This is a genomic window from Citrobacter sp. wls714, from assembly GCF_005281025.1.
Lineage (GTDB): Bacteria > Pseudomonadota > Gammaproteobacteria > Enterobacterales > Enterobacteriaceae > Citrobacter > Citrobacter werkmanii.
In genome coordinates this window covers 115,344-173,014 of record NZ_SZWZ01000031.1, presented here as the reverse complement: position 1 = coordinate 173,014, position 57,671 = coordinate 115,344, and the positions used below count along the sequence as shown (strand labels likewise).

The 57,671-nt window shown below is 51.6% G+C and carries 45 protein-coding genes (2 of these 45 cut by a window edge); 25 read left to right on the top strand and 20 right to left on the bottom strand.

The genetic code is table 11. The annotated features are described in order from the left end of the window. The 4 genes from surE to rpoS all read left to right on the top strand — a co-directional run. Nucleotides 1–667 carry the 3' portion of a 5'/3'-nucleotidase SurE gene (gene surE / locus FDX11_RS07720; protein WP_061382353.1) on the top strand. The gene continues 95 nt to the left of window position 1, outside the view, so 667 of the gene's 762 nt are visible here — the last part of the coding sequence; its start codon lies beyond the left edge, outside the window; it ends in the stop codon at nt 665–667. After that, nucleotides 661–1,287 (top strand): protein-L-isoaspartate O-methyltransferase, encoded by a 627-nt coding sequence (locus tag FDX11_RS07715; protein ID WP_042310675.1) that lies wholly within the window; start codon nt 661–663, stop codon nt 1,285–1,287. The genes surE and FDX11_RS07715 overlap by 7 nt, the downstream gene beginning before the upstream one ends. Before the next feature lie 164 nt (nt 1,288–1,451). After that, on the top strand, nt 1,452–2,534 hold the full coding sequence (gene nlpD, locus FDX11_RS07710) for a murein hydrolase activator NlpD (protein WP_227255159.1): 1,083 nt from the start codon (nt 1,452–1,454) through the stop codon (nt 2,532–2,534). Nucleotides 2,535–2,596: 62 nt separating this feature from the next. Next, a complete protein-coding gene (gene rpoS, locus FDX11_RS07705) occupies nt 2,597–3,586 on the top strand; it encodes an RNA polymerase sigma factor RpoS (RefSeq protein WP_137397715.1) in 990 nt (329 codons plus the stop codon). A 74-nt stretch (nt 3,587–3,660) separates the two neighbouring features. Here the strand turns inward: rpoS and FDX11_RS07700 are convergent, their stop codons facing one another. Next, on the bottom strand, nt 3,661–4,065 hold the full coding sequence (locus tag FDX11_RS07700) for a MarR family winged helix-turn-helix transcriptional regulator (protein ID WP_061382351.1): 405 nt from the start codon (nt 4,063–4,065) through the stop codon (nt 3,661–3,663). A gap of 158 nt (nt 4,066–4,223) precedes the next feature. On the opposite strand from FDX11_RS07700, the gene FDX11_RS07695 reads away from it, so the two are divergent. The 4 genes from FDX11_RS07695 to FDX11_RS07680 are packed head-to-tail and all read left to right on the top strand — an operon-like array spanning nt 4,224 to nt 7,124. Beyond that, complete coding sequence (locus FDX11_RS07695; protein ID WP_061382350.1) at nt 4,224–4,817, top strand: non-oxidative hydroxyarylic acid decarboxylases subunit B; 594 nt, start codon at nt 4,224–4,226, stop codon at nt 4,815–4,817. Beyond that, a complete protein-coding gene (locus FDX11_RS07690) occupies nt 4,817–6,244 on the top strand; it encodes a non-oxidative hydroxyarylic acid decarboxylases subunit C (protein WP_137397768.1) in 1,428 nt (475 codons plus the stop codon). Before FDX11_RS07695 ends, FDX11_RS07690 begins: the two co-directional genes overlap by 1 nt. A 10-nt stretch (nt 6,245–6,254) precedes the next feature. After that, nucleotides 6,255–6,491: a non-oxidative hydroxyarylic acid decarboxylases subunit D gene (locus FDX11_RS07685; RefSeq protein WP_038633131.1), complete on the top strand. Its 237-nt coding sequence runs from the start codon at nt 6,255–6,257 to the stop codon at nt 6,489–6,491. 6 nt (nt 6,492–6,497) lie between these two features. Next, a complete protein-coding gene (locus FDX11_RS07680) occupies nt 6,498–7,124 on the top strand; it encodes a hypothetical protein (protein ID WP_042310668.1) in 627 nt (208 codons plus the stop codon). A gap of 126 nt (nt 7,125–7,250) precedes the next feature. Here the strand turns inward: FDX11_RS07680 and FDX11_RS07675 are convergent, their stop codons facing one another. The 4 genes from FDX11_RS07675 to FDX11_RS07660 form a co-directional block, all read right to left on the bottom strand. Continuing rightward, nucleotides 7,251–8,105 (bottom strand): tetratricopeptide repeat protein, encoded by an 855-nt coding sequence (locus FDX11_RS07675; protein WP_042310665.1) that lies wholly within the window; start codon nt 8,103–8,105, stop codon nt 7,251–7,253. 113 nt (nt 8,106–8,218) lie between these two features. Further along, on the bottom strand, nt 8,219–10,780 hold the full coding sequence (gene mutS / locus FDX11_RS07670; protein WP_137397714.1) for a DNA mismatch repair protein MutS: 2,562 nt from the start codon (nt 10,778–10,780) through the stop codon (nt 8,219–8,221). 241 nt (nt 10,781–11,021) lie between these two features. Continuing rightward, nucleotides 11,022–11,534 carry a hypothetical protein gene (locus tag FDX11_RS07665; RefSeq protein ID WP_042310661.1) on the bottom strand — a complete coding sequence of 171 codons (513 nt, stop codon included), beginning with the start codon at nt 11,532–11,534 and terminating at the stop codon, nt 11,022–11,024. Then, complete coding sequence (locus FDX11_RS07660) at nt 11,534–12,319, bottom strand: winged helix-turn-helix domain-containing protein (RefSeq protein WP_137397713.1); 786 nt, start codon at nt 12,317–12,319, stop codon at nt 11,534–11,536. The genes FDX11_RS07665 and FDX11_RS07660 overlap by 1 nt, the downstream gene beginning before the upstream one ends. 443 nt (nt 12,320–12,762) lie before the next feature. Here FDX11_RS07660 and FDX11_RS07655 point away from each other — a divergent pair, with 443 nt between their 5' ends. Beyond that, nucleotides 12,763–13,368 carry a helix-turn-helix domain-containing protein gene (locus tag FDX11_RS07655; protein WP_042310657.1) on the top strand — a complete coding sequence of 202 codons (606 nt, stop codon included), beginning with the start codon at nt 12,763–12,765 and terminating at the stop codon, nt 13,366–13,368. Between the two features lie 41 nt (nt 13,369–13,409). Here FDX11_RS07655 and FDX11_RS07650 read toward each other — a convergent pair whose 3' ends face one another. The 3 genes from FDX11_RS07650 to FDX11_RS07640 all read right to left on the bottom strand — a co-directional run bounded on the left by FDX11_RS07650 (nt 13,410) and on the right by FDX11_RS07640 (nt 18,396). Then, nucleotides 13,410–14,783, bottom strand: coding sequence for an HlyD family type I secretion periplasmic adaptor subunit (locus tag FDX11_RS07650; RefSeq protein WP_137397712.1), 1,374 nt, complete (start codon nt 14,781–14,783; stop codon nt 13,410–13,412). After that, the gene (locus tag FDX11_RS07645) at nt 14,770–16,962 is read right to left on the bottom strand and encodes a type I secretion system permease/ATPase (RefSeq protein WP_249360716.1); all 2,193 of its coding nucleotides are present in this window, start codon (nt 16,960–16,962) and stop codon (nt 14,770–14,772) included. The genes FDX11_RS07650 and FDX11_RS07645 overlap by 14 nt, the downstream gene beginning before the upstream one ends. A 90-nt stretch (nt 16,963–17,052) precedes the next feature. After that, complete coding sequence (locus FDX11_RS07640; RefSeq protein ID WP_137397710.1) at nt 17,053–18,396, bottom strand: TolC family outer membrane protein; 1,344 nt, start codon at nt 18,394–18,396, stop codon at nt 17,053–17,055. A gap of 332 nt (nt 18,397–18,728) precedes the next feature. On the opposite strand from FDX11_RS07640, the gene FDX11_RS07635 reads away from it, so the two are divergent. The 3 genes from FDX11_RS07635 (at nt 18,729) to FDX11_RS07630 (ending at nt 28,182) form a co-directional block, all read left to right on the top strand. Continuing rightward, complete coding sequence (locus tag FDX11_RS07635; RefSeq protein ID WP_249360715.1) at nt 18,729–26,999, top strand: retention module-containing protein; 8,271 nt, start codon at nt 18,729–18,731, stop codon at nt 26,997–26,999. 34 nt (nt 27,000–27,033) lie between these two features. Beyond that, nucleotides 27,034–27,849, top strand: coding sequence for an Ig-like domain-containing protein (locus tag FDX11_RS25395; RefSeq protein ID WP_249360714.1), 816 nt, complete (start codon nt 27,034–27,036; stop codon nt 27,847–27,849). Between the two features lie 66 nt (nt 27,850–27,915). Continuing rightward, nucleotides 27,916–28,182: a hypothetical protein gene (locus FDX11_RS07630; protein ID WP_042311152.1), complete on the top strand. Its 267-nt coding sequence runs from the start codon at nt 27,916–27,918 to the stop codon at nt 28,180–28,182. A gap of 73 nt (nt 28,183–28,255) precedes the next feature. Here the strand turns inward: FDX11_RS07630 and FDX11_RS07625 are convergent, their stop codons facing one another. The 5 genes from FDX11_RS07625 to FDX11_RS07605 are packed head-to-tail and all read right to left on the bottom strand — an operon-like array spanning nt 28,256 to nt 34,880. Then, nucleotides 28,256–30,190: an EAL domain-containing protein gene (locus tag FDX11_RS07625; protein WP_137365336.1), complete on the bottom strand. Its 1,935-nt coding sequence runs from the start codon at nt 30,188–30,190 to the stop codon at nt 28,256–28,258. A gap of 9 nt (nt 30,191–30,199) precedes the next feature. Next, the gene (gene lapG, locus FDX11_RS07620; RefSeq protein ID WP_371414796.1) at nt 30,200–30,889 is read right to left on the bottom strand and encodes a cysteine protease LapG; all 690 of its coding nucleotides are present in this window, start codon (nt 30,887–30,889) and stop codon (nt 30,200–30,202) included. A gap of 5 nt (nt 30,890–30,894) precedes the next feature. Further along, nucleotides 30,895–31,788, bottom strand: coding sequence for a transporter substrate-binding domain-containing protein (locus FDX11_RS07615; protein WP_137397708.1), 894 nt, complete (start codon nt 31,786–31,788; stop codon nt 30,895–30,897). Further along, complete coding sequence (locus FDX11_RS07610; protein WP_042310646.1) at nt 31,772–32,695, bottom strand: amino acid ABC transporter substrate-binding protein; 924 nt, start codon at nt 32,693–32,695, stop codon at nt 31,772–31,774. Before FDX11_RS07610 ends, FDX11_RS07615 begins: the two co-directional genes overlap by 17 nt. Beyond that, nucleotides 32,688–34,880 (bottom strand): bifunctional diguanylate cyclase/phosphodiesterase, encoded by a 2,193-nt coding sequence (locus FDX11_RS07605; RefSeq protein WP_042310643.1) that lies wholly within the window; start codon nt 34,878–34,880, stop codon nt 32,688–32,690. The genes FDX11_RS07610 and FDX11_RS07605 overlap by 8 nt, the downstream gene beginning before the upstream one ends. A gap of 609 nt (nt 34,881–35,489) precedes the next feature. On the opposite strand from FDX11_RS07605, the gene FDX11_RS07600 reads away from it, so the two are divergent. The 12 genes from FDX11_RS07600 to FDX11_RS07545 all read left to right on the top strand — a co-directional run bounded on the left by FDX11_RS07600 (nt 35,490) and on the right by FDX11_RS07545 (nt 50,004). After that, nucleotides 35,490–37,682 carry an EAL domain-containing protein gene (locus FDX11_RS07600; protein ID WP_137397707.1) on the top strand — a complete coding sequence of 731 codons (2,193 nt, stop codon included), beginning with the start codon at nt 35,490–35,492 and terminating at the stop codon, nt 37,680–37,682. A gap of 60 nt (nt 37,683–37,742) precedes the next feature. After that, complete coding sequence (locus FDX11_RS07595; protein ID WP_137349485.1) at nt 37,743–39,833, top strand: Cache 3/Cache 2 fusion domain-containing protein; 2,091 nt, start codon at nt 37,743–37,745, stop codon at nt 39,831–39,833. Then, nucleotides 39,830–40,897: a chemotaxis protein CheB gene (locus FDX11_RS07590; protein WP_137397706.1), complete on the top strand. Its 1,068-nt coding sequence runs from the start codon at nt 39,830–39,832 to the stop codon at nt 40,895–40,897. The genes FDX11_RS07595 and FDX11_RS07590 overlap by 4 nt, the downstream gene beginning before the upstream one ends. Further along, nucleotides 40,894–42,306, top strand: coding sequence for a protein-glutamate O-methyltransferase CheR (locus FDX11_RS07585; protein WP_042310635.1), 1,413 nt, complete (start codon nt 40,894–40,896; stop codon nt 42,304–42,306). The genes FDX11_RS07590 and FDX11_RS07585 overlap by 4 nt, the downstream gene beginning before the upstream one ends. A gap of 11 nt (nt 42,307–42,317) precedes the next feature. Next, complete coding sequence (locus FDX11_RS07580) at nt 42,318–44,450, top strand: response regulator (RefSeq protein WP_137349487.1); 2,133 nt, start codon at nt 42,318–42,320, stop codon at nt 44,448–44,450. Between the two features lie 22 nt (nt 44,451–44,472). Continuing rightward, nucleotides 44,473–44,835 (top strand): response regulator, encoded by a 363-nt coding sequence (locus tag FDX11_RS07575; protein ID WP_137397705.1) that lies wholly within the window; start codon nt 44,473–44,475, stop codon nt 44,833–44,835. 13 nt (nt 44,836–44,848) lie between these two features. Then, nucleotides 44,849–46,525, top strand: coding sequence for a diguanylate cyclase (locus FDX11_RS07570; protein WP_137397704.1), 1,677 nt, complete (start codon nt 44,849–44,851; stop codon nt 46,523–46,525). Between the two features lie 12 nt (nt 46,526–46,537). Next, nucleotides 46,538–47,062, top strand: coding sequence for a chemotaxis protein CheW (locus FDX11_RS07565; RefSeq protein ID WP_137397703.1), 525 nt, complete (start codon nt 46,538–46,540; stop codon nt 47,060–47,062). Then, nucleotides 47,046–47,405: a hypothetical protein gene (locus FDX11_RS07560; RefSeq protein ID WP_042310626.1), complete on the top strand. Its 360-nt coding sequence runs from the start codon at nt 47,046–47,048 to the stop codon at nt 47,403–47,405. Before FDX11_RS07565 ends, FDX11_RS07560 begins: the two co-directional genes overlap by 17 nt. Before the next feature lie 290 nt (nt 47,406–47,695). Next, on the top strand, nt 47,696–48,415 hold the full coding sequence (locus tag FDX11_RS07555) for a nucleoside recognition domain-containing protein (protein WP_137397702.1): 720 nt from the start codon (nt 47,696–47,698) through the stop codon (nt 48,413–48,415). Then, entirely contained in the window at nt 48,412–48,876 is a 465-nt protein-coding gene (locus FDX11_RS07550) for a YjiG family protein (RefSeq protein ID WP_042310622.1), read from the top strand. The genes FDX11_RS07555 and FDX11_RS07550 overlap by 4 nt, the downstream gene beginning before the upstream one ends. A gap of 12 nt (nt 48,877–48,888) precedes the next feature. Next, nucleotides 48,889–50,004, top strand: coding sequence for a M20 family metallopeptidase (locus FDX11_RS07545; protein ID WP_137397701.1), 1,116 nt, complete (start codon nt 48,889–48,891; stop codon nt 50,002–50,004). Between the two features lie 94 nt (nt 50,005–50,098). Here the strand turns inward: FDX11_RS07545 and sitD are convergent, their stop codons facing one another. Genes sitD through FDX11_RS07525 form a run of 4 tightly spaced genes read right to left on the bottom strand, consistent with a single transcriptional unit; the run spans nt 50,099 to nt 53,536 of the window. Continuing rightward, on the bottom strand, nt 50,099–50,950 hold the full coding sequence (sitD, locus tag FDX11_RS07540) for an iron/manganese ABC transporter permease subunit SitD (protein ID WP_042310618.1): 852 nt from the start codon (nt 50,948–50,950) through the stop codon (nt 50,099–50,101). Next, nucleotides 50,947–51,804, bottom strand: a complete 858-nt coding sequence (sitC, locus tag FDX11_RS07535) for an iron/manganese ABC transporter permease subunit SitC (RefSeq protein WP_137365346.1) — start codon at nt 51,802–51,804, stop codon at nt 50,947–50,949. Before sitC ends, sitD begins: the two co-directional genes overlap by 4 nt. Nucleotides 51,805–51,806: 2 nt before the next feature. Continuing rightward, the gene (gene sitB / locus FDX11_RS07530; RefSeq protein ID WP_137397700.1) at nt 51,807–52,622 is read right to left on the bottom strand and encodes an iron/manganese ABC transporter ATP-binding protein SitB; all 816 of its coding nucleotides are present in this window, start codon (nt 52,620–52,622) and stop codon (nt 51,807–51,809) included. Further along, on the bottom strand, nt 52,619–53,536 hold the full coding sequence (locus FDX11_RS07525; RefSeq protein ID WP_042310613.1) for a metal ABC transporter substrate-binding protein: 918 nt from the start codon (nt 53,534–53,536) through the stop codon (nt 52,619–52,621). The genes sitB and FDX11_RS07525 overlap by 4 nt, the downstream gene beginning before the upstream one ends. Nucleotides 53,537–53,723: 187 nt before the next feature. Here FDX11_RS07525 and FDX11_RS07520 point away from each other — a divergent pair, with 187 nt between their 5' ends. After that, entirely contained in the window at nt 53,724–54,068 is a 345-nt protein-coding gene (locus FDX11_RS07520; RefSeq protein ID WP_042311148.1) for a nitrous oxide-stimulated promoter family protein, read from the top strand. Nucleotides 54,069–54,163: 95 nt separating this feature from the next. Here the strand turns inward: FDX11_RS07520 and flhA are convergent, their stop codons facing one another. The 3 genes from flhA to hypD all read right to left on the bottom strand — a co-directional run. Continuing rightward, nucleotides 54,164–56,242 carry a formate hydrogenlyase transcriptional activator FlhA gene (flhA, locus tag FDX11_RS07515; protein ID WP_061382334.1) on the bottom strand — a complete coding sequence of 693 codons (2,079 nt, stop codon included), beginning with the start codon at nt 56,240–56,242 and terminating at the stop codon, nt 54,164–54,166. Between the two features lie 219 nt (nt 56,243–56,461). Then, nucleotides 56,462–57,472, bottom strand: coding sequence for a hydrogenase maturation carbamoyl dehydratase HypE (gene hypE, locus FDX11_RS07510; protein ID WP_042310596.1), 1,011 nt, complete (start codon nt 57,470–57,472; stop codon nt 56,462–56,464). Continuing rightward, on the bottom strand, nt 57,469–57,671 hold the 3' end of the coding sequence (gene hypD / locus FDX11_RS07505) for a hydrogenase formation protein HypD (protein ID WP_137397699.1). The gene runs 919 nt beyond the window's last position; 203 of the gene's 1,122 nt are visible here — the last part of the coding sequence; the start codon falls outside the window, past its right edge — the gene reads right to left on this strand; its stop codon occupies nt 57,469–57,471. The genes hypE and hypD overlap by 4 nt, the downstream gene beginning before the upstream one ends.

Here is a 57,671-nt window from a genome sequence, read left to right as displayed (position 1 = left end):
TGCCCCGGATCGTAACCGCAGTGGCGCGTCTAACTCGCTGACGCTGGAATCTTCACTTCGCACGTTTACCTATGATAACGGCGATATCGCCGTACAAATGGGTACGCCCACCGACTGCGTCTATCTGGGCGTGAACGCATTAATGCGTCCGCGTCCGGACATTGTCGTTTCTGGTATTAACGCAGGTCCTAATCTCGGGGATGATGTCATCTATTCCGGTACCGTTGCGGCGGCAATGGAAGGTCGTCACCTTGGGTTCCCTGCGCTGGCTGTCTCGCTTGATGGCCATAAGCACTACGATACTGCCGCGGCAGTAACCTGTCGTATATTACGGGCGCTGAGTCGTGAACCGCTGCGCACAGGGCGTATTTTGAATATCAACGTTCCGGATATACCGCTGGATCAGATTAAAGGTATTCGCGTCACCCGCTGCGGCAGTCGCCATCCGGCGGATCAGGTTATCCCACAGCAGGATCCACGCGGGAATACGTTGTACTGGATTGGGCCGCCGGGGGAAAAATGCGACGCCGGGCCAGATACAGATTTTGCCGCCGTCGATGAAGGCTATGTTTCCATCACGCCGCTGCATGTCGATTTAACCGCCTACGGTGCGCATGAGGTGGTTTCGAGTTGGTTGGACAGCGTGGGAGTCGACACGCAATGGTAAGCAGACGCGTACATACTCTTCTTGAACAATTACGTGCCCAGGGCATCAGAGATGAGCAAGTCCTCGATGCTCTCGCTGCCGTGCCGCGTGAGAAATTCATTGATGAGGCGTTTGAACATAAGGCCTGGGACAATATTGCCTTGCCGATTGGTCAGGGGCAGACGATTTCGCAGCCTTATATGGTTGCACGTATGACTGAGCTGCTTGAGTTAACGCCGCAATCGCGGGTGCTGGAAATTGGCACGGGCTCAGGCTACCAGACGGCGATTCTGGCGCATCTGGTGCATCATGTATGCTCCGTTGAGCGCATTAAAGGCCTGCAATGGCAGGCGCGTCGTCGCCTGAAACAGCTTGATTTACACAATGTTTCTACCCGTCACGGTGATGGATGGCTGGGCTGGCAAGCGCGGGCACCGTTTGACGCTATCATTGTAACGGCAGCGCCGCCTGAGATCCCAACTGCACTGATGATGCAGTTGGATGAAGGCGGCATTCTCGTCTTACCCGTGGGCGATGAGCACCAGTTCCTGAAGCGGGTGCGTCGTCGGGGAGGCGAATTTATTATTGATACCGTGGAGGCAGTACGTTTTGTTCCCTTAGTTAAAGGGGAGCTTGCGTAGACACTGGCTCTGAATACCTGGAGTTTTCCTGGATATTCTGGAATTAGTCAGCGTATCGTGTCGATGCTTTTACACGGTGATTACGTTACGGGTTTTAACCAAATTTTCCTGGGGGATAAATGAGCGCGGGAAGCCACAAATTTACCATTCGCCGTATTGCGGCATTGTCACTGGTTTCATTATGGCTGGCAGGTTGTTCAAACACCTCGAATCCACCAGCGCCGGTCAGCTCGGTTGACGGCGGTGCATCCACGAACACCAGTTCCGGCATGCTGATTACGCCTCCGCCAAAAATGGGCTCGACGTCGACAGTACAACAGACGCCACAGATCCAACCGGTGCAGAGTCCGACTACGCAACCAACGCAAATTCAACCTGTTGCAGAACAGCCTGTACAGATGGAAAACGGTCGTATCGTGTACAACCGTAAGTATGGGAATATTCCGAAAGGTAGCTACACGGGCGGCAGCACCTATACTGTCAAGAAAGGCGACACGCTTTTCTATATCGCCTGGATTACCGGGAACGATTTCCGTGACCTCGCACAGCGCAATAACGTTCCGGCCCCGTATAGCCTGAATGTCGGCCAAACTCTGCAAGTGGGCAACGCCTCGGGTACACCGATTACCGGTGGGAATGCCATCACCCAGGCGGATGCAGCACAGCAAGGAGTTGTGACCAACCCTGCACAAAATTCCACCGTTGCTGTTGCTTCGAAACCAACAATTACGTATTCTGAGGATTCAGGTGAACAAAGTGCTAACAAAATGTTGCCGAACAACAAGCCTGCTGGGACAGTTGTCACAGCGCCAGTAACGGCTCCAGCAGTTAGCACAACCGAAACAACTGCAAGCTCAACGTCGACCAGCGCGCCAATCTCTACCTGGCGCTGGCCAACTGACGGCAAAGTGATCGAAAACTTTGCGGCTACCGAAGGTGGCAATAAAGGGATCGACATTGCAGGCAGCAAAGGACAGGCTATTGTCGCGACCGCAGATGGACGCGTCGTCTATGCCGGTAACGCGCTGCGTGGTTACGGTAACCTTATTATCATCAAACATAACGATGATTACCTGAGCGCCTACGCCCATAACGATACAATGCTGGTCCGGGAACAACAAGAAATCAAGGCGGGGCAGAAAATAGCTACCATGGGTAGTACCGGAACCAGTTCAACACGCTTGCATTTTGAAATTCGTTACAAGGGGAAATCCGTAAACCCGCTGCGTTACTTGCCGCAGCGATAATTCGGCGGAACCAGGCTTTCACTTGCTAGTTCCGTTAGGGATCACGGGTAGGAGCCACCTTTATGAGTCAGAATACGCTGAAAGTTCATGATTTAAATGAAGATGCGGAATTTGATGAGAACGGAGTAGAGGCTTTTGATGAGAAAGCCTTGAGTGAAGAGGAACCCAGTGATAACGACCTGGCTGAAGAAGAGCTGTTATCGCAGGGGGCCACACAGCGTGTGTTGGACGCGACTCAGCTTTACCTTGGTGAGATTGGTTATTCACCACTGTTAACAGCCGAAGAAGAAGTTTATTTTGCGCGTCGCGCACTGCGTGGAGATGTCGCCTCTCGCCGCCGCATGATTGAAAGTAACCTGCGTCTGGTGGTGAAAATTGCCCGCCGTTATGGCAATCGTGGTCTGGCATTGCTGGATCTGATTGAAGAGGGCAATCTGGGACTTATCCGTGCAGTCGAGAAGTTTGACCCGGAACGCGGGTTCCGCTTTTCAACATACGCAACGTGGTGGATACGTCAGACGATCGAACGGGCGATTATGAACCAAACCCGTACGATCCGACTGCCGATTCACATTGTAAAAGAGCTGAACGTCTATCTGCGTACCGCGCGTGAGTTGTCGCATAAACTGGACCACGAACCGAGCGCAGAAGAGATTGCTGAACAACTGAAACCGGTTGATGACGTCAGCCGTATGCTCCGACTCAACGAGCGCATTACCTCGGTAGACACCCCGCTGGGTGGCGATTCCGAAAAAGCGTTGCTGGACATCCTGGCCGATGAAAAAGAAAACGGTCCGGAAGACACCACGCAAGACGATGATATGAAACAGAGTATCGTCAAATGGTTGTTCGAACTGAACGCCAAACAGCGTGAAGTGCTGGCACGTCGTTTCGGTCTGCTGGGGTATGAAGCTGCAACACTGGAAGATGTGGGTCGCGAAATTGGTCTCACACGTGAACGTGTTCGTCAGATTCAGGTTGAAGGTCTGCGTCGTCTGCGTGAAATTCTGCAGACTCAGGGGCTGAATATCGAAGCGTTATTCCGCGAGTAAGCACAAGTTCCATCAAGAAAGGCCGGTCTCATCGAGACTGGCCTTTTTCTTTGTGTAGAATATTGCCAGGCGGGTCATTCCATCATTTTGCGCACCAGACGAGTGAACTGTTCGCGTTCTTCCTCGCTAAGTCTGCCCAGAAACTCATCATCCACGCGATCTCCCAGCGGGGTTGCGCTAACCAATAATGCTTCTCCTTGCGCAGTCAAATAAACAAACCGTCGACGCTTATCCGCCGGGTCGTGATCCCGCCTGACCAGCCCACGCTTTTCCATCCGGCTCAGCATTTCCGCAAGTGTGGCTTTGGTGCAGACCGCTGCCTCCATCAGGGCGACCTGTTCAATGCCGGGCTGTTCGGCAATGGCGCGCATCACCGCGTACTGCGGTTTGGTTAGCTCTGGTAACTCATGTTGCCAGCGAGCCGTATGCTGCTGAAAAAGCTGACGTAAAAGATGAAATGCTTTATTTCGTAACGGCATGAGAGCTCCGGGATTGCTGTCAGTCTCTATCATAACGGGTTACCCCTCCTTTTTTAATCATTGCTGTTTTAGCGATCCGTGCGCGGTGGCCTTGCCCACAATGAATTGTGGGAGTATTTTAATCAAAATGTTCGTACACGAACAAATTGAGGGGTTGAATGAGACTGATCGTAGGAATGACGGGGGCTACCGGCGCGCCGCTCGGTGTGTCGCTACTGCAGGCGCTGCGGGAAATGTCGGAAGTGGAAACCCATCTGGTGTTGTCGAAATGGGCCAAAACGACCATTGAGCTGGAAACGCCGTACAGCGTCCGCGATGTATCCGCACTGGCAGACTATTGCCACAACCCCGCGGACCAGGCCGCGACCATCTCCTCCGGATCGTTTCGTACTGACGGCATGATCATTATCCCCTGCAGCATGAAAACGCTGGCCGGTATTCGCGCAGGTTACGCGGAAGGGCTGGTGGGGCGCGCCGCTGATGTAGTGCTGAAAGAAGGGCGCAAACTGGTGCTGGTTCCGCGTGAAATGCCGCTCAGCACTATTCATCTGGAAAACATGCTCGCGCTTTCTCGCATGGGCGTGACGATGGTCCCGCCAATGCCCGCGTTTTACAACCATCCGCAAACCGTTGATGACATCACGCAGCACATTGTCGCGCGCGTGCTCGATCAGTTTGGGCTTGAACATCCTAACGCCCGTCGTTGGCAGGGATTACGACAGGCGCAGAATTTTGCACAGGAGAACGAATGATGGCATTTGATGATTTGCGCAGCTTTTTGCAGGCGCTGGACGACCAGGGACAATTGCTGAAAATCAGTGAGGAAGTTAACGCCGAGCCGGATCTGGCGGCGGCGGCCAACGCGACCGGACGTATTGGTGATGGCGCGCCTGCGCTGTGGTTTGACAATATTCGCGGTTTTACCGATGCCCGCGTGGCGATGAACACCATCGGTTCATGGCAGAATCACGCCATCTCTTTGGGACTGCCGCCAAATACCCCGGTGAAAAAACAGATTGATGAGTTTATCCGTCGCTGGGATAAATTTCCGGTTGCCCCGGAACGCCGTGCGAACCCGGCATGGGCTGAAAATACCGTCGACGGCGAAGACATTAATCTTTTCGACATTCTGCCGCTGTTTCGCCTGAACGATGGCGACGGCGGTTTCTACCTGGATAAAGCCTGCGTGGTGTCGCGCGATCCGCTGGATCGGGACAACTTCGGCAAGCAGAACGTCGGCATCTACCGTATGGAAGTGAAGGGCAAACGCAAGCTTGGCCTGCAACCGGTGCCGATGCATGATATCGCGTTGCACCTGCATAAAGCGGAAGAGCGCGGTGAAGATCTGTCGATTGCCATCACGTTGGGTAATGATCCCATCATCACTTTGATGGGGGCCACGCCGCTGAAATACGATCAGTCTGAATACGAGATGGCGGGGGCGCTGCGTGAAAGTCCGTATCCGATCGCTACCGCGCCGCTGACCGGTTTTGACGTGCCGTGGGGATCTGAAGTGATCCTCGAAGGGGTCATTGAAAGCCGTAAACGCGAAATCGAAGGTCCGTTCGGCGAGTTCACCGGCCACTATTCCGGTGGACGCAATATGACCGTGGTGCGTATCGATAAAGTCTCTTATCGCAGCAAACCGATTTTTGAATCACTCTATCTCGGTATGCCGTGGACCGAAATCGACTACCTGATGGGCCCGGCGACCTGCGTACCGCTTTATCAACAATTGAAAGCCGAATTCCCGGAAGTGCAGGCGGTGAACGCCATGTACACCCACGGACTGCTGGCGATTATTTCCACCAAAAAACGCTACGGCGGCTTTGCCCGCGCGGTGGGGCTGCGTGCTATGACCACGCCGCACGGCCTGGGTTACGTGAAGATGGTGATTATGGTTGATGAAGACGTTGACCCGTTCAACCTGCCGCAGGTGATGTGGGCGCTCTCTTCGAAGGTCAATCCGGCGGGCGATCTGGTGCAACTGCCGAATATGTCGGTGCTGGAACTTGATCCGGGTTCCAGTCCGGCGGGGATTACTGACAAGCTCATCATCGATGCCACGACACCGGTTGCACCGGATAATCGAGGTCATTACAGCCAACCGGTATGCGATTTACCGGAAACAAAAGCCTGGGCTGAAAAGCTGACTGCCATGCTGGCCAACCGTAAATAAGGAGTAGCAGATGATTTGTCCACGTTGTGCCGATGAACATATTGAAGTGATGGCGAACTCGCCGGTCAAAGGTGTCTGGACCGTATATCAGTGTCAGCACTGTCTGTACACCTGGCGCAATACCGAGCCGTTGCGCCGTACCAGCCGCGAGCATTACCCGCAAGCGTTTCGCATGACGCAGAAAGATATCGACGACGCGCCAATGGTGCCGAGTATCCCGCCGCTGCTGGCGGAAGATAAGCGCTAATCAAAAATGCCGGGTACGGCTTCGCCTTACCCGGCCTATAATTGCTTAAATTCTTTTTTGCAACATGACAGCAAGGACATCATCAAAAATATGTCATTCTACCGGCGGGTCGTTTTATTATTTTTGCTGGGAATAAGTTCTGGCGCGCAAAGCGCATCACATGAACAAATTATGCAAATCTATAATAGCGAGTCCGTCGGCTCCGTTATTAAATGTCAGGCCCACATGGACGTTAAGAGTGGCGATGGCACAATTCCGATCCAGATTATGTCTGTAATGACGGTAACTGGTCGGAAATTTAATCATCTCTATTATAATAGCGAGATAACCTATTTACTCGTTAATGCAGCAAAACCCTATATGTATGTGTCTGTTTCGGTAGAAGGAAACATTCAAGAAGAGCAGCGAAAAATACGTACTGAGCTCGATCTTTCAACCCTGCGGGTCGATTTTCCTGGAAATCCTGAAATGGCAAATACTGTGCGTGAACTTTTCCGGGAACAACGCGTTACGTACGCTGATTATACAGATATTACCGTCAATGAACCGCCAAGCTATGCGGTAAGGCAATATAGCAAAGATTCTATTTCTGGCGTCATTCTCCAGAGTTGTACGCCGATGGCGCAACGCTGAGGAGGTGAACCTGACAGTATTCAGATATCTTTCCCAGCGGAAGTTTCCGGTGAGATTGTTCAGAATTATTACTTACTGACGAAATAGTATATGTTTCCCCAATAGCATCATGCTATCAGGGGGATATCAATTGTTTTTTTTAGCAAGAATATCGTCGATTTCCTTTTCAGTTATGGCATTTGCATCTTTTGCTTTATTTAACCAGAACATCGCTTTTTCTTTATCAATACCCTTTTCATCGAATCCCCAGGCATAGAACCTACCTAATGAAATCTGGGCTTCCGGAAGATTTTGCTGAGCTGCTTTTTCAAGCCAAATTTTTGCCTGAGGGAGATCTTTTTTGAAGCGATCATCTGATAAGAAAAGCGTACCATAATTATATTGACCTATACGGTAACCTTTCTCAGCGGCAAACTTAAGATGATATGCCGCCAGTTTAAAATTCTTATTATCGGCAGCAATAATTCCCAGGTTAGCATGGGCGATGGGATCGTTTTGTTCTGCTGCTTTTGTTAGCCAGAACGTTGCTTTATCAATATTGCGAAACGCTTCGGGGCCAAACTGATAGATGTTAGCGCAGTTAACCTGAGCCTGAAGTTGGCCTTGATTTGCGGCCTTTTCATACCAACTTATGGCTTTGCCATAATCCGGTGGTGTTTCATTGTCGCCATTATGGTATAACGTGCCCAAATAAAATTGTGCATCACTGTTGTTCTGTTCGGCGGCCAGATTAAACCAATAAAATGCTTTGTCGCGATTAATAATTCCGTTGATACCCTCTTTGTATGCAATACCTAGCATAAGCTGCGATTTGGTATCACCACTTTGTGCTTTTTCGATAATATTTTTTAGGTTTTCCTGTTTGGTTTGGGAATAGCGCTCTTCCGCTTGAATAAGATCATCAAGCGAAGGAGACGATTTTGCATAGCAGGTAATTGAAAGTTGAAAAATTAATGTTATAAATAAAAATATCCTTTTCATAAATTCCTTGAATAATTACGGTGGTGGACTGAATTTATTATACTCTCCTGTATTAAATAAAAAATAGAATGCGATATCCCAGCAGGCAAAAATTGCCTACTGGGATATAATTTTTACACCAGACTCTTCAACCGATAGATCCACTCCAGCGCCTGGCGAGGCGTGAGTGAATCCGGATCGAGGTTTTCCAGCGCTTCAACGGCGGGTGACGTTTCTTCCGCAACCGACAGCAGCGACATCTGCGTTCCATCGACCTGGGTTGCGGCCACATTCGGCGCGATGCTTTCAAGTTCACGCAGTTTTTGCCGCGCGCGTTTGATCACCTCTTTCGGCACACCAGCCAGGGCTGCTACCGCCAGGCCATAGCTTTTGCTCGCCGCACCATCCTGTACGCTGTGCATAAAGGCGATGGTATCGCCATGCTCTAACGCGTCCAGATGTACATTCGCGACGCCTTCCATCTTCTCCGGTAACTGAGTCAGTTCGAAGTAGTGGGTCGCGAACAATGTTAATGCTTTGATTTTATTAGCCAGGTTTTCTGCACACGCCCATGCCAGCGACAGGCCGTCGTAGGTTGAAGTGCCGCGTCCAATCTCATCCATCAGCACCAGGCTGTTCTCGGTAGCATTATGCAGAATATTGGCGGTTTCGGTCATCTCAACCATGAAGGTGGAACGACCGGATGCCAGATCATCCGCCGCACCTACGCGAGTAAAGATACGGTCGATAGGCCCTATCTCGACTTTTTGTGCCGGAACATAGCTGCCGATATAAGCCAGTAGCGCAATCAACGCGGTCTGGCGCATATAGGTACTTTTACCCCCCATGTTCGGTCCGGTAATGATCAGCATCCGGCGCTGTGGGGATAGGTTGAGCGGGTTGGCGATAAACGGCTCTGTCAGTACCTGCTCCACCACCGGATGACGCCCCTCGGTAATACGAATACCAGGTTTATCGGTAAAGGTCGGACAGGTGTAATTCAACGTATAAGCACGTTCTGCCAGGTTGACCAGGACGTCCAGCTCCGCCAGTGCGCTGGCGCTCTGTTGTAAATCAGCCAGATGCGGCAGCAGCATATCGAACAGCTCGTCGTATAGCTGTTTTTCCAGTGCCAGCGCCTTACCTTTGGAAGTCAGAACTTTATCTTCATACTCTTTCAGCTCTGGAATAATGTAGCGTTCTGCGTTTTTCAACGTCTGGCGACGCACGTAATTAATTGGCGCCAGATGGCTCTGTCCACGACTGATCTGAATGTAGTATCCGTGAACGGCGTTGAATCCGACTTTCAGCGTATCGAGCCCCGTGCGTTCGCGCTCGCGGATCTCCAGTCTGTCGAGGTAGTCGGTTGCGCCATCGGCCAGCGCTCGCCACTCGTCCAGCTCTTCGTTATAGCCAGACGCGATGACGCCGCCGTCGCGTACCAGCACCGGTGGAGCTTCCACGACGGCGCGTTCCAGCAGTTCACGCAGCTCCGCAAACTCCCCCATTTTCTCACGCAGCATCTGCACCGGGGCGCTGTCTACGTTTTCCAGTTGCGCGCGTAGTTCTGGGAGTTGCTGGAAAGCGTGGCGCATGCGGGCCAGATCGCGCGGGCGCGCGGTACGCAGAGCGAGACGCGCCAGAATGCGTTCCAGATCGCCCACCTGACGCAGCACGGGTTGCAATTCGCTGGTGGTGTCCTGTAGCGCGCCGATGGTCTGTTGGCGCTCGGTGAGGATTTTGGTGTCGCGGACCGGCATATGCAGCCAGCGCTTGAGCATACGGCTGCCCATAGGTGTTACGGTGCAGTCAAGTACCGAAGCTAATGTGTTTTCAACGCCGCCCGCCAGGTTCTGGGTGATCTCCAGATTGCGGCGCGTGGCGGCATCCATAATGATGCTGTCCTGTTGACGCTCCATAGTGATGGAGCGAATATGCGGCAACGAGGTGCGCTGGGTATCTTTTACATATTGCAGCAGACAGCCGGCAGCGCATAACCCGCGTGGGGCGTTCTCAACACCAAAGCCAATCAGGTCTCGTGTGCCAAACTGCAGGTTTAATTGCTGACGGGCAGTATCAATTTCAAATTCCCACAGCGGACGACGGCGCAGGCCGCGACGTCCTTCAATCAGTGAGGTTTCTGCGAAATCTTCGGCATACAGCAGTTCAGCCGGGTTAGTACGCTGCAGTTCGGCGGCCATGGTCTCGCGGTCGGCAGGCTCGCTAACGCGAAAACGCCCGGAGCTGATGTCCAGCGTGGCATAACCGTAGCCTTTACTGTCTTGCCAGACGGCAGCCAGCAGGTTGTCCTGGCGCTCCTGTAACAGCGCCTCATCACTGATGGTGCCAGGCGTGACAATACGTACCACTTTACGCTCAACTGGACCTTTGCTGGTGGCTGGATCGCCAATCTGTTCGCAAATAGCGACGGATTCCCCCTGATTGACCAGCTTGGCGAGGTAGTTTTCTACCGCATGGTGGGGAATACCCGCCATTGGGATGGGCTCGCCTGCGGATGCGCCGCGCTTAGTCAGGGAGATATCAAGCAGCTGAGACGCGCGTTTCGCATCGTCATAAAACAGTTCGTAAAAGTCGCCCATGCGGTAAAACAGCAGTATTTCCGGGTGCTGAGCCTTCAGCTTGAGATACTGCTGCATCATGGGGGTGTGGGCGTCGAGATTATCGATTGTACTCATGGAGTTGTGTCCAGTTCCCTGATTTTCAATGGGTTGCGATATTCTTGTTTTCGTTGTTATCACATAAGAGACACATGATAACGGAGATATGCTTTTCAGGGAAAGCGGGGAAGGATGACTTCTCGATCCAGGTTCCGCTCCGGGGCAAATCAGACGATGACAATGTATTCTGGGGAGGGGGGAGCGATAAATTCATCCACGGACATTCCCCCGTAGGTTTGGCCGCCAGAACGCTTACTTATTATTCATTTTGCGGCAACGCATAATTCTGGCAGTACAGGTAAGGGATCCCCTCTTTGGTAATCAGATACGTCTTGCTATTTAGCGCAAAATAATCGACGTTGGATACGCTGGTATTGGTCAGGAAAAAGTCGGGGAGCAGTTCCTGAATAAGGCTGGCGGGGGCTGTTTCGCGATTGGATATTTGTATTTTCTGTGAAATCCAGACCGGACTTGAGCCGTAGCTGGATTGTGTAAACAGGACCATGCGTTGCACGGTTTGCTCATTATTTCTGGCATCTTTGATGATGCCATCAACATTCACAATGCCTTTACTCCCGCCGATTTTAATATCAATAATCCCACGAAATGAGCTTGTATTACGTACTATTTCGATGGCTGAACGACAGGTCAGATTATGAAGTTCACCTGTGTTTTTATTGAACCGATAGACGGCAGTAACCATGAGCGCAGCAAAACAGATCAGCAGGATAACACCTGTCTGGATGCGGGATGTTCGCGGATATAAATTCATTAGCTATCATACCGGGGGTAATAAACCGACTGACAGGCGTTTTCTTGCCTGGTTTTCATCGGTGAGCGACATAAAAGCACTGACAATTTCTTTGACTCAGGGTAGGTCGTAATATAGATGAATTTATTGCTCTGACACAGCTCTGGATTTTTGTCGACAAACGCCGTATGCCGGGAGAAATTACTGGCATCGTTATTGAAATAATACTGACAGTCAGTTGGCGTTTTGCTGTCCTTGATATAGTCGGAAAAATAATCATCGCTGGCCTGCCATGGGTATAATATCAGCGCGCAAATTATAAGCGTCAGCGTCGCCATGATTATTTCTGCGGTGGTGAACAAAGATTGACGCGGTGTCCCAGGCAGCAGTTCCTCTGTAACGGTATCCGGGGCTACGGACTCTTCACCTGAAGAAGAGATACTCTCTGGCGTCTCAATCGCCTGAATGTCAAACGACTCCTGAATAATCAGCCCCTTACGAGGGATTGTTGTGATCAGTGGTTGTTCCAGATCCAGCTGCTGCAAACTTTTACGTAGGGAGAGAATGCTTTGATAAAAGGCATTGAAACTAACCTGACGATGATTTTTACCCCAGCCGAACTCCAGTAGTTCATTTTGTGAAACCACCTGACCGCGATGCTGAATAAGTAATAAAAGACATAATGAGGCTGAGTGTTTGAGTTTTATCTGCTGATTGGGTTGAGCTACTCGCGCCAGAGATTGTGTGTCTGGCGTAAATATGATTCTATTTTCAATCAGATAACTGACATTGCCAGTCTCAGACATAGTGTCTCTACTCTTAATGGTGCGCCAGGCGGTTGGTAAGTCATGATACCACTTAGCCCATAATAGCTACCAGCATGGACCCGATCCTACAACGAAGATCGCGAAGTGTTTCAAATTAGTATCATAATATACTAACAATGATAACTTTTTAATTAAAATAAAGTGAATATAAATCAATTGGTTGTGTCTTTTTGGCTATGCTGCAAAGAAGAGAAAGATGAAAGAGTGACCGCAAAGATGATTGCCATTAATTCTTTATGGACAGCGCAATATACTGCCTGACGCCACCACGCGAAAACATCATGTGTCTGAACGCGTCACGGCACCAGGGAATGCCGGTGGTAGATGTAGAGAAAGGATAAATGTCAGCCTGCTTGAAGGCTGACATTTATTTTGATGTTAAGTGAATTTTGATAAAGCCATAATTTGCGGTAGAGAGTCCCATGTTCCAGAAAGAAATTGAAAATGCTGTAGTACTTGTGGGTGATGAAATGAAGAAGTCAGAGAATGCCTGGCTGTCGTTACGCAAAAAACGCCAGCGTATTGATCTGAAGGTTGATGGAAATATCTTGTTTCTGGAGAAAGGGACCGTCTCTGTTTATCGTGTGGAAAATGACTTAGTCACCGTGAGTATTTCTGCTCCGGCCATACTCGGTTTGCCGCAAATGCGTACTGAAGTTGCCGGGCACTATTTACGTTGCGATACCGATTGCGAAATGTGGGCGATGAGCGTGCAGAATGCAGATCATATGTTTACCGCTAAAAACTTATGGAAGCAGGCGTTTGATATCTTAACGCATCACCTGCAACGCTATTTTCAGCGTGAAGCGTTGCAGTCCCATCGCACCATTCGTGAGCAGATTATTGAACACGTAAAATATATTTGGTCGATGGAACCTGAGGTGCGTGAGAAAACGTCCGTATATACCTTTATTTTGACCCGTAATCATATCTCCCGCAGCGCCATCCACAAGGTTTTACAGGAACTGGTTAATGACGGGAAAATCACATTAAACCGGGGAAAACTTTCCTTCTGTACTCCGTTATAAATTTATGCGCTCCCTGACATGATGAAAGGGAGCGCAGGCGATTAACGTTCTCTGAGTGCCTCCGCGCGAGCGCGAATAATCGGTTTTAACAGATAGCTGAGAATCGTTTTCTTGCCAGTGAGAATATCGACGCTCGCTACCATGCCGGGGATTACCAGCATCGGATGTTCTTTCGTTCCCAGGTAGTTTTTGTCCGTTTGCAGGCGAACAATATAAAAGCTTCGCCCCTGTTTATCGGTGACGGTGTCCGGACTTATCTGCACCACTTCGCCTTGCAGACCGCCATAGATGGTGTAATCGTAGGCCGTAAATTTCACCATCGCGTGCTGGCCCGGATGAAGAAAGGCAATATCGCGCGGCTGTATTTTGGCTTCGATTAACAGCTTGTCATCCAGCGGAACGATTTCTACCAGATCGCTGCCAGGCTGTATGACGCCGCCGATAGTATTCACCATCACCTGCTGAACGATACCCCTCACCGGTGAGGTGACCATCGTCCGGTTCACCCGGTCTTCCAGCGCTTTAACGCTGGCCTGTGCCTTGCTCAGGTTCGTGCGCGCCTCGTTGAGTTGCGCCAGCGCATCGCTCTGGAAACGGCCACGGCTTTCACCGATTTTATTCTCAATTTCGTTAATTTCTGATGCGGCCTTGGGCAGCGACAGGCTAATAGAATTGAGCTGCCCGGCTGTTTCCACTTCGGTACGACGCAGACGCAGTAGTTCAACTTTTGAAATGGCGCCCGAGGCGAGCAGCGGCTCGGACATTTTGATTTCCTGGCGTATTAGCCCAAGGCTGTGCTTGAACTGATCTTGCTTAGATTCAAAATCGCGCAGCTCCTGTTTTTTCTGCACCAGTTGTTCTTCCAGCCCGGATATTTCGTTATGAAACTGCTCCCGGCGGCTGTTGTACAGTTCGGTTTCTCCCCGTGCGACATCCGGCGCTTTGCTGGCAATCTCTGGCGAAATAACAAAGTCCTGGTTTTCAACCTCCGCCGTCAGACGTTCAACCTTTGCACGCAAGCCGAGTTTATCCGCTTCTGTTTCGCCGACGTTAGAGGCAAAGCGCGTGTCATCCAGGTGCAGTAATGGTGTTCCGGCGTTAACGATTTGCCCTTCATGAACATACAGCTCGGTGACGATCCCACCTTCCAGGTTCTGGATTTTTTGCAGTTTGGATGAAGGGATCGCTTTACCTTCCCCGCGGGTGACTTCATCGATTTTCGCAAAGCCAGCCCACACGAAAGACAACACCACCAGCGCGAGGATCGTCCACAGCGTCAGTCGAATCACTCTCGGGGAGTCATCAATAATGGCCTGGCTGACTTCATTGATACTGTCAGTTTGATTTTCATCACGGCCATGAAAGTAGTGCTGCATAGCACGGCGGGCACGAGCCAGGAAATCAGCGAGATGCATTAATTTGCCCCTTTTTCAACGCATCCATCACCACCGCTTTCGGGCCATCCGCGATGATGCGTCCTTTATCGACAATAATCAGGCGGTCAACCAGCGACAGCATGGAAGCGCGGTGCGTAACCAGTAATAACGTTTTGCCCGCGATGCAGGGGACCAACGCGTGTTTGATCTTCTCCTCGCTGGTGTTGTCCATCGAGCTGGTGGGTTCATCCAGTAACAGAAGAGGCGGATCCAGCAAAAGCGCGCGTGCAAGTGCTACCGCCTGCCGCTGTCCGCCGGAAAGTCGGGAGCCGCGCTCGCCAACCTGCAGGTTATAGCCGTCAGGATGCAAGCGCGCAAAATCGTTGACGCCCGCCAGTTCTGCTGCCCGCAGCATGGTTTCGTCATCGATATAACGCGCCCCGCACAGCAAATTGTCGCGTAGCGTGCCATTGAACAACTGGATATCCTGCGGCACGTAGCCGATGCTGTGGCGCAGATCGTTCACATCCAACTGACGAGAATCGATACCGTCGATCAGAATATTACCGGCGCTGGGTTGGTACAGATTGACCAGCAGTTTGCTGAGCGAACTTTTACCGGAACCACTGCGTCCGATGATGCCGATTCGTTCCCCAGGCTGAATGGTCAGATTAATTTTTTGCAGCGACAAGTTCTGTTGTTCCGGGTAGCTGAAATCGACATCGCGAAATTCTATGCTGCCCTGTAGCTGCTCACGTTTGAGCGGATTTTCATCCGCGCGACGCTCCTGCGCCAGCGACATCATTTTCTCGGTATTTTTGATGGTGAGCTTCGCCTGTTGATAGCGGGCGATAAGGCCGGTTAACTGACCCAGCGGCATTAATGCCCGGCCGTTGAGCATGTAGCAGGCGATAAGTCCCCCCATACTCAGTTTGCCGCCGATAATCATGTACACCCCGACGATAATCATCACCACCCCGGAGATTTGCTGGAACCAGCCGGTCAGGTTGCTCGCCAGGCTGGACAACGTTTTCACCCGTAACTCCAGGCGACTCAGGCTGCCCAGCGTTTGTTCCCACTGATACTGGCGCTCGCTCTGGGCATTATTCACTTTGATGGCATCCAGACTGCTCAGGGTTTCAATCAGCAATGCCTGGCGTTCGCTGGCGAGACTCATGGTTTTAGTGACTGCCGCGTTGACCGGTTTTTGTAACGCCCAACTGCACAACAAAGCAATCGGCAGCGTCAGGATCGGGATCCAGGCCAGCGCACCGCCAATAATCCCGATGACGATCAGCAGCAGCAGGGTGAAGGGCAGATCGATAATCGTCGTCAGCGTAAGTGATGAGAGGAAATCGCGCAGTGACTGAAACTCGTGAATATTCTGCGCAAAGCTGCCCACTCGCGCCGGACGTTCTTTCATCTCCATGCCGATAATGCGCTCAAACAGCGTTGAAGAGATGATGAGATCGCTTTTTTTCCCCGCAATATCAAGGCAGATACCGCGCAGCATTTTCAATATCAGATCAAAAACAAAAGCCAGGCAGATACCGACTGCCAACACCCACAGCGTGACCGTTGCCTGGTTAGGCACAACCCGGTCATAGACGTTCATGGTGAAGAGCGGTGTGCCGAGCGCAATCAGGTTGATCAGCAGGCTAGCCAGCACCGCATCCATATACAGGAAACGTGACAGCTTCAGCGTGTCTTTAAACCAGGATTTGGTACGTGGCAGAAAAGCTTCCGCCTGCAAATCGAATTCGTGACGGGGGTGGGCGAAAATGACCTTCCCGGCATAATTCTGCTCAAGCGTGACGCTGTCGATCCGAATTTCCCCACCTTCGCTTTCGCTGGGCATAAACCGGGCGCTGCCGTCATCGTTCCATGCCAGTAATACTCCGGTTCCGCCAGAACGCAGTAACAGGACCGCAGGCAGAGACATGACCGGAATTTTATCGAGTGCGCGCGTGACAACCCGCGCCTTTAAACCGGCCCTTGCCGCCGCGCGTGGAAATATATTCAGCGTGAGCCGATCGTTTTCTAATGGCAGCCCACTGCTTAATGTTGAACGACTCGCCGGTTTACCGTGTAACGCACACAGAATGAGTAAGCTATCTAATAGCGGATCGTCATTATAACTGCGGGGATCGTGATGTTGAGAATTAGGGCAGGCATAATTCCCGGATACTTCATTTAATAATTCAGCTTGTGCACTCATTTTCGCAACCATTACTGACCGTGCACGTTGAAATAATAGCAAGCTAATTATCAGCGTGCAGGTCAGAGATTTATTTTGGATTAATAATTATTAATGCAGATCCGGTAAGCTATTTTCTTCTTGTGAATCCACCGGTTGTTCTGATGGCGGCGGTGTGATTTTTAGAATATTCATTAATTCACCCGTGCGTTCGCTAATACGGTAGCCGCTGGTCATCGCCAGATAACGCAGTTCAACAAGGCGACGTTTAGAAGAAAAAACTTCATTTTCACTGTCGAGCAAATCCAGCAGCGTACGTTCGCCAAGACTGAATTGATCCTGATAAGCGGTGCGCACTTTGACGCTACGGTCGGCATATTCTTCCGCTGAAGGAAGCTGAGCGCGTGCGTTTTGTAACGCCGTCCAGGCCAGGCTCAGCTCCTGATTCAGCTGGCGTAGCGTGTTATTGCGTACGTCCTGCGCCTGTTTATGCAGATACGCGCGGGAGTTCATATTGGCTTTGTCGCTGCCGCCCTGGTACAGGTTGTAATGCAGTTTTACCATCGCTTCCCACTCTTCAGTATGGGCGCGGGTGGTGTCGGTGTTATTACTAATCCCGCGGGAAAGCTCAACGTCCACGCGCGGATAGAAGGTAGATTTCGAAGCCTCATACTGCTGATGCGCGGCTTCGATATCCGCATTGGCGGATTTCAGTAATGGGCTGTTTTTTTCCATCCGACTTTTGGCGTCTTCCAGCGAGGTGGGTAACTGAGAGTCAATACTCTCGGGCAGGCTTAAACCTTGCGGATCCATGCCTGTCACGCTGACAAAAGTGGTTTTCGCGTCTTCGAGATTCGTCTGTTCGGTCAGCAAATTATTACGCGCCTGCGCCAGACGCGCTTCGGCTTGCATAAAGTCCCCGGAGCGCCCAACACCCTGATCGGTAAGCAGTTTTATCTGGTCGTAAATGCGTTCGTGGTTCGCCAGATCGTCCTCAGCAAGGCGAACAAACTCTTCGCGTTGTAGCACGTCGAAATAGGCCTGAATGACCGCATAAGCGGTGCTTTCGCTGGTGTTCATCACGCTCCAGGCGCGCGAGTCAACGGTCGCTTTTTGCCGTGCAACTTCGCTGGAGGTGGCAAAGCCATTAAACACATTTTGCTCAAGGCTCAACGTCGCTTCGTTAGGTGACTGGGTCAGACCGTTATTACGTCCTGCCGCACGGGTGGTAGCATCATCAACATTTTTTCGCCCGGCTTCTGCGTTTAAATTGAGTGAGGGTAAATAGCCACCTTGAGCGGCCCGCAGTTCTTGCTCTGAAGAATAACGGCTATTTATTGCGGCATTAACTTCAGGATGATTAGCTAAAGCGTTTTTAACGGTATTTTGTAAGTCTTCTGCATTTACTGAGGATATTGAAAAGCATGAAAGCAGAAAAACTAAAAACTTCTTCATGACATGAATGCCTTATATGACACGGTTATGACATCCTGCTGTCGTCGCTATCATCCATTTTTACAAACACGTTATATTAATTAACAAAGGTAAATTGTCTTAATTGAAGCTTGTGGTCAGCTATTCTCAGACATGTTTTGTCACATCGTGTTTTATTTTTGGTTATTTTTTATTATATTCATTTGCCAGTCAAGTCTCATGTAATTGCATTCTTTAAAATGTGTTTTTTTCTACATTGAGATATTAATGTTTACATTAAATGAATGTGATATTTGTTCGTTAATATATTAACGATTTTATAAAAATAATGATGGTAATTAAGTGAGGTTACGGTGAGCAAATTACTCGGTGTGATCAAAGCAATCATTGGGCAGGTATACGTTGTCGATGCTAGTGGCACACAACGACTTGTTCATGAGGGCGACAGAGTATATAGCGGTGAGGAAATTGTGACCGGCGCCAGCGGCGCGGTGAGTCTCTCTTTACCAGACGGGAAGACGCTGGATATTGGCCGTAACAGCCATTGGGGCGAACACGGGCTACAGGTCAACCATAATCCAGAGCATGATGCCCAGGATATTGCCGCCGTACAAAAAGCCATTGCCGACGGCGCTGACCCGACGCAGGTGCTGGAAGCTACCGCGGCGGGTAATGACGCGCCGGTACAGCTTGAGGGCGGTGGCGGTGGTCACACCCTGGTTCAGCTTGAATTAACCGGACAGGTGGTTGATCCTACGGCGGGTTTTAATACCAAAGGTCTCGGCAGCCCGAACTGGGATATCAACTTGCCAGTTGGGGGAGCAGGCTCGGCGAGCGTTTTCCCGCCTGAAGTACAAATTACCGAGTTTGCCGGTAATGACGGTTTTATTAACAAAAGTGAATTCCACCAGACCCATTTAAGCGGCACCAGCAATCAAAATCACGTCACGCTTACCTTCACCGATAGCCAAAAAAACACATTCACCGTTGAGGTTCCGGTGAATAACGGTCACTGGAATATTAATACCGATCTGGGCGGATTAGTGCCAGGAAATGTCACCGTAGTGGCAATAGCGACCGATGTCACAGGACGAACGGCAGAAAGTGTCGATCATGCGCTGATTGATATTACCGGACCAGACATCAACATTAGCGTTGAAAGCGTCACGCCGGATAACCTCATTAACTACGCCGAGTCCCGCCAGCCGCAGACGATGATCCACGGGAGTGTCGGCGGAGATGCCAAACCAGGTGATCTCGTTACCTTATTGGTTGATGGTAAAGAATATACTGGCGTCGTTACTGACCCGGGCAATGACGCTCTGATTTATACCATTCCGGTAAAGACTCAGGGATTGCTGAACGACCCAAATATTCACGCCACGCTGACCTCTTTCGACGATGCCGGTAATCGCACAACGGTTTCTACCGATCATCATGTCGATAACGACCTATCCGCGCAAAACGCCGTGACTATTGAAGCAGTAGCGACTGATGATGTCGTCAATGCCAATGAGTTTCGTATGCCGACCGTCATTTCTGGCGTCGCCAGCGGCGATGCGCAAGCGGGCGACCCGGTCACGCTGACCCTTCAGGGCAAAGAATTTCATGGCACGGTTTTCGACGACCATGGACAGGTACGCTATGAGATCGTGGTGCCTTCAGCCACCCTGAAAGAGGGCGCGAATGAGGTGCAGGTGACGCTGGTCAGCCACGACGCACCAGGCAATGAAGCCATCTCCGTGACGCACCGTACCGTGGTACTGGACACCCAGGCGCACAACGCCCTGACGATTGATGACGTCACCGACGATAACACCCTGAACCGCGCTGAACTGTTTGCGCGCAACCAGCTTATCTCCGGAACCGTCAGTGGCGAAGACGCGAAGGTGGGTGACCCGGTACAACTGGAGCTTAACGGTCACCAGTACAGCGGTCAGGTGATCGCTCTTGGCAACAATACGCTGGGCTACCGTATTGCGGTTAACGCTTCCGACTTTGCCAATAACAGCATTCCGGTTGATGGGAACGTGGAAGTGAAGGTCACGGTTACCTCTCACGATGCGGCGGGAAACCTGGCGATCGCCACCGACACCCACAGCGTGCACATTGATAATCTTGCGACCAATCAGGTCAACATTGACGCGGTGGCGACGGATGATGTGGTCAACGCGATTGAACACCGCATGACCACGCTGATTAGCGGTGTGGCAGGCGGTGATGCCAGAGCGGGCGATGCGGTCACCGTCAGCGTACAGGGGCAAAACTATGCCGGAACGGTGGTCAATGATAACGGTCAGTTGCGCTATGAAGTGGCATTACCGAAAGGAACGCTGCTGGAAGGTAAAAACGATGTGGTGGTCACGCTGGTCAGCCACGATGCGGCGGGTAACGAAGTCACCGCGCTCGCGCACCGTACCGTCACGCTCGATACTCAGGCGCATAACTCGCTGACAATCAATGATGTAGATAGTGATAACACCCTGAATCGTAGCGAGCTTTACGCACGTAACCAGGTGATCTCCGGCACCATTGGCAGCAATGAAGATGCTAAACCTGGCGATCCGGTACAACTGGAGATCAACGGTCACCAGTACCGGGGGGAGGTAATCGATTTAGGCAATAACACGCTGGGCTACCGTATCACGGTAAACACCGCAGACTTTGCCAACAACAGCGTGCCGGTCGACGGTAACGTGGACGTGAAGGTCACGGTTACCTCTCATGATGCGGCGGGTAACCTGGCGATCGCCACCGACACCCACAGCGTGCACATTGATAACGTTGCCACCAATCAGGTCAGCATCGATGCTGTGGCGACGGACGATGTGGTCAACGCCATTGAAAACCGTATGGTAACGCTAATTAGCGGGGAAGCCGGTGGTGATGCTAAAGCGGGCGATGCGGTCACCGTCAGCGTCCATGGGCAAAACTATGCCGGAACAATCGTTGATGATGACGGGCAGTTGCGCTACGAAGTCGCGTTGCCGAAGACGGCCTTGCAGGAAGGTAAAAACGACGTAGTGGTGACGTTGGTCAGTCATGACTCGGTGGGAAATGAAGTTACCGTGCTGGCACACCGCACCATCACGTTAGACACGCAGGCGCATAATACTATCCGCATACATGACCTCACTGCAGATAATGCGCTGAATTACGAGGAACTGCTTGCGGCTAAACAGACGATTACCGGTTTTGTTGGCGGTGAGGATGCGAAGGTCAACGATCCGGTCTTACTGGAGATAAATGGTCATCAGTACAGCGGTAAGGTGGTTGATTTTGGCCGCGGTAAGCTGGGTTATCGCATCGATGTGGACTCTTCTGCATTTGCCGATAACAGCGGCCATGTTCTGACGAATGTGAATATTACCACAATGGTGACTTCTCATGATGCGGCGGGAAACCTGGCCATCGCCACCGATACGCATAAAGTTCATATCGATAACTATGCGGAAAACACCCTCAAGATTGACACAGTAGCGACGGACAATGTGGTGAACGCCAATGAAAACCGGATGCCCACCATTATTAGTATCGTAGCCGGTGGCGATGCCCGGGAGGGGGATGCGGTAAAAATAAGCGTTCATGGGCAAGACTTTAACGGCACGGTGATCAACGACAATGGTCAGTTACGCTATGCAGTGGTTCTGCCGCATGGAACCTTGCATGAAGGTAAGAATGCGGTAGTTGCGACCCTGCTCAGCCATGACGCGCTGGGCAACGCGGTGACCAGTGAATCGCACCGTATTATCACCCTCGATACGCATGCGCATAACGCTATCTCGTTGGATAACATTGCCACGGACAATGTCATCAATTACCAGGAACTGTCCGCGGCGACACAGCGCATTACGGGCATCGTCGGGGGGGAAGATGCGAAGGTCGGCGACCCGATCCAACTGGTGGTTAATGGTCATCAGTACGAGAGTCAGGTCATTGACCTTGGTCAGGGGAAGCTGGGTTACCGCATTGATGTGGACTCATCAGCGTTTGCGAACAATAGCGTTCATGTGCTGACAGATATCGACGTACAGGTCACGGTTACCTCGCATGATGCGGCGGGTAACCTTGCCATCGCGACTGACAGCCATAAAGTGCATATCGATAATTTTGCTAAAAACGTGGTGACAACCGCAGTGGTGGCATCCGATGACGTGATAAACGCCATTGAAAACCGCATGCCGACGCTGATTAGCGGTATCGCGAAAGGTCTGGATGCCAAAGCGGGTGACGTGGTGACTGTTCACGTGCAGGGGCAAAATCAGGACTTTCGCGGCACGGTGGTTAACGATCACGGCGTTCTGCGCTACGAAGTGTTTGTTCCAACGGGCGTGCTGCAGGAAGGCAGCAACGACGTAATGGTCAGGCTGGTAAGCCACGACGCTGCGGGCAATCAGGCGGTTGCTGTGGAGCATAGAACCGTCACGCTGGATACCCAGGCGCACAGCACCGTGGCTATTGATAAGGTTACTGACGACAACAACCTTAACCACCAGGAGCTGGATACGCCGATGCAGCTCATCAGCGGCAAGGTGGGAGGAGACGCGCAGCCTGGCGATGCGGTGATCGTTGAGATCAATCACCAGACGTTTAACGGCAAGGTCATCGACCTTGGGGGCGGACATCTGGGCTATCAAGTCCCCGTTGATTCAACGGCGTTCAGTGATAATAAGGGGCTCCAGGATAAAAATGTGTCCGTGAGCGTCACGGTTATCTCCCACGATGCGGTTAAAAATGAGGTCATTACCACCGCAACCCATGACGTCCATATTGATAACCATGCCGGGGCCAGTATCACCGTTGATACGGTGGCGGGCGATGACAAGCTCAACGGCGCAGAAGCCGCGAAACACCTCACTGAGGTGATGGGGACGGTTGGGGGCGGCGATGTGCATGTCGGGGATAAAGTTCAGGTTATCGTACATGGACATACCTACGAAACAACCGTTCAGCGACTCCCGGAGCATAACAATGCGCTGGGATATAAGCTGGACGTTCTGAGCCGCGATCTGGTCAAAGACCCGCATATCGTGGCCCGCGTAGTCGGCGAAGATAATGTGCATAATTTCCAGCAAGCGGAGATAACGCACGACCTGCTGGTTGATTTACATGCCAAAGCCATGCTGACAATTGATCCCGTCACTGGCGACAATATGATTAATGGTGATGAATCAAAACAACCATTCACGTATGTAACCGGGAAAGTGGCTGGGGATGTTCATGTAAATGACGTCGTTTATCTCACCGTGAATGGTCACGTCCTGACGGGGAAAGTGGGTGATACTGGAGGTGGGGTTCTCGGCTATAGCATTAAAGTCAGTACCGCCGATCTTATCTCCGATCCGCATCTGACCGCGACGGTCAGCACCACCGATGGCGCGGGCAACCCGGCGACCGCCAATGCAGAAACCACAGTGATTATCGATACCCGTGTCGATGCGCAGATAACCATTGATGCCGTGACGCCGGATAATACTCTGAACCTCGCTGAGCAGATGCATGGCTATACGATGGTGAGCGGGACGGTGAGCGAGGAAGTTCACCCCGGCGATCCGTTCTCCATGACCATCAACGGCCATACCTATTCCGGTGTGGTAGAGGATCGCGGTAATCAACAAATGGGATTCCACGTTCCCGTTGCGACGGCCGATCTGGTTGCCGATCCGCATATCAGCGTCACCATGGATATCACGGACGATGCTCTGAACCATGCGCAAATTACAGCGCATCATACGGTTACGCTGGACGCGCAAGCGCTGGCCTCAATCACCATCGATCCGGTAACGGGCGACGATGTATTGAATAAGATCGAATTGGGGCAAACCACGACGATCGTCAGCGGTACGGTGGGCGGTGATGCCAGGGTTAATGATGTGGTGCACCTGAATATCGGCGGCCATATGGTTGATGCGACGGTGACGAACCTGCCAAATCTGGGAACCTTGGGTTATTCCATTGGCGTGGATACGCAATGGCTGCAAAACGATCCGCATATCACCGCAACCATCACCACCACTGATGCGGCAGGAAATAACGCCACGGCAGATGCGCACAGCACCGTGATTATCGACGACCAGATTGACGCGATTGTTCATATTGATCCGATCTTCACTGGCAGCGGTGATGCGGTGATTAACCACGACGAAGCCCTTAAGCCGCAAACGACGGTTAGGGGTACGGTGGGAGGCGATGTCAAAATCGGTGATACGGTTGAACTCACCATCAACCATCAGATCTACTATGCGCAGGTGGAAGATCACAACGGCCAGCGGGCTTTCAGCACGAAGGTGTCGACTCTGGATCTACTAATGGATCCGCATATTCATGCCGAAGTGACGGCCAAAGATGACGCCGGCAATATTGCACACGGGCACGATGACATGCCGGTGCTGGTTGATACCGTTGCCGATGCCGGGATCACGATTGATAAGGCTTCCACTGGTTTACCGCCAGGTCAGACGGTCGCGAATAATCTGCTTCCTGGCTCCAGACCTGACTTTATCTCTGTATCCGGACATGTAGACCCCGATGCTATTTCGGGGGACACGATAACCATTACTGTCGGTCACGGAGTTGTCTATACCACCCATGTTGTGACTCTGGCTGATGGCACACTCGGTTACCAGGCAAACATTGGTACTGGTGATCTTGACGATAATGGCAATATTTTGGTTGCCATCACTACTCATGATAATCATGGCAATACAGCCACGGCGACGGAGCATAAATTTATCGATCTGCCCTGGTTACACCATACGGCAGTAATCGGCAATACCCCTTACGGATTCACTACGCCACCTGCGATCACTGTCCCCACCACGGGGACGGGAACCACGCAACCTCACCAACCGACCGTGCATCTTACCGTTGATAAGGTGGCGGGCGATGACGTTCTCAACCACGATGAAGCGCAAAAGGCGACGACGGCAATCCGTGGCCTGGTCAGCGGCGACGTTCAGGCCGGGGACGAAGTGATTGTCACCATCAATCATGTGCAGTACACCGGGCATGTTATGAGCATTCCGACGATGCCGGGACAGCTGGCATACGAAGTGGATGTGCCAACGAATGAACTGCAGGCGCACCCGATGTTTGATGTCTCTATCACGGCTGGGGCAGCGACAGATACGATGCAGAAAACCGTCACCGTCGATACGGATAACCTGCTGCAGATAACGATGGATAAGATCGCCGGTGATGATGTTATCAATGCGGCGGAAGCGCAAAGCGGTAAAACCACCATCAGCGGCACGGTCAGCGGCGAAGGGATCCACGATGGCAGCGTGGTGAGTCTGCAGGTCAATGGCAATACGCTAACTGCAGTCGTGCATGATGATAAACATGGTCACCTGGTCTGGTCGAAGAAGGTCAGTATCAACGATCTGCACAATAACCCGGATATTATCGCGACGGTCATGGCGACGGATGATAACGGCAACCTGGGTAGCGCCTCTGTCAGCAGCCATGTCGTGGTCGATCTGAGCGCTAATGCTGGCGTGACGATAGATAACATTGCCGGTGACAATGTGCTGAACGCGCGGGAATCGTTGCAACCTAAGATGACAGTAACGGGGTCGGTATCCGGAGATGTGCATCCCGGCGATAAGGTGACGCTGACGGTTAACGGAAACCCTTATGCGGCGACTGTCGATAATAACCATCACTACTGCGTCGATATTTACACCAAAGACCTGCTGGCCGATCGCACGATTGTCGCGACAGTCTCAGGATATGACGATCACGGCAACGTGCAGCCTGCCAGCTTCACGCAGGGCTATGCGATTGATAAGTCGGCAAGCGGCAGCGTGACCATCAACACCGTCGGCGGCGACGATATTATCAATGCTGATGAAGTGAAAGCCGGAAGCGTAGAGGTGAGTGGTACGGTGGATGGCGACGTGCATCTCGGTGATAAAGTCGCCATTCTCGTCGATGGCGTCACAGTACATACGCGTGTCATTGAGCTGCCGCATATGAACGGGCAACTGGGCTACAAAGCGATGGTGAGTACGGTCGGGCTGCAAAATGACCCGAATATTCACGTCAGCGTAGAAGGGCAGGATTCGGCGTTGAACCCAATGCATGCCGTAAACGACAAAACGGTCACTATCGATACGCAGGTTGATGCCAGCATCGTGCTGGATAAGGTGTCAGTCGATGATGTGCTGAATAACGAGGAAACTCAGCATGCGAAAACCACCATCAGCGGTTATGTGACCGGGGATGTGGATGTTGGCGATCGGGTGACCATCACGGTTAACGGTAAAGATCTGGTGGCTGATGTGAAAAACAGCGGCGGACAGAAGGTATTTAGCGTAGATGCCAGTACGGTTGACCTGATTCACGATCAAAAGATAACCGCTCACGTCACCGCCCATGATGATGCAGGTAACCGTGATGAGATCCAGACCGATAAGACCATCACTATCGACAGGACCGCTGCAGGAACGATGGATATTGATAGCGTCACCCAGGATAACGTCCTGAATCATCAGGAACTCCAGGGAACGATGGTGAGGGTAACCGGGCATCTTGGCGGCGATGTGGATGTATGGGATTCGATCAAATTAAAGATTGGTGGTCATGAATATACAGGTTCGGTAGATACGTTGGGGGAATGGTGAGCGGGTTTATCATGTCGATGTAGACAGCGATGTGATGAAAGCGAACACCGCATTCTCGGTTGAGGTCAACGGTCATGATGCGCCAGGTAACCCGTACTCAAAGACAACGTCCCACACCTATGCAGTGGATCAACAGGCAGACGCCACGCTTATCGTGGATAAACTCACCGGAGATAACCACATCTCACGTGCGGAAGCACAGGGGGCTATCACCCATATCACCGGCAGCGTGAGCGGTGATGTGCATGATGGGGAGCATATTAAAGCGCTGGTTAATGGGCATCAGTACGATGCGATTCTTCATCAGGGCAATAATGGGCTGACCTATGACATTGAGGCCGAGACCTCAGCGTTCCGGGCAGGTCATAACCGAGTGAGCGTATTGGTCGAGGCGCATGATGACCACGGCAATATTACACCGTATACGCAAACGCTGAATGTGACGATGGACGATCCGGCACCACACAAAGGGCATACGGCGGATAAAGGAAATCATGCCGCGATGAAACATGCGCTGCACAACCTGTTCGACGATAGCGCGTTATCACTCTCTTACGCCCCTGAAGCGACCGGACACGGGCAGGCAACTGCCGTGTTGAGCGCTGACGATAAGGCGAAGGCCATGCTCGATAAAGTCGATCTCAGCGATCTGGCGCGTGAGCTGCACGAAGGCGTGGATATTGCGAAGTACATTCAAAGCGGCGGCGATCATCATCAGATCGCCAGTCCGGCGAAGGTCGCGCATGGCATTGATACTGCGCTGTCTACTCATGCAAGCGGCGATCTGCATTCTGCGACCTACTCGTTGGATCACCTGATAGCCAAACCCGATCACAACCCGACTCACTAATCGTTGCTTGCTGCCCTGTGCGAACAGGGCAGCGGCATCAGGGTATACGAAATGAAAGACACTGATATGAATTCTGGACCACACGCGCAGGCAGCAGGCGCTGGTAAAAATGCTGAAAATGACACCCAACAGACGTTAGAGATGCTGCAAAAAAGCGACCTGGAGATGGTCCGCGTGCTCGACGATCTGATTTACCTGCTGATCCGTAAAGGCGTGATTGCCATTACCGATCTTCCGCCGATGGCGCAGGTTAAATTAATGAATCGCGCGAACGCGCGTCAGGAACTCGGTGGACTGGAACAACTGCTTGGTAGTGATGACCGTATTTTTTAGCTGATGCAGGCAGCCGGTTTGTAGGCCGGATAAGCGAAGCGCTGTCCGGCGATATACAGGCTGCCTGCTGTTATCACAACGGCGTGGGTTCACCTAATAATTGACCCATTGCGCCATCAATCCCTAACTCCTGCAGTACCTTAAGCTCGCCTTGTGTTTCAACACGTTCGGCAATCAGCGGCAAATCAATACTGCGCGTGGCGCTGCACAACACTTCAATAAACAAACGTTTATCGTTTTCTTCATCAATATTACGGATATAGCTGCTGTCGATTTTCAGATAAGCAAGCCCCCACTGCGACAGATGACCGATCATGTTGAAGCGACTGCCGAAGTGTTGCAGACCGAGCGCGCAGCGATGCTGGCTTACAGCTTTGACAAATGCTGCCATCTGATGTGGCCCAGGAAGCTGATTTTCATCCAATTCCAGAATCAGCTGGGTGGCTATACGCGGTGCATAGCGCAGCGGATTGAGCAGGTCAGCAATGGCGTTTGCGCTGGCGACAGAACTGCCTGAAATACTCAGCGCTAATTTCCCCGGTGCAGTTTTTAGTTGGTTCAGCGTCAGTTTCAGCATCACTTTATCGAGGCGATGGCTCCAGCCAAAGCGGTGGATCCACGGCAGGAAACGACCGGCGGTAATGGTATTGCCCTGTTCGTCAATAATGCGCGACAGCACTTTGTAATGCAGGATTTTGTCGGGCGAGCAGCAATCCACAACGGGTTGATAAACCAACTGGAATTGCTGATTTTCCAGCGCATGCTCGAGGCGAACAAACCACAAATGCTGATCTTCGGTAGCCGCTGGCACCTCGGTGGTGGGTACCACCTGATGGTCGGTATGTGTTTCTGCTTCCACCAGCAGGCGATCGGCCTGGATCAGCAATGACTGCGCGTTATCTCCGGCGCTGAATGGCACCATGCTGGTATAGGCGACCGGCTGTTGGTCTGACATACCGGTGGCATAAAAGGCCGTCAGTTTCTGACACAGCGAATTGCCCATGTCCAGCATTTCACCGTGCGTAACCCCCGGACAGAGCAGGGCGAACTCGCCGCCGCGAATGCGGGCGAGGGTGCTGTCGAGAGAGGCATATTTTTCTTTATGCGCGTCCAGCAGGTTAGCGATGTTGAGCAACAGCTTATCGGTATGCGGTCCGCCAAAACGCTGATTCAGACCGCCTAAATCCTGAACGCGAACCAGCATCAGATACCCTGGCGCCGTATCGGCATCACTTAGCCGCGCCTGAAACTGCATATCGAACGCGCGGCGGTTGGCAATTCCGGTCTGGCTGTCGAGATAAGCTTCATTGTGCAGACGTTCGCTATAGACAGCTTGCTCTTCAAATAACGACTTGAGCTTCGCTGCCATCAAATTCATGGCGTTAACGACACGGCGTAATTCCGGCGTTTTTGGCAGTTCCTGTAGCGTCAGAAACTCGCGGCGGGCAATGGCTTCTGATTGTTTTGCCAGATAATTGAGCGGGCGCAGCAGTTTGCGCAGCAGCAGAATGCCAGCGATTAAACAGGCGAGACTACAGGACAGCATCCACAACAGATTGCCTAAGGTATTGTCCCACAGACGCTGTACGGCAAAGATCGGATCGCTGGTCACTTCTACGCGAGCGGCCTGCTGCCAGCCGCGCATAATGGTCGCCTCGCCGGTTTGCGGAGTTACATCCACCAGATTAACAAACCAGCCGGGAACATCGGGAATCGACGCCGCTGCGCGGCGCTCAAGCATCGTTTTACCGTTTTGCAGATCGACAATACGGATTTTTTTGTAGTAACCGCTGTCGAAAATGGAGCTCACCATTAGCTCGATCATCGCCGGATCGTTGACGTTGGGCGTCAGCGAAACGCCCAGCGCAGTTGCTGCATCCTGGGCATGTGAAAGGAGTTGGTTATTGGACTGATCGCGAGAGCTTTCTAACGTCACGATAAAATTGCCGCTAAACACAACCATCATAAAGAGAGAGATTGTCAGGAGTAACTGTTTAAAAAGAGACACAGGTGATTCCTATTTATCCATCGGGAAGCCCTCTTCCCGCATTTTGATGAAAACTTGCTGCCAGCGAGAAAGTCTCTTGCTGTCCCCAACGCGCTTATTGTTCTGATTGCCCGGAAGCCAAAGGCCAGTGTTGTTAAAGGAGTACACGGGTAATAAATCCATACGCTGCGTAGCTGGTGAAATGGTATTGGTCAGGCTGTCGAGTACCAGAGGAATTGCTTCAGGCGTGAGGTACCAGGCCAGTACCATATGCGCCCGGTTATAACGCAGGGCCTTAACATAAGTGATGCGTAGTTTGTCTTCGGAGATGCCCAACTGGCGGAGAGTGAAATATTTAGCGATCGCGTAGTCTTCGCAATCCGCTTCGCCTTTGCGCAGTGATTCAATGGGGGTTGCCCAGTAATCGACGTCATGCCAGGCATCAATATCTTCGGTATAACGGAGCTTATCGTTAAAAAATTGGTTTACGGCGTGTAATTGTGTTTGTTCGTCTGCATTACGCAACTGGAGCAACAACTGCTGCCAGGCCTTGATCCGCCGTTGCGCTTGCGGACTTGCGGGACCGTAAAGCGCGTCGGATTTCTGCTGGATGCTGGCAAAATCCCAGGCGGCGCGCAGCGAATGGACCGTCAATAGCAACAGCAGCACCCCAGGGATTTTCCACAGGCGCAGCAAGCGGTGGTGTAACGAGCGGCTGATAGTGTTCAATTATTATGCTGACAGCTGGCTGGCGACAGGATTTTCATCTTTTCGCAGGACCAGGGAGACAGCCACTTTTTGCGTAACTGCGCGTTGATCGGTGAGGCGAAGAAATCTTTCAGCGTGCTGTTAACAAACGTCACGAACTGCGGATCGTTTTTCCTCATCATAATGGCATAGTGCATATCATTGCCGATGCTCTGTGCCGACACGCTGAACAGTTCCGGTTGCTCGCTATCCTTAATTAACGGCCAGGCCAGCACATCATCAAGGAATAAGGCGGCGGCTTCATTATGCGCCATCTTGTCAAACGCACCGTTTATCGTGGTGGTAGTAATTGTCGAAATATTAAGATGCTGCTCTCTGTTGGTTTTATTAAACTCCAGCAAATCTTTTGAGCTTCCTGGCAGGCTCACCGTGCGGCCTTTAAGGTCGTCAATCGAGTGGATATTATTTTTACGTAACGCAATGATGCGCATTTTTGCGATGTAATAGTTGAGAGAAAATGAGACGCTGGACATCCGCTCCGGCGCATTGGTATTTACGCTACAGTCCATATCAATTTTGCGCGTGTTTAATGCGGTAAAGCGTTCCCCAAAGCTCACGGGAATATAATGAATAGTTAAGCTGTTGAGCTTAAGATACTGGCGCAACTTATCGGCAATTATGTTACATACCGCAATGGTATAACCCGTGACCTTGCCATTGTGGTCGGTAAATGAAAACGGCGGCAACTGGCGATAGCCCACGTTTAGCACGCTGCTGTTTTGAATATAGTCGAGCGTCGCGGCGTTTTGCTGCGCCATCAGCGCAGGAGAGATGACGATACCTGCCAGTAGGAGCAGCCATTGCACCTTACGTTTCACCCTTGCCATCTCACGATTAATTATATTTTTCATAATCAAAACTGATCTTCTTTTTAGCAGCTGTTAGTGCTTTCAGGTTATCTGACATGGGAATGTTTAAATTAATGGCTTTTGGCGGAATCGGTGACTGAAACCATTTATTGTACAGCGCAGTAAATTCGTTGCTGGTCATCAGAGAGGAGAGTGCATCATCAACAAACTCTTTAAATTCTTTATCATGTAACGGGAGCAACAGTCCTGCCGGAAGGGGGGCGCTGAGCGCGATATCGGAAAGCGCATAATCTTCAGGGTTTGGCGTTTGTGCAATCATCCCTTTAAGTAATACCGTGCTGGAGATCAGTGCTGAATACTCACCGTTCTTCAGTTCGTTGAAGGCCGTAATATTATTGGTGTCGAGTTGAATATTAATATCCAGATCATTCGCGGCATTCACTTTTTGCAGTTGCTCAACGTAAATCGTACCGCTTTTTACCAGTACGCTATGTCCGGAAAGTTCAGCCAGGTTATCGTTGCTTTCGGTTTTTCGCATCACAAAGCGGGTGCTCGAAAAGTAAAACGGCAGGGAGAACTCGCTCATGCTATGCCGGCTTTGTGAATAAAAGGCAGGTATACACATGATGTCTGCCATGTGGTTTTTAATCAGCACAAACTGCGATGCTGAATTGGCTTTTACCCACTCTATTTTTAGGTTTTTTAGCTGAAGCTTTGTCTTGAGCGCGCTGACGATACTGTTGCAGATATCAATGGAGTAGCCCGCAGGGGTATTTCCATTTTGCCAGGAGAAGGGAAACGCATCATCCTGATAGCCAAGGGTAATGGTTTTCTTGCTGGCGATTTGTTCAAGCGTATGCAGTTGCTTATCTGCCATGCATGGCGTGGCCACTGCCAGCAGTACAACCATCATGAGCAGGCGTTTTGTCAGGCGAAAGATGTCAGGCATTGCTCAGACCTTCTTCAATAGCCTCTTCGGCAAACGCGGAAAGCACCTCACGTTCGCGAAGCGGGTAGCTAAAGAAATAGCCCTGAACATTCTGACACTCTATGTCGCGCAGAATGTCGCGCTGTTGCGCGGTCTCTACCCCTTCCGCGGTGACCGACATATTGTACTTATGGGCAAACTGAATCAGCATCACAATCAAATACTGGCTGGCATTATCCTGCTGCAGTTTATCGACCAACGTGCGGGCGATCTTGATGCGGGTGAAAGGGTAGATCAGCAGGTAATCCAGCGCCGCATACCCAGTACCCAGATCGTCCATGGCAATTTCGATACCCATAGCGCGGATCTCTTGCAGTACAGGTAAGGCGATTGATCTATCCAGTTTCTCGGATTCGGTAATTTCTATTTCAAGGCGTTCTGCCGCGAGTTGGCTGATGCGTAAGGCGTCTTTGATCACATCAACCAGCCCCGGACTGTGCAACTGGTAGGCCGATATATTGATGGCAATTCTGGTGCGCTCCGGCCATTTAGCCGCCGCTTCACAGGACTGACGAATAATCCATTCACCTAAACGCACAATCAGGCCGGAACTTTCGGCTATGTTGATAAAATAATCTGGATAAATTAGTCCCTTGGTGGGGTGATTCCAGCGGATCAGCGATTCATAGCCATACACGCTTTCATCTGCCAGGTTTATGATTGGCTGGTAGTGAAGTTCGAACTCCTTGTTATCAATACCATCAATGATTTCCTGATTAATAAACAGGCTGTGGGTCTGCTTCATCACCATGCCGTCTTCAAAGAAATGGAAGCAGCCGCGGCCATGATGCTTAGAGGCATACATAGCAAGATCGGCATTGATCATCAGTGTCGAGGTATTGTTGCCCTGATATGGCGCGGTGGTGATACCGATGCTACAGCTGATGGAAAAAGTATGCGTGCTCCAGGTGAATGGTGTACTCAGCGCACGAATAATGCGTTTTGCCAGACGATTCGCCTCTCTGATGGCATTGTCGCTGACATGTTGCAGGATGGCGAACTCATCACCGCCCAGACGTGCCGCGATGTCGTTGGGTCCCAGCAATAACTGCAGACGCTGGGCAACGCTGATTAACAACTCATCTCCGGCTTTATGGCCGAAGGTATCGTTGACTGGTTTGAAATTGTCGAGGTCAATCAACAGCAGGTTGAACGGTTTTTCATCCAGATGAATTTCACTGACGCGCTTATCTAACGCCTGGCCAAACGAAACGCGGTTGGGTAGGCCGGTCAGCGAATCATGATGGGCCATATGCTCCATCTTTTGCGACATTTCATGCATGCGTTGTAGATAACCGCGCTCTTTCATCGCGACGCGCAATTTTTCAATCGCTCCTGCAAGATGCCCAATCTCATCGTCCTGATCAAGATAGGGGGTAATGCAGTCGGTCTCCTCATGGGCAATGCGGGTGAGGGAGTTGATCAGCAGTGGAACCGGACGGAATAAACGACGCATAAACATCGTAACTAATGCCAACGTCACCAGCATAATCAGGATGAAAATGATGCAGCTCTTTTTCAGCATTGCATCGTAGGTGGCGTATAAATCGCTTTTTTTACCGATGCTACTTATCAGGCTCCCGAGGATCTCACCGGAAGGCGTCAAAATTGGCACGGCGCTGATAAAACACTCTTCGCCATTAATCTGGGCGAAACCAACATAGTAATTGACCAGCACATCGCGCGGCAGACGACCAGAGAAGGAAATAATTCCTTCGCCATTTTCAGACTTGTTGTTAATCCCAACATACCCTTTTTCCGGCGTATAGAGAAACAGCCAGGTGGGGCTGTGCGTCTGCACGGATGCCAACGCCAGGACGTCTACCGGGTTATAACCGGTTTGCAGAATAGAGTCGGTGTCGCCAAGTTGTCTGTCGGAGACGATGCGGGAGATCTGCCCGGCATCGCTGGTTTCAACCGAAACGGTAGTGTATACGCTGCGAATGATATAGGTCATAATCTGTGCATTCGCCTCAGCGCGCTGCACCCACTGCTGATAAGAAAAGTTGTCTATCAGGCTCCAGTTGGTAAAGGCGCCTGCGCTAAAAGCAATAACGATACCCACCAGCAAAAATTGCGTTATTTTGCCAGTGATGGAATGTTGCCACCCTTTTATTGCTTTAAGGGAAAACAGAGACTTTGCCACGGATTATGTTAATTCCTGAATTGATTAGGCGATACTAAATTTATTTCTGCTATTTCTTAATGGAATGTTATTGTTGCAAATAAGTAGATGAATGATGTGAAACGCAATGACGTAACAAATAACTAACATTGAACCAGCGTGAGTAATGGCAACAATAACGGTATGCGAATATAGATAACGCTGTGCTTTTCGTCAATAGGTAAAAATGTTCATAAAAATACATTTTTCATTACGCCTCATCCAGGATATTAATGTTGACATTAAAACGACCGGGAGTGTTTTTTGTTTGTACTGGTTGGAGGGGTGATGAAGTTGTCAGTAAGGTGTGGTTTTTATATTTGGCATCAATGGATTAGCTATGCTATTAAGTGAGTGTGCTGTAGTTTCATCCCGCCGGGATGTCCATTTTTGTCTATTAATGAGTATTTATTTCCTGATCTGATATGAATAAGATGCTCGCTTCAATATAGAGCCTAACTTTATTTTCTCAGTGCGCGGTCAATGTTGACAATTTTGCTATGGTTCAGCGACTGACCCAAAAGGATTTGTTTGTGACATTCGAGTCTGGATTAAAGTCCTATTGGTATAGTGCATAGCGGATAAATTGATTTGGACGCGATAATAAATACTAACACAGCAAAAAGCATTCAAAAATGGTGCCTGCCACTTGCTTTGCCTGGCCTGTTATATCCACTGGCACAATATCTTAACGGCTATTGTCTTCTCAATAATAATATTTTAACAGTTTACGATCTCAAACTCGCCGTATTTTCCGCCGCATTAGTTCTGTTTGGTTTTCGGGTATTGCCGGGATTTATTCTGTTTCTCGCGTTGATGTTCGTAGTGGGGCCACAAAGCGAGCGGGTGGATGCGCTGTGCCTGGTTATGGCCTCAACCTTGAGCTATGCCGCTTATCGCAACGTTACGGGCAGACGCAGCTGCGCCAGTTTTGGCCGTATAAAAATCAGCCTGAGCCGCCTGATTTGGCTATGCGGCTTCAACATCCTGCTCTATCTGTTATTCAGCAGGATTTTTGCCGTGTTCGTCACCCATGGCCATCGCCCGGATGTGGACAATATTCCAGTTATGAGCCTGGAGATGCTGGTACGTATTCAGGGGATCATCAACGGTTGCCTGACGGGCATCCCCTTTTTCTACAAAATTTATCGCATCATTCGTCGACCGACTTATCTGTTGACCTTTATCAGAGCGATTGTCTTTCAGTGTAAAGGGAATATCACCGCCTTTGGCGTCAGTATCTGGTGTATTTTGCTGATTTCACTGATGTTTTGTTTGACGTCACCACACAGTCCGAACATCTTTTTTTCTTTCTATAGCCTGATCCTGTTATTTCCATTGATGCTGTGGGGGGCGATTAAGATTGGTCACTCGTTCACCATGCTGGTGTGGACAGTCGTACTGATTATTTTAGGCAAACATAACGACAGCTATATCGCCAGCGACATCAATTTCATGCTGCATCAGGCGCTGGTTTCCACCCTTATTTTTGTCTTTTCACTCACCATTGTGATCATGGGAGCGCTGGCAAAATTTACCCGCCAGCGGTTTAACCAGGTCCTGCTGTTGGGTCTGACTGACCCGATGACGGGTATGGCGAACCTGCGTGCTCTGAAGACGGAGTTGTTTACCACTGAGGGGGCGACGGTATGCCTGATACAGATCCCCGAGCTGGAGCTCTTTTCGCGCCGCTATGGTTTTCATTTTCGCGCCCGCTACCAAAAGATCCTTGCTGAGCATCTCAGAAGTCATCTGATCAAAAGCGAGAAGGTCTATTATCACGCGGGTTATGATCTGCTTATCCGCCTGGAGAATGGGTCCTGGGAGCGGTTATGCGACCTGTACCAGGCAGCGAATAGTTTTCGCCTCTTCTACAACAACCGCCGGCTGGGTTTTCGCAGTGGTTTGGGCTATTGCCTGATTAACGAGCATAGCGATGACATCTACCAGCTGGTGGGTAAGCTCGGCATGGTAGCTGGTTTATCTCTGACCAACGGCAGGCCGGAAAATCTCGAAGCGCAGCATAGTCGGGTCCTTGGCAACCACATCGTTGATAAAACAGAAATCCGCACCGCATTGCAAAATGCGCTGGATAATAATGCCTTCGTTCTGATGGCCCAGCCGATAGTCAGTACCCGTGGCGAAGCGCCATATCATGAAATATTGATCCGTATGCTCAACGAACGGGGGGAATTTATTCCACCAAACAGCTTTCTGCCGGTTGCCCATGATGCGGGACTGGCGCCGGATATCGATCTGTGGGTTATCGAAAACACCCTAAAGTTCATGCGCACCCATCCGCAGCGCTGTTTTGCCATTAACCTGGCACCAGTAACGGTGTGTCGTTCAAATATTGTCACCAGAATTACTCAGCTTCTGCACGATTACGCTGTGGAGCCGCAGCGGATTATTTTTGAGATAACCGAAGCGGATACGTTATCAGATAAAGAACAAACCGTGGAAACCCTGAGCTTAATACGTCAGCTGGGATGCCGCGTGGCGATTGATGATTTTGGTACCGGATTTGCCAGTCATGCGCGCTTGATGAATATCGAAGCAGACATCCTGAAAATAGATGGATCTTTTATTCGCCGGATCACCGAAAGCGAGATCAGCTACTACATCGTCGAGTCATTCTGCCGTGTCGCTGAAATGAAAAATATGCAGGTGGTCGCTGAATTTGTCGAAAACGCCAATATTCAGGCATGTCTGGAAAAAATGAATGTTGGGTGGTTACAGGGATATCACATTGGCAAACCTACGCCATTGCTCACGTTGGAATAGCAGGGCGCTAACGCCTTATGGCCAAAAAAGTAATTTCTTCTCAGGTAGAGAATAAAAATCATGAGTGACATTAGTAAAGTGAAGAATCGAACGGCGGGCGCTGCCGGTATGGGACCGCGCGCCCGATTGCTCTCATGGCTGCACAATATCCATCCCGGAGTGGCCATGAAGCTCGGTATGATTCTGGTTTTTTGTATTGCAACGCTGCTGATTGGTGCCTCTTTTATATTATCTTCTTACCTTTCCCGGGAATTACAGGCTAATGCCCTGGAGATGATTAAAACCAACACACGTATTTTCCACAATAGTATTTCTAATGAATTCCAGCGCGTCACCCGCGATGCGGAGCATTACAGCAACGTTTATATTAATAATTACCAAAACGTTGCCGATAAGCCGCTGCGTTATATGGACGCAACTGAATTAAAAGCGGTATTGAGCAATCCTAATACGAACGCGCATTTCACCGAATTAACCAGCGTATTTGCCAGCACATTTATTCTGCAAGGCGAGCAGTTTGTGCGCGTTAGCAGCACGTTATTGGCAAGCTCTGGCAATACGGCTACCGCAACGGCATTGGGGCACGATAACCCAGCATTGCAGCTACTGCTGAAAAACAAACCATTTTCGGGTGTGGTCACGCTGTTTGGAAAGCAGTTTATTAGCCACTATGAGCCGATAGCCGATAAATATGGTCAGGTCGTTGGCGCGGTTGCGGTGGGATTCGATGTTAAACAAAGTCTGCAACCGATCATTCAGCGTTTGTTGAATGTGCATATTGGTAAAGAGGGTTACGCCTACGTGCTGGATGCCGGATTCGAACCGGGTCGTATGTTGGTCCATCCATCGTTGAGCAATCAACAGGCGATTAATATCACCGATGCCAATGGCTATAAGCTGTTTGCCGATATCCTCGAACATAAAAATGGCATTACTTACTACAACTGGGTAAGTCGCTACGGTACGCCGCCGAGGACCAAGGTTGCCGTCTATGAATATATCGACGGGATCGACTGGATTATTGCCACCACCAGCTACGTTGATGATGTATCCAGAAGCAGTAACCTGGTACGCAATGGCCTGTTGTTGTTCACGGCTTTTCTGTTACCGGTCATTTTAGTGTTGATTGCCGTTGCCAGTCGTTTTCTGATTTCACGCCGTTTAAACCGCGTACTCGGGATTGCGCAGACCATCGCAAAAGGAGATTTAACGGTTGATGTTGAGATCGATCATCACGATGAAATAGGTGAACTGCTGAGCGCGGTAGAGATGATGCGTCAGCGTCTGCATTCGCTGGTCGGCGATATGGTTTCTCACGCGGATTCGGTACACCAGGCTTCACTGCATATTACCGAAGCGGTAGATGGTCAGGCGTCAACCAGCGTGGAAACGTCATCCTCGGTGGCCGAGATTACCTCCACGATGGAAGAGTTGTCGGCTTCATCGACACAGATTGCTGAGCACTCGCGGGCGGTAGTGGATATTGCCAACCAGACGCTCGAGGATTGCAATAAAGGTTCAGAGTCGATGTCACAATTGCTGATGCGGATGACGGATATTGATACCGATAATCAGCAAAACATGCGTGAAATTATGATGCTCGGCAATAAGTCGACGGAAATCAGTCGCGTGATGGTGATCATCAATAGCGTTGCCGATCAAACGAAACTTATCGCCTTTAACGCCGCGCTGGAGGCCGCCAGCGCAGGAGAAGCCGGTAAGCGTTTCTCGGTGGTCGCGGCTGAAATTCGTCGTCTGGCCGACTCCGTGACGGAATCGACGGTTGAGATCGAGAACAAGATTAGCGAGATCCAAAACGCGATCAATCGTCTGGTGCTGAACGCGGAGAAAGGTGGCGAGAGCATTAAAGCGGGAGCCAGAGCTTGTAAAGTCAGCGCTGAACATCTGAACGACATCGTCGTTACCGCCGAGCAAACTTCTACGGCGGCGCTACAAATTTCACTATCGACCCAGCAGCAGAAAACGGCGAGCAATCAGGTGGTCATGGCGCTGCGTGAGATTGTCGTGGCGAGTAACTATACCTCGCAATCGATCAAAGATATTTTGGTTGTCAGTCAGGATATGACGCAACTATCAAAAGCGCTGAAAGAGGCGTCGACGTCATTCACCTTGACGGAAACTGATGCATGAACAGCGGCAATATACGGGTGCTGATCCTTGACCTGGACAGCACATCGCGTAATGAACTGGTCAGGCAACTGGAAGATCATCCGCACATTAAAGTGGTGGGGCAAGCCGCCCATCGCAGACAAGCGATGAGATTATTACAACAGCTGATGCCCGATCTGCTGATTCTGACGCTGGATACCTCAAGCCCCGATAACGTCGAGGTTGTCGAAACGATTATGGCAACCAGCGCCATCCCCATTTTGGTCATGAGATTTTGCCCAGAAAAACAATGGGATGATGATTATATTTCCCGTGGGGCGTTGGCGGTGCTGCACCATAGCAGCGATTTCCCGCTCTCGACCGATGCGCTGCATCGCAAAGTGGAATTGTTGGTCGGTGTGAAAGTGATTCGTCATATCAAGGGATTACGCCACCCAACCGAACCGGTCATGCCAGCCGCGCGCCCGACGATGGACACAGTAAAGACACCGCAGGACTGGCCTTTTGTGCTGGCGATTGCCTGTTCGACGGGGGGGCCTCAGGCACTGAGCAAGCTATTACAGGATCTCCCCGGTACGTTTCCATGCCCGGTGCTCATTGCCCAACATATTGCCGATGGCTTCGCAAAAAATATGGTGCACTGGCTGGACAGCGTGACCGAACTGAAGGTGCGGCTGGCGCAGGAAGACGATCGGGTCGAAGCAGGGTACGTCTATATTTTACCGCCGGAGCAGCATCTGATCGTCAAAAGCAATCAACGCCTGGCGGCAATCCCCAGACAGGAAAGCGATGTCTATCATCCCAGTTGTAATCTGTTGCTGGAGTCGGTGGCTGAGGTGTTTCGCGAAAAGGCCGTCGGGCTGATTATGACGGGTATGGGTAGCGATGGTTGTCGCGGCATTGAGCTTATTTTCCGCCGGGGAGGAAGAACGCTGGCGCAGGATGAAGAAAGCTCGGTGGTGTTCGGTATGAATAAGAACGCGATCGACAGGCAACTGATACACCGCACGATCCCTCTGGACGGTCTCGCGAAGGTGCTGCTATCGATGGCCTTTCACGGGCATTTTGAGAGTAAATTGCCATGATCCCCAATCTTCCTGATTACGCCCGCCTGATCAAAGACCGGGTGGGTTTGCACTTTGATAACGCAATGGAAGCGTTGCTGAAATCGGCGCTGAAACGGCGTATGAGCGAACGAAACATCAGTAATTACTATGAATATTATGAACAACTACGTATTTCGCAGGACGAGTTTGATCGCTTCATTACGCTGATAACCATTAACGAAACCTATTTCTTCCGCGAAAACGAGACGCTGGATTTGATCTGTGATAAGTGGGTCCCGCGTCTGCTGCAACAGCGCAGCGGCCCGGTGCGTATTCTCAGCGCCGGATGCTCTTCCGGAGAAGAAGCCTATTCGCTGGCGATTAAACTGCATGAGAAATACCAGGGCGAAATGGCTCAGCGGATTGAAATTTACGGTTGTGATATTGACCCGGTAATCCTGGCAAAAGCCAGAAACGCCAGCTATTCAAGCTACTCGTTTCGCGGCGTCGACCCAGGCATTCAGCAGCGCTATTTTACCCGCTCAGGAAACCTCTACCGACTGCATGATGCGATCCGTGAGAAAGTCTCGTTTCACCGCACCAACATTATAAAAGAGCAGCTGTTGCCGGAAGTGGACATCATTTTGCTGCGTAACGTGTCTATCTATTTCGACACGCCAACGCGTCGTGAACTGCACGGTAATTTGTCGAAAATGCTCCAGCCTCAGGGGGCCTTATTTTTTGGCAACGCGGAAACGTTGGCCAACAATTTCGACATTCTGAAGCTGGAGCAGGAAGAGGGCATTTTTTATTTTTGCCACCATCGTGAACCGCCAACAATCGTACCGGTACCCAGGGTAGCGGTACGCGCTCCGCAGCCGAGAGCGGTAGTGGAGTATGAACCTTCCATGCCCATGGCTCAGCAAAATGATGACTGGCTAAAAAAGGCTCGTGCCTGTCTCGATGAAAAATGTTTTTCAGAGGCTGAAACGTGCATCGCCCACGTACTACGCGACGATCCCCGTAACCCGGATGCGTTGCTGATTCAGGGCGTCATTGCCCTTGAGCAGCGTGAATTTTCTCAGACAGCCGGAAATGCGCAGAAGATCCTCGCTCAGGATGAGTGGTCGGCAGAGGCCAAAATGCTGCTCGGCCTGGCGATGATGTGGCAGCGTCAGACGCAGCAGGCTATCGCCTGGTTTAAACAGGTGGTTTATCAGGAGCCTGGTTACTGGCCGGCGCACTATTATCTGGCCGAAATGTACCGTCAAAGCGAGTTAAGTCAGCCTGCGCAGCGTACGTATCGCGTGGTGATGCAACTGCTGAACGACGAAATGAACAACCCATCTGCGGTTTGTCGTCTGCGTTTGCCGATGGTGTTTCCTGGCAATACGTTTCGTTTTCTTTGTGAACATCAACTGGCGCAATTTGCCCACCGAAGTGGCTAATAAGAGCGATTATGGCTATCGATCTGAAAAAATTCGTTCTGCGCTTTATTGATGAAGGGAGAGGTCATTTGCAGACGATCAGCGAAGGGGCGTTCCTCCTCTCCGCTGATGAACATACTGAAGCCTGGATAGGTGAGATGTTTCGCGCCGCGCATACCCTGAAAGGGGGCGCGCGGATGCTGAAACTGCAAAGTATCGCTGATGTCACTCATCATCTTGAAGATGTATTAAGTGAGCTACGCGATAACAAACTGACGCCGGACAGGGCGCTGGGTAATCTGATTCATGAGTCCGTGGAATATCTTTCTGGCCAGTTGACCCAGCTTTTTGTCAGCGAGGGCGATAATCAGTTGCCACCGGCGGATGCCGGGCTGTGCGAACGCCTGGCATCCGCCAGCCGGGGAGAAACCGTTACTGTGGCGCAGGAGTCGCCAGCGGCTACGGACAAACCTGGTGTTTCGGCTTCTGCCGCAGCCCCCTCCCTGGACTCCGGTATCAAGCAGGCCGATTTCGTACGAGTTAAGCTGAACAAGCTAGACGGCCTGATCGACATCCTCGGGGAAGTGCTCGCCGGACATGATCGCCTTGAACAGCAGATCCAAAACCTGAGTCAGTTGGTCCCCCGATTGCCGGGCCTGAGCGCCGAGCAGCTTCGCCAGCAGATCCATGATTTCAGCGCTCAACTAAAAGAAAGCGTTCAGCTCCAGCATTTGCAGATGTTTGAACTGTACGACGTGGCGGCGCGGATCCGCATGCTTCCGCTATCGACGCTGTTTGAGCCGATCTCCTTACAGGTCAGTGAACTGGCTTCCACGCTGAACAAACAGGTGGTGTGCCGCTTCGTCGGCGGTGAAGTGGAAATCGACCGCCAGCTCATTGACCGGCTATCGGAATCGCTGACGCATTTGCTGCGTAACGCGGTCGATCACGGCATTGGCGAGATCGACGAACGCCTGGCGCTGGGTAAATCGACCCGTGGCACCATTACCATCACCACTCAACAGGACGGCAGCGGAATATTACTGCGCATTGAAGATGACGGTCGCGGTCTCAACTATGAGGCCATCAGCGCGAAGGCGGTCAGCAAAGGCCTGGTTCCCGCATCGATGGCCGGACAACTCTCCGAGCAGGAGTGTAATGAGCTGATTTTTCATCCCGGCTTTTCCACCAGCAAGATAGTCTCTGAGCTGTCGGGGCGCGGTGTGGGTCTTGATGTGGTGCGCAAAACGGTGGTGACCGACCTGCAAGGTGATTTGCAGGTATACAGTCGCCCGGGCGTCGGAACCAGCTTTAGCCTGCGCCTGCCTGTCTCGCTGACGATGATGCGAATTATGCAATTTGAAGAGCAGGGACACCTGTTCGGACTGGCGGCGCAGTATGTGGTTGAGGTGGTGGAGTGTACTGCGCAGGGGATTAGCGAAATCGCCGGGCGACCGGCCATTATTTTGCATAACGAGTTTATTCCCGTGGTTTGCGCAGGCGCTCTGCTGGGCATTCACGATCGCCAGGGCAATCTTTCATCGGCGGGACAACGTTTAATCGTCGTGCAGAACCAGTACAGCAAAATGGCGCTGCGGGTAGATAAGCTGCTCGATGAACGCAAGATGATGATCAAACCGTTACCAAAGCATATGCAGCAGCAGTCGCTGGTCTCCGGGATGGTACAGACGCCGGATAACCAACTGGTCAGCATTCTGCAAGTGCCTGCGCTGATGGCGATGGCGCAACAATCAAGGCAAACCAGCGCTCCGGCGCCCGCGTCGAGCGTGGCGCAAGATGCCTGGCACGTGCTGGTAGTTGATGATTCCCTCAATACCCGCGAGATAGAAAAAAATGTGCTGGAGGCGCATGGCTATCAGGTCACGTTGGCTGAAGATGGGCTGTCAGGGCTGCAAAAAGCGAAACTGACCCAATTCGATGCCGTACTGACGGATGTCGAAATGCCGTTTATGGATGGTTTTACCTTCACCAAATCGTTGCGTGCAGAGAAAAATTACCAGCACACGCCAATCATTATCGTGACCTCCCGCGCGAAGGAAGAAGACCGACGACGGGGCATTCAGGTAGGGGCGGACGCCTACATCGCCAAAGGCGATTTCGAGCAGGACAGTTTAATAAAAACATTAAAAATGCTTTTGTGCTGATGGCGCAAAATCGAGAGAGAAGATGCGAATTTTATTAGTGGATGATGATCTTTTTGCGGCTGAACTGGCCTCTATTTTTTTGCAGATGAATGGCTACGACGTGGTGATTGTGGAAAGCGCTATTTCTGCCCTGGCGTGCCTGGATTCGGATAAAAACATCGACCTGGTGATTAGCGATCTGCATATGCCTGAGATCAGTGGTCTGGATTTGTTGGCGCTGTTACGCGCTCAGGCCTGGTCTAAGCCCTTTATATTACTCAGTGCAAACGAAGTGACGGCCAGCGATCTCCTATATGACCGATGGGTAAAAAAAGATGAAAACCTGGCGGAAAATCTGGGGGCGGCAGTGAATGCGCTCCTGCTACCGTCCGTGGTCACTGAATAAGCCTGGGCGTTTGATGAAACCAGAAAATAAGCACATAGCCATGGCGGCGGCGCAGGAAAAAATAGCGCGTCTGCGTCAGGGATTTTTACGTCGCATCCCCGATATGCTGGCACAGGCAGAAAGACTGCTCGTCCAATTGGTCGCTGAACCCAGCGAAGCTTGTCGTAAGCAATTGCATATTCTGCTGCACAGTATTCACGGTTCGGCGGGGTCCTTTGGTTTTAGCCCGCTGGCGAATGCCTCAGCAGAAGGTGAGCGTTTACTAACAGAATCGGAATCAGAGCAAAGCATACTGCATTATGATGAGCTGCGGCGAATTATCCGCTGGTTGTATACCCTCACCCAGGAGCAGCTCAATCTTGAACATCGTATTAGCGATACGGAGTTCACCTTGCCTGTCTCCTCCCGGCGCCCGGAAGAGGGATATGTCCGGCGGGCCAGCAAGCCTATCTACCTGTGTGATGATGATGTCGACCAGGTGGAGTTGCTTGCCACCCAGTTGCGCTGTTTCGGCTTTACCTGTCATGTATTCGCCAATACTGAGGATTTTACGCAAGCCGTACTGGCACAACCGCCAGCCGTGGTGATTATGGATGTCAGCTTCCCGGACAACGCCTACGGTGGGCCGTTGACGATGGCGGATCTAAAGCAGAAAGTGGGTAAACCTTTCCCGGTTCTATTTCTCTCCTGCCACAGCGATTTTAACGCCCGTATCAACGCCATTAAATCCGGCTGTGATGGCTACTACGTGAAACCGGCTTCTATCACTGATTTGGTACAGGAACTACACCGCCTGACGCAGCCTTCGCTGAAAAAACCGTATCAGGTGCTGTTGATCGATGATGAACCCGCGGTGGCGGAATACAACGCTGAAAGGCTGCGCATGGCGGGAATGGAGGTACATGTGCTGGAGAAACCTCACTATTTACTACATGTGCTGAACGCGCAGCCTATCGATCTGGTGCTGATGGACTACCATATGCCGGAATTTAGCGGTGAGGAGTTAACGAAACTTATTCGTCAGATACCACAGCATATTGGTTTGCCGATCGCCTATCTCTCCAGCGAGACCAACAAGCATGCGCAGCTTGGGGCAATGAGCATCGGTGCGGAGGATTTTATTCTCAAACAAGCCGATCCCGAGGAGCTCATCCGTGCCGTGTCTATTCGTGCCGAAAGAATGCGCGCCCTGCGTGCGCGTATGTCGCAGGACAGTCTGAGTGGGTTATATAACCACTCAACGACAACCCATTTTCTGAAAAGCGCGATTGCCGAGTCGAATTACAGCGGTAATCCGTTCTGCATGGTGATGGTGGATCTGGATCATTTCAAAAGCATTAACGACACCTACGGTCACGCGGTTGGCGACCAGGTGATTGTTGGCATTTCGCAGCTGTTTTCCCATCGCTTACGCAGCACCGATATCGTGGGGCGTTACGGGGGCGAAGAGTTTGTCATCATTATGCCCAACACCAGTAGCGAAAAGGCGGCACGGGTAGTCGAACGATTGCGCAGGGACTATGAACAGGTCACCTTCGCCGTCAATGACGCCAGTTTTCACAGTACCTTTAGCGCAGGCATCGCACAGTGGCAGTTTGGCGATCGTGTTGAAACGCTGCGCGAACGCGCCGATCAGGCGCTGTATGCCGCGAAGCAAAATGGCCGTAACACCTTCTGCATTGCTGAGTAAAAAGGAGAAATCATGAGCCAACAGCTGGAGCAAATTCTCGCCCTAAATCACGGTGAAAAGCCGGAGTGTGAAAATGTGGATGAGCCGCAGCGAACGCTGGTGCTATTTCAACTGGCGGGTAAGAATTTTGCTTTCTATGGGGCGCAGATAAAAGAGATCCTCGCGGAGCGTCCTATATCCTGGGTTCCCTGCTGTGCGCCAATGCTGGAAGGCGTCATCAACTACCGTGGACGTGTAGAGTCGGTGATGAGGCTGGACAGCCTCATCGATAAACCAGCCGTTAACCCGGCAGGTAAACGCACTATCCTGATTGGCTGCGCCGAGAAAATGCAAAGCGGGATCCTGATCGACAAACTGATTGATGTGTTGGAAGTCGCCGAAAGCCAAATCCACTTGCCGGGAGACTCGCTGCCTCCGGCACTGCAAACTATCGCAGTGGGGGTGGTTAATGTGGTGGAAACCTGGTTCACGCTGCTCGATCTGAATCTGGTTTTTGCGCGTTATCAGGAGACCAGTGGTTATGACGGCTCCCATTAATCTGGCTGCGGTGCGTATTACCCTCGGAACGCTCAATTTTTATATTCCGGCAAACCAGGTCGGGCGCTGTTCGCTGGTGACGCGGGTTGCGCCGGAAATCCCGCGTTTAAGCCAGTGGCTGGGCATTGCCGATGAGCCGCAACAGGGCAGACATTTGCATCTGTTTGTCCCGGATAGCGGCGTTGAAACCGGCTGGTACCTGTGGGGACAACTGGAGAATGTCATCTTACCTGGCGACACCATTTTTGCCGTACCACCGCTTCTGGCGCGCAACTGTCATCTACCTGCGCTACGTGCATTGGTGGGCAGCGAAGCCTTCAGCCCGTTGTTAAGCTGGCGATAGGCTAATGGTGTTATAAATCTATTTTACCGCGGCATGAAATAGTTTAGCTGTAAATATTTTTGTTTATCTTTTTTAATGCCGCTCACCTTCCTGTTGTGATATTTACGCTTCATTACATAAGTAATGATTAATTTAAATGTCAGTATGATGACTTTAATTAAATAGCAAGCGCAGGTCCGTCACATTTTTAAATATTTCTATTTGGTTCGCGTCGTGGAAATGATTTAAATCACTTTATTTATTCTTTGTTTATTCAAAATGTCCGGGTGATTCTCCACGATAACAAGGAAATGGATATGAGTTTACCCTCCCAGGATAATAAGGTAGGACCCGGGGCTTATTTTGCTCTGGCATTCGCCGCAGTATTTTTCTCTGGATTACTCGGCGGAAAAGAATGGTACGGTGTATTTGATTTCACCACTCTGAATGGCGCATTTGGCAGGGTTGTCAGTAAAGTGAGTCTTGAAGGCGATACCCTGACGACCGCAACCAGCACATTTCGTGGTACCGGTGGTCATGGTGCTATGGATGGCTTTCTTTTCGCGCTGGGATTAATCCCCGCAGTAATGTTTGCCTTGGGCATGATTAATGTGCTGGAACACTACGGCGCGCTGCGTGCGGCGCGGCGCCTGTTGACCCCATTATTGCGTCCGCTGATGGGGATCCCTGGAAATACCGGTCTGGCGTTGATTGGCAGCTTGCAGAGTACGGACGTTGGCGCATCGCTTACCCGTAACCTGGCCGATGAAGGTGAAATTACAGAAAACGAAAAGGACATTTTTGCTATGTTCCAGTTTTCTGCCGGGGCCATGATCACTAACTTTTTCTCTTCCGGCGCAATCCTGTTCACCCTGATGGCAGTGGATGGTACCCCGGCGGTACCCGCGTCCATTGGCGCGTGTGTGGCCGTGATGTTCATCATGAAAATTGTTGGCGCCAACATGATGCGCCTGATCCTGACTTTCACCAATAAAAAAGCCCAATCAACTGTGCCGGGAGAAGCATCATGAGTGCGCCAACCTCTAATCCTGTTATTACCGATGTATTTGTCGAAGGTGCGCGTAAAGGCTGGAACATCGCCACCACCAGCACACTGCCAAACGTGGTGATGGCCTTTGTCATCATCAAAGCGCTGGAGATTACCGGGGCGCTGAAAGGGCTTGGCATGATATTCGCTCCGCTGATGGGACTTTTTGGCCTGCCAGGTGAAGCCGCAGCGGTACTGATTGGCGGCTGGATGTCGATGGGCGGAGGTATTGGCGTTGCGATTGGTCTGTTTGATAAAGGCATTCTGACCGGTGAACACCTGGCTATCCTGGCGCCGGCAATTTATTTGATGGGCTCCCAGGTGCAGTACCTGGGACGCATTCTGGGGGTTATTGGCACCAGCGCTAAACGTATTCCCCTGATGATTGTTATCTCCGTTTTGAACGCTTTTTTAGCGATGCTGCTGATGCGCATTATTCTCTGATAAGGAAATACCATGGATTTGGAAAAATACATTGATGAACTGCAAACGCTGGTCAACGTAGACTGTGGAACACAAACGGTCGCGGGGGTAGCCCAGGTTGCCGCGGTGGTGCGTGAACTCTGGCAGCAGGAAGAAGGCTGGAAAACGGAGCTGGTAGATTTAGGCAGTGCGGTGGGCCCGGCCTTGCTGGTGACCAATAAGCCCCAGGCGACGCAGTATGATGTACTGCTGGTAGGTCATCTGGATACCGTTTTCCCGGTGGGAACCGTAGCTGAACGTCCAATGAGCCGCGATGAAAACCGTCTTTACGGGCCGGGCGTTTCCGATATGAAAAGCGGTTTACTGAATATTCTCTGGGCGATGCGCACACTGCCGGCGGAGCATCTGCAACGTTTATCTATCGCGGTGGCGATGAATCCGGATGAAGAGACCGGCAGCGTTCACTCCAGTATGTGGATTAGCGAACTGGCGAAGCGGTCGCGTTGCGTGCTGGTCTGTGAAGCTGCCCGGGCTGACGGTTCGCTGGTGAAAGCGCGAAAAGGTGTCGGCGGCTATCAATTGACGTTTGACGGCGTGGCGGCGCATGCCGGGAATGAACCAGAAAAAGGGCGTTCTGCCATTACCGCTTTTGCCAACAGTGTGCTGGCCATTAACGCATTGACCGATATGACCCGCGGAACCACGCTAAACGTCGGTGTGGTGCAGGGGGGAAGCGCGGCGAACGTCGTGGCGGCAAAGCTACACGCGGAACTGGATGTGCGTTTTTGGGAAAATGAAGAGTATGAGCGCGTGCACAAGTCGCTACAGTCGCTGTGTCAGCAAGGTTTCCTTGATGGCGTGACCACCACGCTGACCCGCGTAAGTCATAAACCCGCGATGGCGGCGAGCGAAGAGACACAACGCCTGATGGCGCTGGTTGAACGGGCCGGGAAAGAAGAGGGAATTTCGGTTACCTGGCAGGCCGTGGGTGGTGGTAGCGATGCCAACCTGACAGCGGCGTTAGGTATTCCAACACTGGACGGGCTAGGGCCTGTCGGTGCAGGTTTTCACAGTGCCGATGAGTGGCTTGATATTGCCTCAATTGAACCGCGGATCCGTTTATTAAATCGTATTCTCACGATGTTGTAGTTTACGGAGAATATAGCCTCCTGCGGGAGGCTATATTCATGGCTGGGGTGCCTGTCGATGTCATAATATTAGCGAGCATACTATTAAGCGTTATTTATATATCATGCCGCAGCAGCTGTTTCTCTAAACGGCGATCGCGCAGCGTTGAATAAATAAAGGTAATCACAAACAGCAGCGAAAATAATACGACGATGGTGGGAGCTGGCGCGCTGTCGATGAAAAATGACAGATACACGCCCAGAAATGAGGTTATGACCGACATGACCACTGCCAACAATAAGGCATGGGAAAATTTCCGTGTCATTAATATCGCAATGGCGCCTGGTGCAATTAGCAAGGAAATCGACAAAATAATGCCTACCGATTTCAGCGTGGCGACGATCGTCAGGGCAATCATACACAACAGACCATAATGCAGCAGCGTCGTGTTAAGACCGCTGGCCTTTGCCTGGTGCGGATCGAAGGCGTGCAGTAGAAGATCTTTCCACTTCAGCCCGATTATAAGCGCAATCCCCAGCGTAATAACCGAGGTTTGCACAATATCGCTAAACGATACGCCCAGCATATCGCCGAACAGAATATGATCGAGATGGACCTCCGACTGGATCGAAACGTATAGCACCAGGCCCGCGCCAAACATACCTGAAAAGACGATCCCCATCAGGGTGTCACGCTTAATTCGGCTATTGTCGTCGAGATAGCCCGTTGCCACCGCACAAAACAGCCCGGCGATAAACGCGCCAATCGCCAGTGGGATACCCGCTATCCACGCCAGCACAATGCCGGGAAAAACCGCGTGGCTCATGGCATCGCCCATCAGCGCCCAGCCTTTAAGCACCAAAAACACCGACAACAGCGCACAGGGGATGGCGACAATGGTGGAGATGACCAGCGCATTGACCATAAAGCTAAACTGAAAGGGTTCCAGCAGCGTTGTGAAGATCATACGGACTCCTTGTTCACCCGGCGGGCGCGGCGGCGATTCGCCAGCAGACCGTGTTTTGGCGCAAAGACAAACGCCAGCAGGAACAGCAGCGTTTGTAGAACCACAATAATTCCGCCGGTTGCGCCGTCCAGCCAGTAGCTCAGCCAGGCGCCAAAAAAGCTGGTCAGGCTGCCGATAGCCACGGCGATAGTAAGTAGACGCGGAAAACGATCGGTCAGCAGCCAGGCGGTGGCACCGGGTGTGACCACCAGACAAATCACCAGAAATGCGCCGACGGTTTGCAGAGCGGCAACCGTGGAAACGGAGAGCAGCGTAAAAAATAACAGCTTTAACCGGCCAGGATTCAGACCGATGGAGCGCGCATGGTTTTCATCAAAAAAAACCACCATCAGATCTTTCCACTTCAGCAACAGAATAGTCAGCGAGATGACGCCGATGATGGCCAGTTGCAGAATATCTTCCGGTGCAATCGCCAGCACGTTTCCCAGAATAATGGTCTGGATGTTGACCGACATCGGATTGAGCGACACCATAAACAGCCCGATACCGAAAAAAGAGGAAAAAATCAGTCCGATAATCGCATCTTCCTTCAGGCGCGAACGCTGATTGAGAAACAGCATGCTGCCCGCTGCCAGTCCACCGGAAAGAAATGCGCCAAGGGCGAAGGGAAGCCCTAACATATAAGCGCCGGCAACGCCCGGAACGATAGAGTGCGACAGCGCATCGCCAATCAGCGACCAACCTTTGAGCATCAGATAGCAGGAGAGAAACGCACACAGGCCGCCGACCATTGCCGAGACCCACATTGCGTTGAGCATGTACTGGTAACCAAACGGTTCTGTCAGCCAGTTCATGATTATTCCCCCTCGTTGGCCGCGCGTCGCGAAATAAACGGGCGTTCATCATCGGTAATCACATGTTGCTCACCGCCGCTCAGCGCCACATGGCGCAGAACGCCGCTGAATGCCTGCTCAAGATTCTCAGTCGTAAAGGTGGTTTCGGTCGGGCCACTTGCCAGCACCGTACCTTTAATCATTACCGTGTAATCACAAAATTCGGTAACGGATCCCAGATTATGGGTAGAGACCAGCATGGTCCGCCCCTCATCGCGCAGTTCGCGTAGCAGGTCGATGATGCGCGCCTCGGTTTTCACATCCACGCCGGTGAAGGGTTCATCCAGCAAAATCATCTGTCCATCCTGAGCGATGGCTCTTGCCAGAAAAACGCGTTTTTTCTGCCCGCCGGACAGTTCACCTATCTGGCGATGGCGATAGTCCAGCATATCGACCCGTGCCAGCGCTGCATCAACACAGGCGTGGTCGATCTGTTTTGGCCGACGCAGCCAGCCCATATGGCCAAAGCGACCCATCATCACCACATCTTCCACCAGTACCGGAAACGACCAGTCCACCTCTTCCGACTGAGGGACATAGGCAATCAGATTCTGTTTCAGTGCCTGATTAACCGGCTGTTGCAGAATAGATATTTCCCCCTGCGCCAGGCGAACAAACCCCATCAGCGCTTTAAAAAGCGTTGATTTTCCTGAACCGTTTACGCCGACCAGGGCGGCAATCGAACCGCCCGGAACCTGAAAAGTGGCGTCCCGCAATGCGGTGTGACCGTTGCGATACGTCACCGTAACCTGATTTACGGTAATCGCAGAGTGATTCATGGTTGGCTCTCCAGACCTTCGTTGATGCCGTTAACAATGGTTTGTGTGGTGACGCGCAGTAAATCCAGATAGGTCGGTACCGGGCCATCGGCCGCGCTGAGCGAATCGACATACAGTACGCCGCCGTAATGTGCGCCAGACTCACGGGCCACCTGACGCGCAGGTTTATCGGACACGGTGCTTTCGCTAAATACCGTTGGGATATGATGCGCTCTGATCGCATCGATCACTTTGCGTACCTGTTTGGGGGTACCCTGCTGATCGGCATTGATCGGCCACAGATACAACTCTTTCAGGCCGTTATCACGTGCCAGATAAGAAAACGCGCCTTCACTGGTGACCAGCCAGCGTTTATCGGCAGGGAGCTTCGCCAGTTCTGCATGTAGTGGCGCCAGCGTCTGCTGGATTTTGGCTTTATAATTCTGCGCATTTTTCTGATAGGTTGCGGCATTCTGCGGATCGTATTTCATCAGCGCATCGCGAATATTATCCACGTAGATCAGCGCGTTTTCTGCCGACATCCAGGCGTGCGGATTGGGTTTGCCATTATACGGCCCTTCGCTGATACCCATTGGCTGCACACCGTTGGAGACCATTACCTCCGGCACGCCGGATAAATGCTGGTAGAAACGGGCAAACCACAGCTCAAGGTTAAGCCCGTTCGAGAGAATAAGCTGTGCGCCTTGCGCCCGCTTGATATCGCCCGGCGTGGGTTGATATTCATGAATTTCTGCCCCAGGTTTGGTGATGGAACTGACGTCCGCGGCGTCACCTGCCACGTTACTTGCCATATCCGCAATCACCGTAAAGGTGGTTATCACTTTGAACTTTTCTTGCGCCCAGGCAGGTGACAACGTCAGCGCCGTTAACGCGCCAGCAAGGAGAAATGACTTCAGATGGGGCAGCTGCGGCATAGTATCCCTCACAACAAAGTGGTTAATTTATCAACAAATATAGCCTTTGCTATGTTATATAGCACAAGGTATAAACAAATGAAAATAATTCTTATTTGCGTAGGGTGCTAAGAATGTATCACCTTCAGGTAATAGTCCTTTGCATGTTTAAGGTGTATTATTTATGCAACTTAATTGGGGAGGCACCATGTCCGGCAAACGTATTGCACGAGAAAAAATGACGATCCAGAGAATGATCTCGCTGTACGAGAGCCAGTGTCCGCAGGCTGTAGACGAGCCGGGGCATTACGACGCATTGTTTGCCTATGCGCAAAAGCGCCTCGATAAATGCGTATTTGGTGAGGAAAAACCGGCCTGCAAACAGTGCCCGGTACACTGTTATCAACCCGCCAAACGTGAAGAGATGAAGCAGATTATGCGTTGGGCTGGGCCAAGAATGCTCTGGCGTCATCCGATCCTGACCGTACGTCATCTGATTGATGACAAACGTCCCGTCCCGGAATTGCCCGAGAAGTACCAGCGGAAGAAGTAAGTAACAATTCTATGCCGGATGGCGGCTGCGCCTTATCCGGCCTACAAATACACCTGTGGGTAGACCCGATAAGCAAAGCGCCATCGGGTGAACCGTTAAACCAGCGCATCCTTATCAATACCCAGGCGCTTCATGCGTGACAGTAACGTCGTGCGCTTCAGTCCCAGTCGTTGCGCCGCGCCTTTGGGACCGGCAACAACGCCGTTAGTCTCTTTCAGCACGCGCATGATCAGCTGGTATTCATCTTCGCCATCTTGTGCGACTTCGGTTGCCACCGGCGGCGTGGAAGGCGACAAAGCGACGACATCCGGCAGAGACAGTTGCAGTACATTGCCCCTTGTGAGCAGTACTGCGCGTTCTACCACATTTTCCAGTTCACGCACGTTACCCGGCCATTCCATACTGCTCAGCGTACGCAGTGCTTCGGCGGGAATGCTGTCGATATTGCGCCCCATTCGGCGAGCAATTTTAAAGGTGAAAGCTTTTACCAATAGCGGAATATCTTCCGGGCGTTCACGCAGCGGCGGCAGATGGATCGGGAAGACGTTCAGCCGATAGTAGAGATCGTTGCGAAACTCGCGATCGGCGACCATCTTTTTCAGATCGCGGTTGGTGGCGGCGATCAAACGGACATCGGTCTGGATCAGCTTATTGCTGCCCAGACGCTCAAACTCCTGTTCCTGCAAAACGCGCAATAGCTTCGGCTGAAGCTCAAGCGGCATATCGCCCACTTCATCAAGGAACAGTGAGCTTTTGTCCGCCAGTTCGAAACGCCCAATACGTTGCGTGCTGGCCCCGGTAAACGCGCCGCGCTCATGACCAAACAGATCGCTCTCCAGCAATCCGGCAGGCATTGCCGCGCAGTTCATTTTTACCATCCGGCGGGCGTTACGGCCGCTCAGGTTATGAATCGCTCTGGCGATCAGCTCTTTGCCTGTCCCGGTCTCGCCGAGAATCAATACGGTGCTGTCGCTTTGCGCCACCATCTCGACCTGTTTGAGCACACTGTACATTGCTTCGCTGCGGCCAATGATTTCGCCGAACTCGCTGTCAACGTTGTTGAGCTGCTCGGTCAGCGCCAGGTTTTCATCGACCAGACGTTCTTTCAGACGGTGAATTTCCTGGTAGGCGAGGGCGTTATCCACGGCAATCGCCACACGCTCGGCAATCTGGCGCAACAGTTTGAGGTTGGCGGTGGTGAAGACTTTCTCTTCGCACTGCGCCAGCTTCAGTACGCCAAGCATGTTATTACCGGACATCAACGGCAGCAGGCACAGCGTTTGTAGCTGGTTGCCCCAGGTCTCGAACAGCATCCGTTCATAAGGAGCAAGGGCGTCGCGTTCGCTCAGGTTAATCAACAGCATCTCTTTGCTTTTGAAGACCCGCTCAGAGAGCGTGCCTGCTTCGTCCACTTCGCTCTGTTCGTGCGCCGGATGATGCTCATCCAGATAGTGGGTGGAGTAGATGCTCAGCTTATTTTTGCGGCTGCTGCGTAACACGATGCTGATAGCATCGATGTCGAAATAATGGTGAATCTCTTTAGCGACTTCGCTGACCAGTTCGTCTATGTCCAGTCGGGAAAGCACTGCATTGGTGATGGCGACCAGAATGCGAAAGTTGTCACGCTCACGACACAGCAGATCGTAATCGACGTTATTGCTGACTCTGCTTTGAATTTGTTCAGCCACGACACCGACAATCTGGGTGAAGGTCTGGAGCCGATTGTACTCTTTTTCGCTCCATGGCCGGTCTTCATTGCGAATGAATTCGCAACCGCCAAAGATGCGCCCATCCGCCGCCAGCGGCAGCAGACAGTAGTGACCAAATTCAGAATATAATCCGCCGGATGCCAGCTGCGGCCAGGTTTCCGTGAACTCATGATAGTTGCAGTGCAGCGCGTCGGGGCGCGACAGAATACGGCGCACCGGCCCATGCGCCAGCACCGTTTCGTCTTCATAATCGATAGGTTTACTATTTTCGCGCGTCGCAAAATAACGCGCACGTTGCGTTTGTGCCTGCCATAAGACAATAGCCGCGCAGTCGGCCAGTCCGGAACGCTTGGCCAGCTGTGTAAGCGCCTCGCTGAGAGACTGAAGATCGGGCTGCTGTAATAATGTACGAGTAATATCGAACAGTCCTTGCTGTCCGAGGTCACTCATCGGTGTATACGACATATTGCTTTTCCAGGGAAAGCACCGCAAAACGGTGCGAAAACGGTAAATGAATTATAGGTATAAGTCGTAAATTATTGCCGGATGGCTGACCGCAAACTCGCTGGTCACGCAATCCGTAGGCCTGATAAGCAAAGCGCCATCAGGCGATAATGCAGCGTTAATGCCGGATAGTGACGCAAATGCGTCTTATCCGGCCTACAGTCTGCTGCCAACTGGCTGCTAGCATATACGAGGTAATGGTTCAGCGTGTGGTAAATCGAGGGTTCGTTTCACGCCATACAGTCCGGCAAGACGTACGCCTTTACGTTCAACCACTTCACCAATCATTGCCGCATCGCGTCCTAACGGATGCGCGTGCAGCGCGGCAAGCACGCTTTCAGCAGCCTGACGCTCAACGGCAATCACCAGTTTGCCTTCGTTGGCAAAGTTGAGCGCATCGAGGCCCAGCAGCTCGCAAACGCCACGCACCGCAGGCTTCACAGGCAGGGCCGCTTCAGACAGCTCAATACCAAATCCACATGATGCGGCAAACTCATGCGTCACCGCATTCACGCCGCCACGCGTGGCGTCACGCAGCGCCTTCACGCCGGGTATATCACGTATCGTCTGGATAAGCGGCGTTAACACCGCACAGTCACTGACCAGTTCGCCATCAAGACCCAATTGCTCGCGCAGATTAAGAATGGTTGCACCATGGTCGCCGAGCGTACCGCTAACCAGCAATACATCGCCAGGGCCGAGAGTTTGTGCGCCCCAGTGAATGTTGGCGGGGATCGCCCCCATACCGGCGGTGTTGATGAACAACTTATCCGCGGCGCCACGCTGCACGACTTTGGTATCACCGGTCACGATGGCGATGCCCGCTTCGCGTGCGGTTGCCGCCATACTGTTGACGACGGTTTTCAGCGTCTCCATCGGCAGACCTTCTTCAAGGATAAACCCGCAGGAGAGATAACGCGGAATCGCGCCGCTGACGGCGACATCGTTCGCCGTACCGCAGATAGCCAGCTTGCCGATATTGCCACCGGGGAAGAACAACGGGTCGATAACGTAGCTGTCGGTAGAGAACGCCAGACGATCGCCCTCTGCAACCAGTTGCGCCAGTTCCAGACGCGCCTGATCTTCCTGTTCCGCCAGCCACGGATTAGCAAAAGCCTCCATAAACAGACTGTTGATCAACTGCTGCATAGCCTGACCGCCGCTACCGTGGGCGAGTTGTACGCTGTTCATGCTTCACACTCCTGCTGACGATACTGATACCAGGCGGCACATGCGCCTTCTGAGGAGACCATCAGTGCGCCAAACGCGGTCTCCGGGTTACAGGTTTTGCCAAATAATGGACACTGATACGGTTTACATCTGCCGGTTAACACCTCTCCGCAACGCGCGCGTGGATCGTCATATACCTGCTGTGGCGCTGGCTGAAAAT

Bases quoted from the DNA above. Each gene is read 5' to 3' on its own strand.
- FDX11_RS07595 (WP_137349485.1), top strand. From the start codon at position 37,743: ATGAGTGACATTAGTAAAGTGAAGAATCGAACGGCGGGCGCTGCCGGT.
- FDX11_RS07550 (WP_042310622.1), top strand. From the start codon at position 48,412: ATGAGTGCGCCAACCTCTAATCCTGTTATTACCGATGTATTTGTCGAA.
- sitB (WP_137397700.1), bottom strand. From the start codon at position 52,622: ATGAATCACTCTGCGATTACCGTAAATCAGGTTACGGTGACGTATCGC.
- FDX11_RS07580 (WP_137349487.1), top strand. From the start codon at position 42,318: ATGGCTATCGATCTGAAAAAATTCGTTCTGCGCTTTATTGATGAAGGG.
- FDX11_RS07690 (WP_137397768.1), top strand. From the start codon at position 4,817: ATGGCATTTGATGATTTGCGCAGCTTTTTGCAGGCGCTGGACGACCAG.
- FDX11_RS07610 (WP_042310646.1), bottom strand. From the start codon at position 32,695: ATGCCTGACATCTTTCGCCTGACAAAACGCCTGCTCATGATGGTTGTA.
- FDX11_RS25395 (WP_249360714.1), top strand. From the start codon at position 27,034: ATGAAAGCGAACACCGCATTCTCGGTTGAGGTCAACGGTCATGATGCG.
- sitD (WP_042310618.1), bottom strand. From the start codon at position 50,950: ATGATCTTCACAACGCTGCTGGAACCCTTTCAGTTTAGCTTTATGGTC.
- FDX11_RS07700 (WP_061382351.1), bottom strand. From the start codon at position 4,065: ATGCCGTTACGAAATAAAGCATTTCATCTTTTACGTCAGCTTTTTCAG.
- FDX11_RS07655 (WP_042310657.1), top strand. From the start codon at position 12,763: ATGTTCCAGAAAGAAATTGAAAATGCTGTAGTACTTGTGGGTGATGAA.
- FDX11_RS07555 (WP_137397702.1), top strand. From the start codon at position 47,696: ATGGATATGAGTTTACCCTCCCAGGATAATAAGGTAGGACCCGGGGCT.
- hypE (WP_042310596.1), bottom strand. From the start codon at position 57,472: ATGAACAGCGTACAACTCGCCCACGGTAGCGGCGGTCAGGCTATGCAG.
- FDX11_RS07675 (WP_042310665.1), bottom strand. From the start codon at position 8,105: ATGAAAAGGATATTTTTATTTATAACATTAATTTTTCAACTTTCAATT.
- FDX11_RS07650 (WP_137397712.1), bottom strand. From the start codon at position 14,783: ATGCATCTCGCTGATTTCCTGGCTCGTGCCCGCCGTGCTATGCAGCAC.
- FDX11_RS07645 (WP_249360716.1), bottom strand. From the start codon at position 16,962: ATGAGTGCACAAGCTGAATTATTAAATGAAGTATCCGGGAATTATGCC.
- FDX11_RS07545 (WP_137397701.1), top strand. From the start codon at position 48,889: ATGGATTTGGAAAAATACATTGATGAACTGCAAACGCTGGTCAACGTA.
- sitC (WP_137365346.1), bottom strand. From the start codon at position 51,804: ATGAACTGGCTGACAGAACCGTTTGGTTACCAGTACATGCTCAACGCA.
- FDX11_RS07590 (WP_137397706.1), top strand. From the start codon at position 39,830: ATGAACAGCGGCAATATACGGGTGCTGATCCTTGACCTGGACAGCACA.
- FDX11_RS07630 (WP_042311152.1), top strand. From the start codon at position 27,916: ATGAATTCTGGACCACACGCGCAGGCAGCAGGCGCTGGTAAAAATGCT.
- FDX11_RS07660 (WP_137397713.1), bottom strand. From the start codon at position 12,319: ATGTCTGAGACTGGCAATGTCAGTTATCTGATTGAAAATAGAATCATA.
- FDX11_RS07680 (WP_042310668.1), top strand. From the start codon at position 6,498: ATGCCGGGTACGGCTTCGCCTTACCCGGCCTATAATTGCTTAAATTCT.
- FDX11_RS07615 (WP_137397708.1), bottom strand. From the start codon at position 31,788: ATGAAAAATATAATTAATCGTGAGATGGCAAGGGTGAAACGTAAGGTG.
- FDX11_RS07695 (WP_061382350.1), top strand. From the start codon at position 4,224: ATGAGACTGATCGTAGGAATGACGGGGGCTACCGGCGCGCCGCTCGGT.
- flhA (WP_061382334.1), bottom strand. From the start codon at position 56,242: ATGTCGTATACACCGATGAGTGACCTCGGACAGCAAGGACTGTTCGAT.
- FDX11_RS07570 (WP_137397704.1), top strand. From the start codon at position 44,849: ATGAAACCAGAAAATAAGCACATAGCCATGGCGGCGGCGCAGGAAAAA.
- mutS (WP_137397714.1), bottom strand. From the start codon at position 10,780: ATGAGTACAATCGATAATCTCGACGCCCACACCCCCATGATGCAGCAG.
- FDX11_RS07585 (WP_042310635.1), top strand. From the start codon at position 40,894: ATGATCCCCAATCTTCCTGATTACGCCCGCCTGATCAAAGACCGGGTG.
- FDX11_RS07525 (WP_042310613.1), bottom strand. From the start codon at position 53,536: ATGCCGCAGCTGCCCCATCTGAAGTCATTTCTCCTTGCTGGCGCGTTA.
- FDX11_RS07665 (WP_042310661.1), bottom strand. From the start codon at position 11,534: ATGAATTTATATCCGCGAACATCCCGCATCCAGACAGGTGTTATCCTG.
- FDX11_RS07520 (WP_042311148.1), top strand. From the start codon at position 53,724: ATGTCCGGCAAACGTATTGCACGAGAAAAAATGACGATCCAGAGAATG.
- FDX11_RS07565 (WP_137397703.1), top strand. From the start codon at position 46,538: ATGAGCCAACAGCTGGAGCAAATTCTCGCCCTAAATCACGGTGAAAAG.
- FDX11_RS07685 (WP_038633131.1), top strand. From the start codon at position 6,255: ATGATTTGTCCACGTTGTGCCGATGAACATATTGAAGTGATGGCGAAC.
- FDX11_RS07715 (WP_042310675.1), top strand. From the start codon at position 661: ATGGTAAGCAGACGCGTACATACTCTTCTTGAACAATTACGTGCCCAG.
- FDX11_RS07575 (WP_137397705.1), top strand. From the start codon at position 44,473: ATGCGAATTTTATTAGTGGATGATGATCTTTTTGCGGCTGAACTGGCC.
- rpoS (WP_137397715.1), top strand. From the start codon at position 2,597: ATGAGTCAGAATACGCTGAAAGTTCATGATTTAAATGAAGATGCGGAA.
- FDX11_RS07640 (WP_137397710.1), bottom strand. From the start codon at position 18,396: ATGAAGAAGTTTTTAGTTTTTCTGCTTTCATGCTTTTCAATATCCTCA.
- FDX11_RS07560 (WP_042310626.1), top strand. From the start codon at position 47,046: ATGACGGCTCCCATTAATCTGGCTGCGGTGCGTATTACCCTCGGAACG.